We start from the raw sequence: 57,671 nt of genomic DNA, 5'->3' as shown, positions 1-57,671 counted from the left end.
TCGGTTATAAATTAATAATTAAAATTTTTTGTATTATTAATCTGAGATACAAGCATAAATAGCAGAGCAGTGAAGCCATTTTTTTATTATCTTATTTTCTTTTGATGTATATTCGATTTTATAAAAATTATTTTTATAACTTAATAATTTTATCTGATCTCCTCTAACCAAATATATTCTTGTTTTATCAGATAAATTTGGGGAATCATACAAATAACCCTTATCCACTGTAAATTTAAATCCATATTCTTCGGGAATTTATTGAGTCAACAGAAATCGGTTTATACATTCTTTAATATCAGTTGAAGAATAAAGTGAACTATATAATTTTAAAGCATATTTTTCCGTTAATAAATTAAAATAAACATTGTACTGTTTTTATTCTGGAATATTAGTAAAATATTGTTGTATTTTATTATTCACTAAAATTTTTTTATGATTCATTAGTAAAATTAATTCATTAATCATAACATTTTGTTCACTCAGTAAACATAATGGATAACTAAATTTATCTTCCTGACCAAATAAATAAATATCAATATTAGAATAGACCCAATTACATTTTTTATTAACTTCTTTTTCCCATTCCTGCTGATAAATATCAATATCTCTTTTTAAAATAATTTCAGATAATTGATTTATAATAATATAATTAGCTTGTATTTTATTATCTGATTATTAAGCATCTCATCAATTAGACTGATTTTACTAAAAGCATTGTTACTTATAAATGTTAATATAAATAATAAAATTTTCTTCATTATTTTTGATCCTTTTTCAAAAAATTAACTTTTTCATCTTTTCTTTTTAATAGCTCTGTTAAATTTTTATACGATCATAATCTTTTCATAGATTCGAATAAATTAGGGATATTTTTAGCCTATTGTTTTGTAATTTTGTTTAAATATCTTTCATATTTAGTTCAAAAGCAACTGACATCTAATAAATCTCATGTATTTAGATTTTATAAACTAGTATCTTTCCACTTAACAACGGCATTGACTATATCTGGATAAGTTACACTATGCACTACAAATGGCTTTTGAATCTTTTTTCCAAAAATTTGCTCAACCACCATCCCAACGAATAAAGTAACAATGTAAATATAGCCTGTTGTCTAGTTTTATCTTTATTGAGCAATTTCTCATATATTGGTTATAAACCATTTTTAGATAATGAATCGCCAAATCCTGCAATGACAATGCCCATTTAACAGTCATAATACAATATTTCATCATATTTACATGTCTTACTTTTCCTGATTTGCATATCTATATCATCATATAAACTACCTGAGAATTATTATTAAATCTGAAACGCCAAATATATTCATTTGCTACGGTAGCCAGGAAGTGAATTAAATAATATTTCTTATTAAGCAACATCTACTTACAAGCGTTATAATACTAGCCTACTATTTTTATAAAAAAAGTATTATGTCTTTGCCTCTTTCTTCTGATGAGCTTCAGTTAAATATCAAATCGGATCTGGTTTTACGCGTTGGTAAAATTTGTCTGGCAGCAGGTACCGGGAGTTATCGCATTAAACAGTCAATGCGTCATGTTGCTTATATGCTCGGCGTGGAAAATCAGGCACATATTACGCTTACTGAAATCAACTCTACCTGCCGTAATGGTAAACAATTTAAAACTGAGGTTACCACGATTCAAGGAGTTGGAATTAATACTAATAATATCCAATTGCTTGAAACTCTGCTGATAGAAACACAGGCCCGTTATCAGCAAATGAGTGAAAGCGAGCTGATTCGCTTTCTTGATAAATCTTTGTCAGAAATTGAAAATCAACCAGCCCTATACAGTTTACGGCAGTCAGCTTTGTTTGCTGCGGTTGCGTGTTCATCTTTTACTTTTTTAATCGGTGGTGGTTTGATTGAAATGCTGGGTGTATTTTTTGCCTCTGGTTTTGGCCAGGCGCTAAGAAAAACCCTATTACATAAACATCTGAATCAGTTTGTTGTCACCATGCTGGCCGCAGCTGTAGCTTCTAGTGTGTATTTTCTGATTATTGGCGGTAGTCATCTTTTGCTAAAAGTAAATATTCAGCACACAGCCGGCTATATAGCTTCTATGCTGTTTCTGATACCTGGCTTTCCTTTGATAACCGGAGTGCTGGATTTAGCCAAACTGGATTTTTCATCTGGTATTCAGCGTGTAGGTTATGCCATAACTGTAATTTTTTGCGCCACTTTTGCTGCATGGGTAGTTGCAGCCGGAATCCATATGGCACCGGAAGCTATGCTCTCGCCTAATCTTTACCCGGTATGGACAGCTTTTTTTCGTCTGATTGCCAGCTTTTTTGGTGTACTTGGTTTTTCCCTGCTTTTTAACAGCCCGGTAAAAACTGCTTTAATGACTGCTTTTATCGGCATGTATGCCAATACTTTACGGCTGGAAATGATAGACCTGACTAATATACCTATTCAGGCAGCTTCTTTAATAGCAGCTTTTATTGTCGGTATCAGTGCATTTTATTTTAGCCGCCATAGTAAATGTCCGCGTATTGCTTTATCGGTACCGGCAGTATGTATTATGGTACCGGGCATTTATATGTTTCGCGCTATGTATTTTTTACAGCAAAACGATATTATCAATGCTATTAACTGGGGAGCACAGGCAATGCTTATTGTCTTGGCTTTACCATTAGGCTTAGTACTCGCACGGGTATGCACGGATAAAGAATGGGCATTTAATCAGCTTCCGGCTACGGAACATAAATAGCTTTTTTATTTTGAAAATTATTTATATATTTGATACAAAATAAATTGATATTTGAATTAATAATTCAAATGTAGATTGAGTATGCAAATTTTATGCTAATCTGCAAATCTCTAAAATATGATTATTATTAATTTAAGTTTTACAAAATAAAAAAAGATATCTAAATATTAGATATCTTTTTTTGGAATTCTGGTGCCCAGGAGAAGACTCGAACTTCCACACCATTGCTGGCACATGGACCTGAACCATGCGCGTCTACCAATTCCGCCACCTGGGCTTTTGCATATATTGCAACTTTCAGTTAAAGTATGTCTTTAACTGAGGAAGTGCATTATATATTCTCTAAAGAGATTGTCAATACTCTATGAAAAAAAAATCAGATTTACGCCATCAAGATCCATATTTAAAACGTGAATTACAACGTTATTCCAATCCTTTACCCAGCCGGGAATGGATTATTGCTGTTTTAGATAAAGTCGGTATTCCGGTCAAAATGACTGAATTATCACAGAAACTTAATATTACTAATGAAGAAATAGCTTTTTTTGATCGTCGTTTAAATGCCATGGCACGAGACGGACAGATTCTAATTAATCGCCGCGGTGCTGTTTGTGTAGCTAATAAACTGGCACTGGTTAAATGCCGGATTGAAGTACACAAAGACGACTTTGGTTTTGCTGTACCGTTAAACCCTGCTGACGGCAGTGATTTTGTTCTCTACGCTCGCCAGATGTGCGGGTTAATGAACGGAGATATTGTCACTGTAAGACCAGCTGGTTCTGACCGTCGCGGGCGGCGTGAAGGGCAGGTGCTGGATGTCATCGAACGAGCTAATAAAGATGTGGTAGGACGACTCACAATTGAACATGGTGTAGCTATGCTCGTTCCCGAAGATAAACGTCTGGGAGCAAGTATTGTGCTACAGCCTGACTCTTTGGGTAAAGCTAAAGCCGGTCAGGTTCTGGTAGCAAAAATTGAGTCCTATCCGAATGCAACTCAGGCAGCAGTGGCTCGTGTTACAGAAATTCTTGGTGATTATGCTGACAGTGGTATGGAAATTGAAATTGCAGTACGCAAACATCATTTACCCTATCAGTTTAGTCAGGCCTGTATGGCTCAGGCCGCTAAAATACCTGATCATGTTAAAGCTGATGAGCGAAAAAACCGAAAAGATCTGCGTGATCTGCCGCTTATTACTATTGATGGTGAAACAGCACGCGATTTTGATGATGCGGTATATGCAGAAAAAATTGGTCGTAATTACCGCCTGGTCGTTGCTATTGCTGATGTTAGCCATTATGTCCATCCTGATGATGCTATTGATCAGGATGCACAGGAACGTGCTACAAGTGTTTATTTTCCACGGCGGGTTATTCCGATGCTACCGGAGAATTTATCTAATGGCATCTGTTCCCTTAATCCGAATGTGGATCGCCTGTGCATGGTATGCGATATGGTGATTACTTATGCAGGCAATATTAAAAGTTATGAATTTTATCCGGCGGTAATGCGCTCACATGCACGACTTACCTATACACAGGCATGGGACTGGATTAGTAATGACCAGTTTGATGACCCGATGAAAACACATGTACTGAGTTTATACCGGCTATATCAGATTTTACTGAAAAAACGCCTGCAGCGTGGTGCCGTGGAATTTGATAGTATTGAAACACAGATGCTGTTCAATCAGCAGGGTAAAATTGAACGTATTATACCGGTTGAACGCAATGAAGCTCATCGTCTGATTGAGGAATGTATGCTGGCTGCGAATGTCTGTGCTGCAGAATTTCTCAAGCATCATAAACATCCTGCTTTATACCGTAATCATGCCGGTCCGACCAGTGAGCGTCTGAATACTTTACGTGAGCAATTATCGCTGCTTGGTTTACACCTGAATGGCGGTAATAACCCTACTCCAAAAGATTATGCAGAACTAAGTGAAAAAATCAAAGAACGGCCTGATCAGAATGTAATCAGTATTATGCTGTTACGCTCAATGCAGCAGGCAGTTTATGAACCACAAAATATTGGCCATTTTGGTCTGGCCTATTCGGTATATACACATTTCACTTCACCAATCAGGCGTTATCCTGATCTGACTGTTCACAGAGCTATTAAGGCCATTTTACAGCACAAACAATATCAGCCAAAGTCGTGGTCTGAACTCGGTGTGCATTGTTCACTGGCAGAACGCAGAGCTGATAATGCCAGCCGCGATGTGCAAAACTGGCTTAAAACTTACTATATGCAGGACAAAATCGGTGAGGTTTTTTCCGGTACGATTTCCGGTATGGCAAATTTTGGTTTGTTTGTTACTTTAGATAATGTTTATATTGACGGCATGGTTCATATCAGCGATCTGGGTGAAGATTATTTTAATTATCATCCTGAAATGCTGGCCATTGTCGGAGAGCGTAGTGGTATCCGCTTTAAGCTGGGTGATAAAGTTGTAGTCAAAGTAGCTCGCGCGGATTTGGATACGAGCCGGATTGATTTGGTGCTGATTAGCACGAATAGTGGTAAGCGTCGCCGGACAAATAATGCGCAAAATATTCAGAAACAGCTTAAAGCCACTGTTAAACAGCCGCGCAAAGCACCCGGTAAGAAAATTAAGTCAAACAAAACAAAAACTGCTGCCATTCAGAAGTCACGTAGTAATGGTTCACGCAAAAAACCAGGCCGTAAAAAGTCCTAATGCTGCGTTATAATTGATTAAATTAATTTCTAAAAAGGCTTTTATCTGTGTTGAATCAGATAAAAGCTTTTTTATATTTTTGACTTTTTTATGTTATTAATATATTTATAAAATAATTAGTATGCATTACTTATTTTATAAAACGTAATTTGAATGAAATAAAATATTTTTATATATTTTTCTTGTGCAGACCGTTTATTTCTGATTTTTCAAATTTAACTTTACGTTTTGCTATATGTGCTAAATTGTAATTATTTAAATTTAGAAATTATTACTCACATTACTTTAAAAAAACTGAAGTCTGTTACTACAGACTTCAGTTTTCAATGGCATTTTACTTTTAGGTAAAATACTAATCAGATGTAGGTATTTTTTACTGCTTATTTGTTTTTACCAGTAGCAGAAGCAATAGCCAGATTTTCATTGCGATTTAATGCAACGCTGGTCACACCTTCTGGGAACACTAAATCGGTCAGGTGACGAATTTCACCGGCACTGATGGTAGAAACATCCAGTTCCAATACAGCTGGAATGTTTTTCGGTAAAGCATTTACTTCTACGCTGGTAGCCAGCAGAGACACACGACCACTTTGCAATTTTTCTGCCGGAGAAATAGCAGCATTCAGCAAGTGTAGCGGAACACGAATATTGATAGCTTTATTTGCATCAACGGCCTGGAAATCAATGTGCTGTACTTGTTGTTTAAACGGATGCATCTGGAAATCACGTACAATAACGTCGTAGGTTTTGCCATTAACATCCAGTTTGATGATAGCAGTATGGAAAGATTCTTTTTCCAGTGCGTACCATAAAGTACGATGATCTACTGTAATAGCTACCGGTTCGGTACATTCACCGTACAATACAGCCGGTACTTTACCTTCGCGACGCAGGCGGCGGCTCGCACCAGTGCCCTGAGCTTCACGGATTTCTGCTTTAATTTCGTAAGACATAACTACTCCAAAGTTAATAATGCCGTCATCGGCCGCGACCAGCTTAAGACGGCTTGGGGGTATTAAGGGAGAAACATTGCTCCCGGTATGGCCACATCTTCATTGAAAAGATATGACACAGATTCTTCGTTACTGATACGACGTACAGTTTCTGCAAGCAGGCCTGAAATACTTACCTGACGAATCCGATCACATTTCTGTGCAGCTTCAGATAAAGGAATAGTATCAGTGACTACAACCTGATCGATTTCTGATGAAGCAATACGCTCAATCGCCGCTCCGGAAAATACCGGATGAGTAGCATAAGCCAGCACGCGTTCTGCACCGCGTTCTTTTAATGCTGATGCAGCTTTACATAAGGTATTTGCTGTATCAATCATATCATCAATAATCAGGCAGGTACGATTCTGAATTTCACCGATTACATTCATTACTTCTGCCACATTGGCTTTTGGCCGGCGTTTATCAATAATGGCCAGATCAGTACCCAGTGTTTTTGCTACGGCGCGAGCACGCACTACACCACCGATATCAGGGCTGACAACTGTCAGGTTATCAATGCGCTGCTTTTCAATATCATGCACCAGAATGGGGGTAGCATAAATATTGTCTACTGGAATATCAAAAAAGCCTTGAATCTGGTCAGCATGCAAGTCAACTGTAAGTACACGGTCGATACCGGCAGAATACAGCATATTGGCTACCAGTTTGGCAGAAATCGGCACACGTACTGAACGCGGACGACGATCCTGGCGTGCATAGCCGAAATAAGGAATGGCTGCAGTAATCCGTCCGGCTGAAGCACGCTTGAGTGCATCAGCCATTGTCAGGATTTCCATTAAGTTATCGTTAGTCGGTGCGCAGGTAGGCTGTACGATAAATACATCACGACCACGTACATTTTCGAGTAATTCAATTGCTATTTCGCCATCAGAAAATTTTCCAACTGAGGCACGTCCCAGAGAAATATCCAAATGTCTGGCCACGTTATTTGCCAGTTCCGGGTTTGCATTGCCGGTAAAAACCATCAAACTGTCGTATGCTGCCATTTCTATTGTACCTGAGTCCTGTTTTGGTTTGATTTGATTTGTGTGAGGAAGATTAAACATTAATCCAAGGCTTTCATATCACCACTTAAGCTGTAGTGTATCTGTCATATAAACAAGTAATGGCTTTCAACGTTATGAAATTTTGTGCTCATTTCGTTGTTAACCCGTTTACGTTATTTCTAAACTCAAAAGCAATGATCACCTCTTTAAAAAATATTTCCAGTCTGTACTGAATAGCTGCAAGTATCATAGTTGAAACAGATTTAATCAATTATTTTACTGATATTTAATAGAAACACAGCAAAATAGTAACACTATTCTATTACTATGATTAAAACTGTATTACATTTTTGCAGACTCAATCACGCTATGTATCACTAAAAAGTGAATACAATAATACAAACTTACAATATTTATGCCTGTTTTCCGACTGGAACCTGCCCGTCTGAAATTTAGATAAATTATATCACTTATGGCATCAACACGCGCCCTAAAATAACAATTTGTCATTTACACATTAAATAAGCGTGTAAGTAAACTTACACGCTTATCTGAATTGGCTGGGGAGGTAGGATTCGAACCTACGCATACCGGAATCAGAATCCGGGGTCTTAACCACTTGACGACTCCCCAATAGAGTTTACTGCCTATTTGCTCGAAATGTGGCTGGGGAGGTAGGATTCGAACCTACGCATACTGGGATCAAAACCCAGTGTCTTAACCACTTGACGACTCCCCAATGCTCTTTATCAAGCAACTGGCTGGGGAGGTAGGATTCGAACCTACGCATACTGGGATCAAAACCCAGTGTCTTAACCACTTGACGACTCCCCAACTACACACATCATTGATAAAACGGATGCCTCGTCAGGGAAGCAACACAATATGCCTGATGCACGCAAGAAACTTTATTGTAAACAGCTTGTGCCGCACTTTCAGAATTAAATGACAAAAATACACATGCACCAGAACCACTCATCATTGGTGAACCGTATTCAGCCAAAACATCAAATGCCGCTTTTACTGCTGGATACTCAGCTAAAACAACGCTCTGCATATCATTGCGCCAGTGCTGTCCTGCTTGGAAGTCTGGCATTATCCGTGGCTTGGAATCACGTGTCAAGTCTTTATGTGCAAATATTTTCGGTGTACTGACATGCACCGGGGGCTTGATAATCACATACCATTGTTTTGGCAAAGATATCGGGCTTAATTGCTCACCAATACCACGAGCAAATGCACTTTGTCCAAAAATAAAAAACGGTACATCTGCACCTAAGCGCACGCCAAGCTGTAATAGTTCTGTCTTACTCAGATTAAGCTGCCATAAATGGTTAAGCACCATTAATACGACGGCCGCATCCGCACTACCACCACCCAGTCCGCCACCAACAGGAATCTGTTTTTCCAGCCAGATATCCACTCCGTGTTTAGTGCCGGTATGATCGGATAATAACCGGGCTGCACGCACACACAAATCCTGTTCTTCAGTAATGCCGTTAGTTGGTGTATGTAATTTTATGCAGCCTGTCTGATTTACGCTGAACCAGATATGATCATACAGCTCAATCAGAGTAAAAATGCTTTCAAGTAAATGGTAGCCGTCGGCGCGCCGTCCGACGATTCTCAAATCAAGATTCAGCTTGGCCGGCGCCAGAAAATGCCGTGCATCAGCTGCTGGAGATTTATTCATATTTTTAAATAATTAATCAGGATAATCTTTGACGCAATTCGCATTGTGCTGATTTTGCACTATCATCAGTATCTGTATATTCATCAAACACCAGTCTGATGTCGAAGCGTGCATTATTTAACAGTACAATACGCGGATTACGGCTTCCGTTTTGTTGCTGACGCTGGATAATCCAGCCAGACTGTTTAAGTTTGCCGTTGGGCAATAACTGATAAGGTTCATCTGCAATCCAATATCCCTGCACCCATTGATTCAAGTGATCAAACGGAAGCACAAAACCAAGCATACGCTGGCTTAATTCCTCAATACTGGCTGCAGTAATTATCTGCCCTTTACTGTCTTCTGCAATTACACCTGAGCTGTCAGTACATAAAACCCCTACACTATTACCCAATGGTGTTTTGACTTCAATTGTTTGTACGCTACCGGTATTCTGCCAGCTAAAATTTGCATAGCTTCCTTTACCCTGATCCTTAATAGCCAGCCGTCCGGAACTGTCAAAACCGGAAACATCATTTTCGTTACCAGCCTGCCAGTCTGATGCCGATGTTATTCTGTCTGGTATGAGGCTGCTACAGGCACTTAAAGCCAGGCTGGTGATAGCTGCTGCCAGATAAAGATTTTTTTTACGTAAATATGAATATATCATTCTTATTCCGGTATCTATAATTGTCTATTATTGTAATATTATCAGAATTAGTTATATAAGCTGTGTGAAGTTAATTTATGTTTTAGAATTAAATGAATAGCTGCCGTTGACACTTGATGCATACGGCAGCTTTTTCGGTAAATTTCAATAGTTCAGTTGCTAAAGTCGATAACTAGTATCCGGCTATTTATTGTTTTGTGATTTCGGTGCAGTAGTCAGACTAGACGGATTTACATTAAATTTTTTCAAAATCTGTTGTAACTCTTTCTGGTCAGAGTCTTTATTAGCTAATCCCTGTGCCCAAATTTTTCGTGCCTGTTCCTGTTCTCCTTGCTGCCACAAGACTTCTCCCAGATGCGCTGCAATGGCACTTTCCTGACGAAGCTGATAGGCTGAACGTAAAAGCGGTAACGCTTTTTCAGGCTGGTTATTCAGATAATATGCCCACCCCAGACTATCCTGAATTGCCCAGGACTCATTATCCAGCTGACTTGCATGCTGCAAAATCGATAAAGCCTCTGCCCAATAGCGTTTTGGCATACTTAGCATGGTATAGCCCAGCCCATTATAGCCCTCCGCATCATCAGGTTTTAATTCAATAAAAGCACGAATATCTTTTATTGCCTTTTTCGGCTGATCCAGTTTTTCACTATAAGCTGTTGCTCGTGAATACAGCAGGAATGCTTTTAAGTCTGTATTATTATCCTCAGATGCAGCAGCTTTTTTGTCTGCATCCTTTAGCATCTGTGTCAGCTTTTGTACATAAACTTTCGGATCGAGGGTTTTACTATCAATATAAACTGACAGTGCAATGGTATGCATATTATCAGAAACGGGTGATTCTTTATTCTGATCTATCCGAGCTAACCATTGCTTTGCAGCCGGTATATTATTTTGGGTTACTTCAATCATCCCCATCAGATAGGCTTTATCTCCGATCAACTCACTATCAGTTACTTTATCCAGCCACTTACGTGCAGAGGTCATATCCCGATTAGAAAAGTAATATGTTGCAGCGAGAAGCGCTGCCTGACTTTGTTGAAGTCTGTTACCGGTCTGAATGACTTTATTAATATTTTCAATCAAAGCCGGTTCATTGGTTCTGTTGCTAAATAAAATTCCTGCCTGTTGTAAATAGATATCTGCATCAGCCTGAGTTTCTACCTTCTTTGCTGTGGCTAAGGGCAGACTATTCGGTCTGATTTGGTGTTTACTTAGTATTTGATTCAGAATTTTATGATCACTGGCTTTATTAAGCCAGCCCTGAGCCCATATTTGACGAGCTTCGTCCTCACGCCCTTGCTGCCAATAAACTTCCCCCAGATGAGCAGCTACTTCACTTTCCGGCAGCTTCTGATATGCATATTCTAGTAAAGGCAGCGCTTTTTCTACATTACCATTAAGAAAATAAGCCCAGCCCAGGCTGTCATTAATTGCCGGAGACTGGTTATTCTGAGCATAGGCTTGCTCCAGCAATTGCTGTGCTTCCTGCCAGTGATCTTTTGACAGACTTAATAAGGTGTAACCCAGTGCATTAAGCCCCTCTATCTGATTAGGCCGCATTTTCACAAACCGGCGCAGATCTGCTACTGCTTTTGCCGGCTCATCAAATTTATCTGCATATAACAGCCCACGAAGGAGTAATAACGGCGGAACATTTTCTACCTGTGTTCTGGCATCACTATGTTCTGCTTCATTAATCACTCTATTTAGATATTGTTCATATTTCTGGTCAGTGAGTGAAGAACTATTTACAAATGTTTGTAAACGAAGCAAATCCGATCCGCTGAAAAAAGTACCTGCCGGTGTTTTATCTGTCTGAGCTTTATTTAACCATTGCTGAGCTGCTTTCCAGTGTTTTTGTTCTGCTTCAATTGAGCACATCATAAGTGCCTGATCGAAGAGAAACTGCGGATCATTGACTTTAGCTGCCCACGTACGGGAAGCCGGCAGATTATGTTCATCATAATAGCGCATAGCCACCATCATGGCCGCTTTACTTCGCTGATTGGAATTCCCCAGTTCTACAATTTTCTCTGCATAGCCGGCAATGGTAGCTGTAGCAGCTTTTTGACTGACAGCTAGATAAACTGCCTGCAAATACAGATCCGCGCTTTTACTTTTCTCAAGTAGTGGCTGCAAAGTTTGATATGCCTGTTGTAATTGATTATTCTTAATCAGCAATTCTATATAAAGACTTTGCCATTTAGCTGGCATGGTATCCACACCGGTTAGCTGGTAAAAATCCAGCAGATATTGTGGCTGCTTAAGATTAATCAGGTTCAGTGTCAGCTGGCTGGCTGGAAAAATATCGGTATCCAGATGAACCAGTAATTGTAACGCTTTGATGGTTTGCTCTTTATGCGCACCGGTTGCACCATAAATAGCATCGGCAATTAGGGCTTCTGCCATTTCAGGATGTAAAACTGCTGTTTTGTGAATCGGTGCATTTAACTCATCAGTGGCATCCAGATTATTTAACCGGAATTGTGCCATTTTTAAAAACAACCGGCGCAGCTGATAATCATTGGCATGAGATAAAACTGCATCTGCATTTTTCAATACTTGCGGCACATCATTTTTGGCGATAGCCAGCTCCCACATCAGGCGCTGTCTGGCTGGTGTCTCTGTCGGCTCAATTTCCTGCCAGCGATTAGCAATGGTTTGCGCTTCGGTGATTTTATTTGCGCCAAGAGCCATTTCCATCGCCCGTTCAGCCACATCTGGTTCCTGTGTATGCTCAAGCATTCGCATATCTGCGGCCAGAGCCTGATCCGTTTTACCCTGAGAATAAATAAGTTCTGTAGCAAATAAAGTAAAAATATCATTGGCACGGCCAGCAATAGCCAGACGCCGTTGCAGCGAATCTGCATCATCCGGTGCTGTAACCTGATTATTTATCCGCTCAATTTTAGTTTGAATCAATGGTACTGGTTTATGCTGCTCTGACACACTGTTGGCATTGGCCATATGTACAGCCATTAAACTTAAAACAATCGGGGTAATACGATGAATCCAACGAGGCATTAAACTTCTCCATATATGCAAATCAGTTTACGTAGACACTGAATCATAAATAAATAACAACTCTGTACTTGTGCAGGCAATTTTTTTCTAATCGCGGTTTATCATGCAATATGTGTTCAGTTATTAAATACTTTAACCGGCACGATAAAATTTGCAGCCGTTTAAAGAATAAACTATTAGGGTAAAATAATTTGCTACTTTAACACAGACAATTTTAGCTGCGTATGACTTATGGCAATTTTATCTGATTAAAACTGACACAGTATGTGCTTTAAATTTTGTTTTCATGATGCTATTGTAACGATTTTATTCTGAATAATATAAATAAATTATGCCCGAGTTACCGGAAGTAGAAACAACGCTGCGCGGAATCGCTCCTTTTATTGAAAATCAAACTATTTCACAGGTAGAAGTGCGTCAGCCGCGTTTACGCTGGCCGATAATAGATAATCTAGGCGAACAGCTTGGCAGCGAAAAGGTATTATCAGTCAGACGCAGAGCTAAATACCTGCTGATTGAATTAGCTTCAGGCACATTATTTATTCATCTGGGTATGTCAGGCAGTTTACGCGTCTTTACTGACTTTACTGCTCCGCCGGTACAAAAACATGATCATGTAGATATTGCTTTTAGTAATGGTACGCTCTTACGATTTCATGACCCCAGACGTTTCGGAGCTGTTTTATGGTTTATCGGACTCATTGAACAGCATCCTTTATTAGTTAACCTCGGACCGGAACCACTCAGCCAGGATTTTAATGCTGATTATTTGCTACAAAAACTTTCAAACCAGAAACGTGCGATTAAAACAGCAATTATGGATAATAAGATTGTTGTCGGTGTAGGCAATATCTATGCTAACGAAGCTTTGTTCCGTACTGGTATCCATCCGGCCATTCCGGCTATGAAGCTGAATAAACAGCAGATTAGCGCACTGACTGATGCAATCAAACAGATACTACAGGAAGCCATTACGGCAGGTGGCAGTACTTTAAGGGATTTTGTAAATAGTGCTGGTACCAGTGGTTATTTTCAGCTACAACATCAGGTATACGGACGAGCCGGTGAACCTTGCCCGCAGTGCGGGCATCCGATTGAAAAAATGATTTTGGGACAAAGAAGCAGTTTTTATTGTCCTCAATGCCAGAAAAAACGATAAATAACAATGACAAAACAATGACAAAATCAGAACATACTTCTTTAATTACCCGTTTTTCGCGTATTTTCAGACTGGCTTTATGGCTGGTTAAGACAATCAGACGGGTAAATCGGTTTAAGAACCTGAATGAAACAGAGCGTAATAAGGAATTAATTTCAATTGCGCACAATTTACTTGATATTCTGCACGTAAAGGTAAACTCTGAACAATTATTACCCGATACAGCAAGTATGCCCTGGCTTACTGTAGCCAATCATATTAGCTGGCTGGATATTTTCGTATTAATGTCCTATATCCCCGGTGGCTTTATTGCTAAACAAAGTGTCAAATCATGGCCGGTAATCGGCAGACTGGCTACAAACGGGGGTACTGTTTATATTAATCGTCAGTCGAGACAGGATATTAATCCGGTTATCAAAGCCATAGTACTGGCATTGCATGAAGGTAAAAACGTCCTGTTTTTTCCCGAAGCGTATACATCTGAGGGAATGACTACCCTGCCATTTAAAGCAGCGCTGTTTCAGGCAGCAATAGATGCAGATACACCCGTGATGGCAGTAGCCATGCGCTATTACAACCCTCAGGGATTGCGTACATCTAAAGTAGCATTTGCCGGCAAAACCAGTTTATTGCGTAGTCTGTGGAATATAGTATCTATGCCGGAAATTATAGTAAAAGTAGATTTTTCTGCGTTGCTGAATATTGCTGAAAACAGAACAAATGATCGTTTCAGCCTGAAAACTCAGGCTGAAGATTTTATTCAAAACAAAGTTCTTATGGATAGTCCGGCTACAGCAGCCGCGCCTTCAACTTCTGAATCAATATAGGCCAAAAGATGTTTAAGGTGATAAGCGCTGTTTAATCCAGAGATTATTTTGTCTTGTATACTGAATACGGTCATGTAAACGGCTTGGTCTTCCCTGCCAGAATTCTACCAGCTCGGGTTTAACCAGATATCCGCCCCAATGCGGCGGTCTGGGTACATTGAACAAATATTTTGCCCCCAGTTTTGCTGCACGCGCCATCAGCTCGGTTTTACTATTAATTACGGCGCTTTGTTCACTAGCCCATGCACCAATACGGCTGCTGTAAGGTCGGGACTGAAAATAGGCATCTGATTCTGCTGCAGGTAATTGTTGCACGCTTCCCTCCACCCGTACCTGACGTTCCAGTTCCGGCCAGAAAAATGTGAGTGCCGCATGCGGATTCAGACTTAATGAACGCCCTTTACGGCTATGATAATTAGTAAAAAATACAAACCCTTCTGCTGTCACTTCTTTTAACAGCACAATGCGGGCATTAGGTCGTCCGTGCTGATCAACAGTAGCAACATTCATGGCTGTAGGCTCATTTACTTTGGCATGCATGGCTGCCATTAACCATTTTTGAAACTGCTCCAAAGGGTCTTCACAGCAATCAGCTTCACTAAGTGACTGCTGGCTGTAATCTTCACGAATATCGTGCAAATCCAGATTCTTCATTTTTTTGTTTATGCATGCGAAAAAGTTATTTACACCACTCTCAGGCATGATTTACTGCTTTTTCAGCACTGATAGCGTATAATTGCCCGATTTATTAACTTTATATTTATATAGAATATAAAGTCTGGCTGGCAATTATCCTACCCGCGGTAGCGGGCAAACGCAAATTACTTCAGGTAGTATGTCTTTAACCGTTATCGGACTCAATCACCAAACTGCGCCAGTTTCTGTACGTGAACGTTTGGCTTTCCCTGCCATAGAACTGGCAGAAGCACTGACTGCGCTTGGCAGTCAGGAAGAAATAGCAGAAGCAATGATTCTGTCTACCTGTAACCGTACAGAAATTTACTGTATTGGTAATGCAACCACAGCCATACAATGGCTGGCCGGCTACCATCAATTGCCATTATCTGAATTTGCTCCCTATTTATATCAATTCCATGATAAACAGGCTGTGCAGCATGCCTTTCGGGTGGCTTGCGGACTGGATTCAATGGTTTTAGGTGAACCGCAGATTCTCGGACAATTAAAAGAAGCCGTACGCGTTGCCCGCAGCCGGCATACGCTGCATCAGCAGCTGAATGCTCTGTTTGAAAAAACTTTTGCAGCAGCAAAAGAAATTCGCAATGAAAGTGCAGTCGGAGAAAACTCTGTATCCATGGCAGCGGCGGCAGTCAAAATGGCCGCACAGATTTTTCCCGATATTTCGGCATTGAATGTTTTAATGGTGGGTGCCGGTGAAATGATTGAGCTGGTAGCCACCTATTTTGCCGCAGAATGTCCGCAGCGCCTGACTGTTTTAAACCGTACGCTGGAACGGGCTCAGGAATTATGTCAGAAATTAAGCTGTGAAGCAGATGCACGCATATTAACTGCTTTACCTGAAATTCTGGCTGAATACGACGTAATTGTTTCTTCTACTGCCAGCCCTTTTCCGGTTATAGGTAAAGGTTTAGTAGAACGCGCACTCAGGCAGCGGCGCGGCATGCCAATATTTTTGCTTGATCTGGCCGTACCGCGTGACATTGAAGCCGAAGCAGGCGAACTGAACGACGCGTATTTGTATAGTGTTGATGATATGGTGCATATTGTGCAGCATGGTCAGGCAGCACGGCAACAGGCTGCAGCTGAAGCTGAAAAGATGGTTGCAGGCAAAGTTGCTGAGTTTATTGCATGGCAACAGACACGCAATAGCGTTCCTTTAATTTGTGAATTGCGCGATCAGGGTGAACAGCAGCGCAGCAAAGCAGTCAATAAAGCTCTACGCCGTCTGCGTAAAGGTACACCTGTTGAAGAAGTATTGCAGCGTTTAAGCCGTGAGTTAACCAATAGCCTTTTGCATGCACCTACCCGAGCTTTAAATAAAGACAGTCAGCAATATCCTGAGCTGGCCGAGGCCATTTGTCAGATTTACCAGCTGCATGGAAAAAATCAGCAGCATTAGCTACTGCCTCCAATTTATTCATAATCCTTAACTCTATATATTTAATACAGTCTCAATGGACTGATAGCTTTTATTTAATACGGAATACCAGATGAAACCTTCATTGATAGACAAGTTACAGCACCTGACTGAGCGTCTGGAAGAAGTAACCGCTTTGCTGGCTTCTCCTGATGTCACGAACAATATTGACGAATATCGTCGCCTTACCCGTGAACATGCCGAGCTTACACCGGTAGTAGAAACCTATCGCCAGTATACACAGGCAGAAACTGATCTAGCTGCCGCAGAAGAAATGCTGGCAGACCCGGAATTAAAAGAATTTGCGGCTGAAGAGATCAATACTGCCCGTAATCAGATTACTCAGCTGGATGGCGAGCTGCAAAAACTTTTGTTACCAAAAGACGAAGACGATGACAAGAATATTTTCATAGAAATTCGTGCCGGAACCGGTGGTGATGAAGCAGCTTTATTTGCCGGCGATTTATTGCGCATGTATACCCGCTTTGCAGAACGTATGGGCTGGCAGGTAGAAATTGTATCCGCCAGTGAAAGCGATCTGGGTGGCTATAAAGAAGTGATTGCACGAATTGCAGGCATGAATGTTTACAGTCAGCTCAAATTTGAATCTGGCGGCCATAGGGTTCAGCGCGTACCAACTACAGAAAGTCAGGGCAGAATCCATACCTCAGCCTGTACTGTGGCCATTATGCCGGAAGCCGATGAAGTTGCTGAAGTACAGCTCAATCCGAACGATTTACGCATTGATACTTTCCGTGCCTCCGGTGCGGGTGGTCAGCATATTAACAAGACGGATTCTGCCGTACGTATTACTCACTTACCAACGGGTATGGTAGTGGAGTGTCAGGATGGGCGTTCACAGCATGCCAATAAAGCACAGGCAATGCGAGTACTTGCCTCCCGACTGTATGAACAGCAGAAACATGCTGCTCATGCCAAAGAGGCTGCTGAACGTAAAAGCCTGATTGGCAGCGGCGACCGCAGTGAACGTATTCGAACTTATAATTATCCCCAAGGCAGAGTAACCGATCATCGCATCAATCTTACTCTGCATAAACTGGATTTTATTATGGATGGTGATTTATCAGAGCTGACACAGGCATTAATTGCCGAGCATCAGGCTCAGCAGCTGGCACAATTAAGTAATGCCGGCTAAGTTCATCAAAAAAAGCTGTTCTGACTTTCAGAACAGCTTTTCAATATAAATCGGCTACAACAAAGAATTAAGCCTGCTGCCATAAAACAGAAACCAGATTGCAGCAATCGCCAGTACAATTCCGGCAGCATTCAAACCATTGATTTTTTCTTTAAACACAAAAGCGCCAATAATAGTGGCCAGTGTTATTACACCCAGATTCATACCGGCAAACACCAGCGAAGGATCTTGCTGAAAATACTGATGTGCACGAATGTAAAACAGAATATTGGCAAAATTCAAACCACCCAGTATCAGACCTGCCAGAATACTGGCTGCATTCCAGACTGTTCTGCGTAAACACAGATAACATATAATCAGAATGGCAGCGAGGATAAATGACACCAGCAAGGTCGGTGCAAAAGCTGTTCCGCTTTTCGCCATCTGTTTAAACAGAATATCTGTAGTTCCGTAACAAAGCCACACACCGAATAAGTAGCCGGCAGTACTTAAAAAATCGCCTTTTCCTTTGCCTTTAGCCGGATTCTCACGGTACAGCAAGGTAAGCAAGGCCATCAGTGCCAGTGCAATTCCGATAATTTTATTAGTGCTTAAAGTTTCTCCAAAGAGCACAAATGCGGCCACTATAGGCATAAATAGCGACAGGCGCTGTGCAGCATCTGTTTTTACCATTCCCGCCTGTTCGATAGCCCGCCCCAGCACAATAAAGCCAAGCGGCAGACCAATACCTAAAGCCAGAAAAATAATCCAGTGACTGCTATAAGTATGCCAATCAGAAAAATCCGGACGTAAAAAAAACCAGGTGCAGGCAGCAGCTACCGGGTAATTAATCGCTACGGCCTGAGCAATATTAACACCGTTTCTGCGTGCCAGTTTCAGTAATACTGACACAGAGACACTACATAGAATACTAATAATCAGAAAATGCATTTTTCCCCCAAAATCAAAATTTAAGAACTGACTTATCAGCTATTGAAAACTAAAAATCAAAATCTGCCTGCAGCCATATTTGCTCACTCAGATTTTGTTCTGTCTGGTCTGCTGGTTGTGATTGCATTTGTTCCAGCTTGCGCCGTCGCAATGCACACAAACGCAGCACATACTGTTTCTGAGTATCAGACATACGCAACCAGTAAAGGCGCTCGTCCCTGCTGCGCAGACAGCCTTTGCAATATCCCTTATGATTGCTTTCACAAACACCTTTACAGGGACTGGGAATAACAAAAAATTCTAACTGTTCCATTGCCAAGGTTTTGCATCCCTCTTCAATACCACAATTACAACAGACTGCCTTAAATAACCCAGCCGGAATAACACCGGAAAAACGTTAACTATGACACATACACAGATGTAAGTCAGCCTTTTTAATAATGAAAGAACATCTGATTTTGCTAAAAATTCCACGAAAAGCAGAGTAAATGTTATAATTCAAGGTTAATTTTCCTTACAAATAGCTAATAAACTAGGTTACACACTCCTATGAGTAAAAAAATTCGTAATATTGCCATTATCGCACACGTCGACCACGGCAAAACCACACTGGTAGACCAGTTATTGCGCCAGTCCGGTACTTTCCGTGCCAATCAGCAGGTAGACGAACGAGTAATGGACAGCAACGATCTTGAAAAAGAACGCGGCATTACCATTCTTGCCAAAAATACCGCCATTGAATACGAAGGCTACCATATTAATATCGTTGATACACCCGGACATGCCGACTTTGGCGGTGAAGTAGAACGTGTACTGGGAATGGTAGACTGTGTGCTACTACTGGTGGATGCACAGGAAGGTCCGATGCCGCAAACCCGCTTTGTTACCAAAAAAGCACTGGCATTAGGGCTGAAACCGATTGTAGTGATCAATAAAATTGATAAGCCAAGTGCCCGCCCGAGCTGGGTAATTGACCAGACATTTGAACTGTTCGATAAACTGGGCGCAACCGATGAACAGCTCGACTTCCCTATCGTTTATGCTTCTGGTCTGTCTGGCTTTGCCAAGCTGAATGAAGAAGACGAATCTACCGATATGCGTCCGCTGTTTGAAACCATTCTGAAATATACCCCGGAACCAGCCGGTGATGCAGATAAACCTCTGCAATTACAGATTTCTCAGCTTGATTATGATAACTATACCGGCCGGCTGGGTATCGGTCGTATTCTGAACGGACGAATTAAACCCGGTCAGGTAGTAGCTATCATGAATGAAGATAAGCAGATTGGTCAGGGACGCATTAATCAGTTGCTTGGCTTCAAAGGATTGGAACGCATTCCGCTACAAGAAGCGGAAGCCGGTGATATTGTTACGGTTTCCGGACTGGAAGATATAGGTATCGGTGTTACCATTGCTGATCGTGAACAACCTCAGGGGCTGCCTATGCTGAGCGTGGACGAACCTACTCTGACGATGGATTTCATGGTCAATACTAGCCCGCTGGCCGGTACAGAAGGTAAATTTGTTACCAGTCGCCAGATTCGCGAACGTTTGCAAAAAGAATTGCTGACCAATGTAGCCCTTCGCGTTGAAGACACAGCAGACGCAGATGTATTCCGTGTTTCAGGCCGTGGTGAGCTTCATCTGACTATTCTAATTGAAAATATGCGCCGTGAAGGTTATGAGCTGGCTGTCGGCAAACCACGTGTGGTTTTCCGTGAAATTGACGGCGTTAAATGCGAACCTTACGAAAACCTCACTGTCGATGTAGAAGACAATACTCAGGGTGCTGTAATGGAAGAACTGGGTCGCCGCCGCGGTGAACTGACCAATATGGAAAGCGACGGCAAAGGCCGTACCCGTCTGGAATACCGTATTCCTGCGCGCGGTCTGATTGGTTTTCAGGGTGAATTCATGACCATGACCCGTGGTCAGGGACTGATGAGCCATGTATTTGATAATTACGCACCAGTAAAAGCAGAAATACCTGGCCGCCGCAATGGTGTACTGGTATCACAAGAACAGGGTGATGCTGTAGCCTATGCTTTATGGAATCTGGAAGACCGTGGTCGTATGTTTATCAATCCGGGCGAAAAAATTTACGAAGGCATGATTATCGGTATTCACAGCCGTGACAATGATCTGGTTGTTAATCCGCTGAAAGGCAAAAAACTGACTAATGTCCGTGCTTCCGGCACAGATGAAGCAGTGCGTCTGACTCCGCCGGTACTAATGTCTCTGGAAGCTGCGGTAGAGTTTATCGATGATGATGAACTGGTAGAAATTACTCCGCAAACCATTCGCCTGCGTAAACGCTACCTGAGCGAACAGGAACGCCGCAAACACTTTAAAAAATTAGATTAATTAAAGTTTATTTGGCACAGGCAGCTTTTTAAAGGCTGCCTTTTTTCAATATCGAATATTTATATTTAAGAACAATATTTCTTAATAAATAACATTGTTATTCAATCTGGTTATTGTATTACTATTGAATCATCCAGTCTCAACAAATAACACAGCTTTATTTATCATTTATATTTTATACAGATTGTCTGTACTGTAATTGCTCACTAATATACAGATACCATGCCAAACTGATAAAATTATCTGTTATTAATCACCGGCTGATTACATATTTTTTATCTGCACTACAAAATTTATCCTTGTATGTGACAACCACATCCCCCATTTTACTATTCTATATTATGAATTTTATTGAGGACTAATTTGCCATGAATGCAGTATTGGTAATATTGGCTATTGTTTTATTACTCATTGGTTTATTAGGTACATTTATGCCTGCTTTACCTGGTCTGCCTCTCATGTTCGGAGGTGCATGGTTACTGGCATTGAGCAGCAATTATCAGATTATGGGGGCACCCACATTAATAACTTTAGGTATACTGACTTTATTAGGTTGTTTTCTGGATTATATGGCCGGTATGCTGGGTGCTAAACATAGTGGTGCAAGCAGAAGAGCTATCTGGGGTTCTTTTATTGGTGCCATTATTGGCATGTTTTTTGCCTTACCGGGCATGGTATTGGGGCCGCTAATTGGTGCAGCAACCGGTGAATTTATTGCCAGACGCAATCTGGTCGCTGCCGGCAAGGTAGGTTTTGCCACACTGATTGGTCTGGTTGTTGGTGTGGTTGCCAAAATTGGCTGTGCATTTGCCATTCTGATTACCATCGCTGTAATGTATTTGTATTCGCTATATTAATTATTGTTATGTAATAATAGCCATAATTCTGGGACTGTGTCTGAAACTGACTTGTTATTCACCCATTCCAAACAATTCTGTTTCAATTGTCTGCTTATCAGGGCTTGTCTTATCATAGCTTGCCCATAAGTACTGGCAATCAATTTCTATTATCTGTAAAACTAAAATTATGCCCGCCGCTGCTTCATTCGCATTGCCTAAAACCAGACAGACTGTAATCTGGTCTGATTTAAATGCTGGTAGTCTGCCATTATTACTTAGCCAGCATTTACCTGAAAAAAAACTGAAAATTATTTTAACTGCAGATGCCGAACAGGCAATCCGTATTCAGGCAGCATGGCAATTTTTTGATCCTGCTGCACGTATCATGTTTTTCCCGGACTGGGAAACTCTGCCCTACGAACATTTTTCTCCTCATCAGGAGCTAGTATCAGAGCGACTAAGTACATTGTGGCAACTAAAAAACGGACTGGTTGACGTTTTATTGTTACCGCTGGCAACAGCCATGCAAAAAATTGCCCCTCCTTCATTTTTGTTGGGACATACTTTCTGGCTGAAAACCGGGCAGGAACTGAATATTGAAGCATTGAAACACAGCCTGGTTGAAGCCGGCTATAACCATGTTTCTCATGTGGTGGCGACCGGAGAATTCGCCATGCGTGGCGGTATTCTCGATATTTTTCCAATGGGCAGTGACACACCGTTTCGTCTGGACTTATTTGACAATGAAATTGATACCATCAAAACATTTGATGCAGACAGCCAGCGTACATTAACCACAGTAAATGAAATTCGTCTGTTACCGGCACATGAATTTCCAACCGACAGTGATGCACAGAAAATATTCCGCAGCCGCTTTCGGGAAGAAATCAATAGCGATGCCCGAAAAGCTACTGTTTATAATGCAGTATCTGAAGGACATTTCGGGGCGGGTGTTGAGTATTACCTGCCTTTATTTTTTGAAGAAGAATGTGTCAGTATCTTTGATTACACAGATGATGAAGCCATTCTGGTTTGTCTGGGTGATATTCATCACGAATCTGCCCGCATCTGGCAGGATGTCAAACAACGCTACATTCTGGCACAGGGCGATCCGGCCTATCCCCCGCTGGCACCAGATTATCTTTATCTTAGTGAAGACCAGTTCGGGGCACGTATTAAATCTTATGCGCGTCTTGTTCCGCAAATCAGCGAAGACACTACTTATACGCTGCCAAGTGTCGCAGTAGACAGACAGGCTGATGATCCGCTGCACACACTGAAAAATTTTCTCCAACAATGGTCAGGACGTGTACTGATTTGCGCAGAAAGTCTCGGACGCCGAGAAACCATGCTCAATTTTATGCGCCAGTACAGTTTACAGCCAGATATTGTCAATAGCTGGCAGGACTTTCTGAACAGTAATTCCAGCTTGTGCCTGACTATTGCGCCGTTAAGTTACGGTTGCCTGCTGACAGATCAGCAACTGGCTATTATTACTGAGGCTGATTTATACCAGTATGTTATTCGCGGCCGGCGTACAAGACGCAAACATAGTGCTGTTTCAGACGGCATGTTGCGCGATTTGGCTGAAATCAAAATTGGTGATCCGGTGGTACATGAACAACATGGTATCGGACGCTATCAGGGTCTGGTAACCCTGGATTTAGGTGAAGGTGCCTGTGAAATGATGCTACTGGAGTATGCTGAAGGTTCTCAGTTATATGTACCTGTTAGTCAGCTCCAGCTTATTTCCCGCTATGCAGGCAGTGCTCATGATAACATTAGTTTGCATAAACTGGGTCATGGAGCATGGGATAAAGCACGACATAAAGCCGCGGAAAAAGCCAGAGATACTGCTGCCGAATTATTAAATCTATATGCTCAGCGTGAAGCTCAGCAAGGCCACCGCTTTAGTCTGAATGAGATGGATTATCAGGCTTTTGCCAATGGCTTTGGCTATGAAGAAACCGAAGATCAGGCTGCGGCAATCGCTGCGACCATAAAAGATTTATGTGCTGAAAAGCCCATGGACAGACTGATTTGCGGAGATGTAGGCTTTGGTAAAACTGAGGTTGCGCTACGCGCCGCTTTTGTAGCAGCAATGGCTGGTAAACAGGTGGTAGTACTTGCACCAACTACACTGCTTGTTGAGCAACATGCACAAAATTTTGCTGATCGCTTTGCAGACTTTCCGATCAAAGTTGCCCAGCTTTCCCGCTTTAATACCAGTAAACAAACACAGGCCACACTTGCCGGACTGGCTGACGGCACAGTAGATATTGTGATTGGTACCCATAAACTGGTTCAGCCGGATGTCCATTTTAAAAATCTGGGACTGGTTATTATAGATGAAGAACATCGCTTTGGCGTACGTCAGAAAGAACAGCTTAAACGCCTGCGTGCTAATGTGGATGTGCTTACACTGACCGCAACACCAATTCCGCGTACATTAAGCATGGCTCTGGAAGGCCTGCGTGATTTTTCATTGATTACCACAGCTCCAAGCCGCCGGCTGGCTGTAAAAACCTTTGTTCGTCCTTACAGCGATGGTTTAATCCGAGAAGCCGTATTACGTGAACTGAAACGTGGCGGGCAAGTATTTTTCCTGCACAATGAAGTTGATACTATTGCTAACACTTATGAAAAATTAACTACTTTATTACCTGAAGCCCGTATCGGTATCGCTCATGGACAACTGCGTGAACGCGAACTGGAACAGATTATGCGGGATTTTCTTCAGCAGCGTTATAACGTGTTACTGTGTTCAACTATTATTGAAACCGGAATTGATATTCCCAATGCCAATACGATTATTATTGAGCGGGCTGATAAATTTGGTCTTGCCCAGTTGCATCAGCTGCGTGGCCGTGTAGGCCGTTCTCATCATCAGGCATATGCATATCTAATGATACCGGATGCAATGACCAAAGATGCACAGAAACGTCTGGAAGCCATAGAAATGGCTGATGATCTGGGAGCCGGATTTACATTAGCCATGCAGGATTTAGAAATCCGTGGTGCCGGCGAAATTTTGGGTGAAGGACAGTCTGGTGAAATGATTCAGGTCGGATTTACTTTATATACCGAAATGCTCAAGCAGGCCGTGCGCAATTTGAAGAAAGGCAGAGAGCCGGATTTGGATGCCCCGCTGGGTATTACCAGTGATATTAAATTGCATAGCCCTGCTCTTCTGCCGGAAAGTTATTGCCCAGATATTCATGCCAGACTGGTGTTGTATAAACGCCTGGCCAGCTGTGAAACGGAAGCAGAGATAGACCAGATACACGAAGAACTGATCGACCGTTTCGGACTTCCTGAACCGGCCGTCTCCACGCTGATTGCCAGCCATCATTTACGCATTGAAGCAGCCAGCTTAGGCATAGACACAATTGACGCCAGTAGTGAAGCCATTACTTTTACTTTTGGCAAACATCATCGCATTAATCCCGCAACTATTGTAGCCATTATGCAAACTGATAAAAACTACCGTCTGATTGGAGCAGATAAACTCAGAGTTAGCATTGGTATTGAAGACATTATGCAACGTGTCCAGATTATTAAAAATATTATGAAACAACTTGCGGTTGATGCCGGCTAAACCTAAAAATAACAGGTAAGCATTTTTAGCTGACAGCCAAAAATATAAATCAGCATTTAAAGCTGAATAACAAAAAGCAGTCATACGATGAAAATAGTATAGCTGCTTTTTATTTTGTATCAGTATTGAAAACAGCTGGAATTCACCAAATTTTCCAGAGTGAGACTTTAGCTGAATTTATCCAGAGCAAACAGCTCATTAGCATATTTTTTCAGCCACTTACGAGCATTTTCAGCATCAGCACAGTATTCTGCAACCATTGCCCAGAAAGCTTTACCATGGTTGGCATGGCGCAAGTGACACAACTCATGAATACAGACATAATCCACCACATCAGCAGGTGCGCCAATTAATCTCCAGTTCAGACGGATTCCGCTACGCCGGCGACATACTCCCCAAAAAGTTCGTGCCTGACTTAATGTCATTGCCATTGGCTGCAACTGCATTACATTTGCCCAATATTGCAAGCGTAGCAACAATTCTTTTTTGGCACTTTGTTTTAACCATGCTTTCAAAAGTACATAGGGCGACTGCGAATTTACCAGTGGTATTAAAAAGCCATATTGCTTATGCCACTGCACTCTTGTTAGTACGGATATCTGAGTAAAAGGATATGCCTGCCCACGAAACCAGATAAATTCAGGTAATGCTGTTGCTATTTTTTCTGATTGCTGCCACAGTTTTTTAATAGCGACTTCATTAACGTTCAGCCATTCAGACAAAGATTTCATTGATACAAATGGCGGAACGTTAATATCCAGTAAACAACCTGATGCAGGACGTACAATAATATTTTTTTTTGCTGTACGCCGTAATTTCAGCCTGATGGTATCGCCATCTGTAGTTGTGTGAAGAAATTCCGACATGACAACTAATCTGTTAAAAACGTAAATAAATTACTATCTGAGACAAGGAGATACTTCTATTAACCAGCACATCATATTATTCATATCCCGTTTCAGATTCAGTCTTAAAAATTAAATAAACTGCCTGTTTATCTGCTCAGGATTCTGCAAAGCACTATTTTACAAATAAAAAAGTATCAATATTCAACTAATATCAATTAATGCGGCACAAACGGCGTTGGTACTTGCGGATGTTCTGGTGCAAACGGCCCCACCCCCTGAATTTTTACTTGCTCGGATTCTATCCATTGCTCACAGATTCTGATTAATTCTTCCGGATTATGAGCTGACTCATAATGAATCGGTTCACCAATCACGACTGTTACTTTACCCGGATATTTAAAAAAGGAATCTTTAGGCCAGAATTCGCCACTATTTAATGCGACCGGCACCAGATTCATATGTAGTTCCTGTGCCATTCGGGCAGCACCTTTTTTATAATGGCCACGGAAACCTGGCTTAATTCGTGTACCTTCCGGAAAAATACAAATCCACATCCCCTTTTGCTTGCATATTTTCCCCTGACTGATAATCTGGGCATTTGCCGCTTTAGGGTTTTTACGATCAATACCGATTGTGCCGCGCCATTTCAGTGCCCAGCCAAAAACCGGTATACGAAAAAGTTCGCGTTTAGCTACAAAGGCCAGATCAGGGAAAAATACCAGCATGGCCAGCGTTTCCCAACCAGATTGATGTTTACAGCACACAATTCCGGGTTCGCGCGGAATATTTTCCCGGCCGGTTACTTCGTATTTTAATCCTATAATGTGCTCCAGCATCCAGAAAAGAGATTTTCCCCACACAGTGGTTGTCCATGTAACCCCTTTTGGTACCAGCATGGAAACAATTACTACCACCAGCCAGATTAATGAAAATACACACAAACAAAACCAGTAAATCAAATTACGCAACAACAGCATGTTATATTATTCCTCGGCTGCCTGTTCAGCCAGAGTACGACAATATTTGGCAAAATCCAGCAAATCATCGTACACCTGAGTATCTTCCGGCAATTCTTCCATTTTTAATGTTTCCTTGCCTTTACCGGTTAAAACCAGTACAGGATGACCGCCAATTGCGGCAATTGCCTGCATATCGCGAATACCATCTCCGACAAGCCAGGTATTTTCTGCTTTCATATGCAGACGATCCAGAATATCCAGCAGCAAACCCGGTTCAGGTTTACGACATTTACATTTAGCATTACCGGTATGCGGACAAAACCAAACCCCGCTTAAGCGGCCGCCAGCTTTCTGTATATGAGTATGCATTTTGCTATGTACTTCATTCAGCTGCTGCATACTGACCTGATTACGCCCGATACCAGACATATTTTCCGCCACAACAACGGTATAACCACTTTGAGTCAGAAAGGCAACAGCATCCATACTACCCGGTAAAGGAAGCCACTGATCAGGATCGCTGATGGGCTGCGGCTGCATAACATTCAACACACCATCGCGATCCAGTATGATTAATTTGCCTTTTCCATTCAATGCCATATTTAACCCTATTGCACCGGCTTCAAACTTTGCCGCCACTGAATCAAAGCACTATCAAATACGCCATCAAGTAAAGACTGATTTTCATCATTAATTTCTACATGATAAAAACTTTGCAAGGCCGGCGTATTTAATGTTTGCACATAATCTTCCATAAAACGACCATAACCCTCATCTTCATCTTCATAGTAATAAAGTGAAAACCGTCGTCCTTCATCATTAAAATCACTGTCTTCCAGACAACCGGCCATATTATTCAGAACAAATTCAGCTCCGCTCATAACCTGAGCTTTCAATGCTGCCATATCTTCTTCTGCAGCTTCATCCCATTGCGGATTATATAAACCCCGGCGTACAGCCCATGACCAGTAATAACCCATATGTGTAGCAGCATTAGCCAGTGACAACGCAGGCGGATAATCTTCTTCTGTATGGAATACTATATTATCAAATATCATAATTTAGCTTTCATCCACTATTTAAGAATGAGCAGAAATGTCTGCTATTATTTACTCACTTAATAAGGCAATATCGGCCACAGCATTCATCTGCTGAGATAAACACAGTAATAAAGCCAGACGGTTATTCTTAATAGCTTCATTTTCATCCATTACCATCACATTAGTAAAGAATGCATCCACTTTTTCTTTAATTCCGGCCAGCTCGGTTAATGCCTGAGCAAAATCCTGCCGTTTCAGCACAGCTTGAATTTTTTCTGCAACCTGCTCAGTTGCCTGATAAAGCTGTTTTTCATCCTGCTGCTGCAAAAGATCCGGATTAACAGCGGATAAAGCAGAAATATCGGCTTTTTTCAGTAAATTATGAACACGTTTATTAGCTGCAATCAGTGCAGTAGCTTCATCCAGCTGTTTAAAGCGGGTTACTGCGGCAAGTCTGGCTTCCAGCTCACCCAGATTTTCTACTTTACCGGCCAGTACAGCAGCCACCACATCCTGTGCAAAGGAATTCTGTAACAGAATTGCCAGTCTGGCCTGCATAAACCCGGCCACTTCACTGACAGTATTTTCAGCCAGTCTGCCTGAAGCAAATGTATCAAATGCTGCCTGTAATAATGGCATCAGTGCCAGATTATGCTGCATCAGCATTCGTAAAATACCCAGTGCACTGCGGCGCAATGCATACGGATCTTTATCGCCTGTCGGAATAAGTCCGATACCCCAGATACCAATCAAAGTTTCCAGTTTATCGGCCAGAGCAACCACTGTACCAGTTAAATTGTCCGGTAAAGCATCATTAGCAAAACGCGGCCAGTAATGTTGCTCAATTGCTACAGCAACATCAGCATTTTCACCATCATGCAAAGCATAGTATTTACCCATAGTTCCCTGTAGCTCAGGGAACTCCCCTACCATGTCGGTCAGTAAATCAGCTTTAGCCAGCTCAGCAGCACGTACAGCCTTATCTACATCAGCATTAAGTAGTGGTGCAATAGCTTTTGCCAGCTGAGTAATACGCTGAACTCTTTCTGCAACACTACCCAGCTTATTGTGATAAACCACGTTTTGCAGACGAGGCAGACGACTTTCAAGAGTCGTTTTCTGATCCTGACGATAGAAAAACTCGGCATCTGCCAGACGGGCTCGTAATACACGCTCATTTCCATGAATAATATGTACTGGATTTTCTGTTTGCAGATTAGATACCAGCAGGAAACGATTAATTAGTTTGCCATCACTGTTTAACAGCGGAAAATACTTCTGATTTTGCTGCATGGTTAAAATCAGACATTCCTGCGGCACTTGTAAAAAGCGCTCATCAAAACCTGCCTGTAAAACTACCGGCCATTCAACCAAAGCTGTAACTTCATCCAGCAAGCCTTCTGCATAGGCTACCTGAGCATGAAGTGCATCAGCCGCTACAGTTAAACCCTGTTCAATACGGGCTCGGCGCTCGGCAAAGCTGACCACTACTTTACCCTGCTCCAATAATACTTTTTCATAATCTGAAGCATGGTTAAAAATAATTCTGTCTTTACTCAGGAAACGGTGACCTAAAGTCCAGTTCTGGCTGTCTAATCCCAAGACACTGCCAGTAACCGTTTCAGTACCATGCATCATCACCAGTCCATGTACAGGCCGGACAAAAGTAAAGGTACTGCTACCCCAGTGCATCACTTTCGGAATAGGCAGTTTTTTGATGGATTGATTCAATATATCACTTAACAAGGCATTCAGTGGTAAACCAGCCTGAGTATATTCATAGGCAAATACCATTTGTTTGCCATCATTAATCTGGCTAAGCTGACTGATTTCTACCTGATTACTGCGAGCAAATCCCTGCAAAGCCCTGGTAGGCTCACCATCTTTCATACCCGCTGTTACACTTGGACCTTTTTTCACAATTTGCTGGTCTGCCTGCACCGCTTTAACATTTTGCACCAGAACACCCAGCCGTCTGGGTGCAGCAAATACCTGATAATCAGCCACACCACTAATCAGCTGTGCCTTTTCCAGACCCTCAACAACGCCGGCGGCCAGACTTTCACCCAGATTATTCAGTGCCTTTGGCGGCAATTCTTCAGTACGCAGTTCAATTAATAAAGGAGCATTCATGCAAGTATTACTTTCATTCAGTTTCAGGCAGTCTGATTAGTAGTATTTTTATTCAGTAACGGAAAACCAAGTTTTTCACGGCTTTCAACATATTTTTGTGCAACTGCACGGCTTAAAGCACGAACTCGACCGATATAAGCCGCCCGCTCGGTTACAGAAATAGCGCCGCGTGCATCAAGCAAATTAAACGTATGTCCTGCCTTAAGTACTAATTCATAGGCTGGTAATGCAAGACTGACATCCTCTACAGCCAGCAGACGTTTAGCTTCGGTTTCATAATAATTAAACTGTGCCAGTAACCATTCTGCATTACTGAATTCAAAATTATAAGTAGACTGCTCGACTTCATTCTGATGATATACATCACCATAGGTGACAATCCGACCGTCATGAGTTTTAGCCCAAACCAGATCATAGACATTTTCAACACCCTGCAGATACATTGCCAGCCGTTCAATACCATAGGTAATTTCACCCAATACAGGCGAACAATCCATACCGCCTACCTGCTGGAAATAAGTAAACTGAGTCACTTCCATACCATTGAGCCAGACTTCCCAGCCAAGTCCCCAGGCACCCAGAGTCGGATTTTCCCAGTCATCTTCAACAAAACGGATATCATGCTGACAGGGATCTATACCCAGTTCCTGTAAAGATGCCAGATATAACTCCTGAATATTATCAGGAGCAGGCTTCAGAGCGACCTGAAACTGATAATAATGTTGCAGACGATTTGGATTTTCACCATAACGCCCATCCTTAGGACGGCGTGACGGCTGCACATAAGCTGCAAACCATGGTTCCGGCCCCAGTGCACGCAAACAGGTTGCCGGATGGCTGGTACCCGCTCCTACCTCCATATCCAATGGCTGTAACACCACGCAGCCCTGTTTAGCCCAATAGTTTTGTAATGTAAAAATAATTTCCTGAAAAGTCAGCATGACGAGAAATTTCTGATAGTCTGCAAAATTGTCTATTTTACTGTGCTTGCAAGCAGTTGAACAGCCATAGACCTGCACGCGGATAAATACCGGCACAATAATAAAAATAAAAAACACTTGCACCTTTAGGGCGCTAGTGAAACGATAGTCATCTCACAAATTACCTTAGCAAGCAAAATATGTATCGCGGTGAACGCTTTAATGCGTACTCTCATTTTATCGGTTTTATTCTCGCCATCACAGGCACCGTATTTTTATTAATTAAATCCGCCATGTACGGAGATGCTTACCGTATTGTCAGCTCGGCTATTTATGGTGCCAGTCTGATATTCTTATATGGTATATCTACACTTTATCATTCTATTTATTCTCATCGAGCCAAAGCGGTGTTACAAAAATTTGATCATTGTGCGATTTATCTGTTAATTGCAGGCAGTTATACACCATTTACCCTTACCACATTACACGGAGGCTGGGGCTGGTCAATTTTTGGCATATCATGGGGACTGGCAATATTTGGTATTATTCAGGAAGTGACTATCGGACGTAAAAGTGAAACCCGCATTCTGTCATTAGTCCTGTATCTGATTATGGGCTGGCTGATTATTGTTGCTATTTATCCGTTGATTCACCGGATGTCTGCACCAGGGTTATTCTGGCTGACTGCCGGCGGGCTGGCATACAGCATTGGCATATACTGGTTTGTCAATGATGAAAAAATCCGTCATGGACATGGTATCTGGCATTTATTTGTTTTGTTAGGCAGCCTGGCCCAGTATATATGTGTTTACGCCTATATCTGACTGTAATAGTAAAGAGAAAACAGTATCAATATAGTCAATATCCGTTTCAATTTTTAAAACATAAAAAAGAAAGAATCATAGTGAAAAGTTATTTGAAATTCCTTTTATTAAGTTTGTGTATCCTCACTCTGGCGTCCTGTAGCGGCGAAAAAAACACTCAATCTGCAGCTTCCACTGAACAAAATAAAAAAGAAATTATTATCGGCACTACTGTAGGCGATTTTGCCGATATGGTCAGAGATCAGGTAAAACCAGAACTGGAAAAGCAGGGATATCGGGTACAATTACTCGAATTTACTGATTATGTGCGCCCTAATCTGGCATTAGCAGATAAATCTATTGACATCAATATTTTCCAGCATAAACCCTATCTGGATGATTTTGCCCAATCACGCCACTTAGATATTATGCCGGCATTTCAGGTTCCTACTGGTCCGCTTGGAATATATGCCGGCCGGATGCATGAACTGAGTGCAGTAAAAGAAGGCTCCAGTGTTTCTGTACCCAATGATCCGTCCAATCTAGCACGTGCTCTCGTTATGCTGGACAAGCTAGGCTGGATTACCCTGAAAACCGATATTAATTCTCTTAAAGCTTCACTTGCCGACATAGCCGGTAATAATAAAAACATCAAACTGGTACCATTGGAAGCTGCTCAATTACCTCGTTCGCGTCATGATGTTGATTTTGCAGTGATCAATGGTAATTTTGCGACCAGTTCTGGCTTAAAATTTACATCCGCCCTGTATCTGGAACCCGGCTATACTTATGTTAACTGGTCAGCAATCCGCACTGCTGATAAAGACAGCCAATGGGTAAAAGACATAACAGCCGCATATAATTCAGCTGCATTTAAACAATATGCATTCAAGCGCTTTGCCGGCTATAAGTACCCTGAATCATGGGGTATTCAAGCTACTCAACCCGCATCCGCACCGGCAAAATAATTAAATTAATTAATCATGAGCAGGCATTCCGTATATGAATTTAAAACGGAATGCTTTTACAAATAATGTTTATCTACCCATGCATTCGAATAATCTTACTTCAAGCCATCCTCTGCCATTAGAACAGAAACTCAATCTGGAAACTGCCCGTATCAACTGGCATGAACTGCAAACTCACTTTGCACGGGGTGTTTGCATATATGTTGCACCAGAACTGGATTTGGTCAATATAGCCCACATGATAGCTACTGATAACTCCGCTGCCATTGCACTTTTGATTCAAGAAGGTAAAATTGGTAAAGTAAGCGATATAATGGCGCAACAATATTATGATTGTAACCAGCCAATGTGGGCAGTAGTTGTTATGCCATATGTGCTGGTACAGCCTGACAATACTATTGTTGAAAACAATTAATCATAAGCATTTTAAAAGAAAGAGAACGTGATGCGACGCCACACTTATGGTTTTACTATTATTGATTTATTGATTACTTTGGCTATTATTGGCATACTCGCTGCAATTGCCTATCCCACATATCAGAATTATGTGATTAAGGCACGAGAAGAAAATGTCAGAGCCGACATGTCAGAAAATATTAGCTTATTAGAACGTTATTACTCCTTGAATAAAACATTCAATACCTATACTGATGCTCAGCTGACCAAAAAAAGAAGCGAAACATTCTTTACCATAAGAGGAGCTTATAAAGAAAGTAGTTATACTTTGACAGCCACACCAACTGAGGCAAATTCAGGAGAAACCAAAAATGTTGTCTATAATTCTGTAGAAGGGTGGTCACTTTGCAATAAAGAAAATAAAGATTGCAAACCCTTTTAAAATTTCTGTGAAATCAATTATATATTTCTCACTTATTTTCAAAATTAATGAGATATACAAAGATATTAATATTAAATTTTTATAAATTTAATCAAGGGTGAGTATATGAAGATACTGAAATTATTTCTGTTAACTGTCACAATCGGTTTACAGTTTAACCCAGTTCTGGCAGCCAGCCATAAAAACTTTGCTGATAATAATGAATTTGATGATGCAGATAAAATCTTAGCTCAAATGTATCATCAGCAACAGCAAATTGAAAAAGAAATCGACAGATTATCCGCATCAGTTATTCAGGACGATAATCAGGTTAGGCTTTTTAAAAACTGCAAACAGCCAGAGTGTCATCAATATAGCGAAACGACATCTTTCCGCATTGATCCGAATCAGAATTTTACTTATCAGAATCAGATTAACAAAGATGGAAAAAGCAAATCAGTTACCCGTAAAGGTAAAATTACTCAGCATAATGGCAGAAAAACATTAATACTGAATAATGCCAACAGTCAGCCGGATGTTTATTTACAACAGTAAATTCTCAACTTTTTAGGATATATTGAATACAAAATATCCGTTAAATAAAAAGGCAATGATTTTTTTCATTGCCTTTTTATTTATCTAATATAGAAAACTTTATTTATGTTTATGCTTCGGAGACTTCACTACTGAGCGTTCGATTATCTGATCCAGTTTATAAACATATTGGTTATCTGCAGCAGTACCCGTTACATCAGCCGATTTAACCTCATATACATTCAGACGTAATACCTGATTTTCCTGCGGATTAAACTGCCAGCCATCAATCTTGCCGGCAAAATTACGCCATACACCAGTTTTAACCTTAACGCCCTGATCATTGTAGCTAATTTCTCTGACTTTCAAACACTGAGCTGCCCCCTGTGCAGTTTGGCAGGTTTGCGTTTGCGGGCTTATTTCCCAAAATACCACAGCAGGCTGACCATATTGAGCAACGGCAGCAGGGACACCGCGCCAGAGCAAATGTTCGCCACGCCGGTTTTCAATCCATAATTCTGGCTGCGCATTCTGGTCATTCTCAGCATTAAGCAGCCCTGCATGTAATTTCTGACCATTCATAAAAGCCACAACTGCAGAGTCCTGCGCCATAATATCAGGCGCACAGGCTTTCATAGTGCTTACCGGAGCCTGAATTTGCATATCCTGATCATTTAACTGATAGTTAGAACTGATATTATTACAGCCACCGGTAACATTTAGCCGCTGACCGGAAAAATTCATTGTCATAGATGAGCCGGCTGCAAAACCGGGTAACGGCCGACCATGCCGGTCAGTAGCTTCAGCCAGCTGCCAGTCATAGGCGCTTAACTGCGGAACAGTGACGGCACGCATACTTACCTTACGGTCAGATGTATGTGCACAGGCCGCAAGACTGCCGGCAATCAGAGCGGAAACTGCTAATTTTTTGATATTCATAAGTACATCCTTGCTAAAATAACACTACACTTGCACATTAAAATAATTCAACACATAAAACAACATTCATGTTTTATTCGGCAGACAGGTTATAGCTATCATGCAACAACTGCCGCAAATACAGGAGTATTCGTATGCAATTCGGTATCATTATAATTGGTGATGAAATTCTGAATGGTTCGCGTCAGGACAGCCATTTTGTTTTTTTCAAACAATTATTACAACAACACGGTTTATATATGGCCTGGGCGCAATATTTACCAGATGATCAGGCAGTTATTACCAGACAGCTTATTGAATCATTTAAAGAAAAAATACCTGTTTTTGTTACCGGCGGCATAGGTGCCACACCAGATGACCATACTCGTCAGGCCTGTGCAAAGGCACTAAACCTGCCGTTAACACCTCATCCGGAAGCACTGAAAGCAATTGAAACCATTTCACTGAAACAGGGAGATTCACTTGACAGCCCTGCACATTTACAACGGGCAAAAATGGCTGAGTTTCCGCAGGGCTCAGCACTGATTCCGAATCCCTTCAATAACATTGCCGGTTTTTCAATCAATGAGCACTATTTTTTCCCGGGCTTTCCCCGAATGGCACACCCTATGGCACAGTGGGTGCTGAATCAATATTACCAGCAGAATTTTTTCCGGCAGAAACTGGTGACTAAAGCAGCTCTGGTTGATGGTGTGCCTGAATCCAAAATTACGCCATTAATGGAAGCAATTGAACAAAACTGGTCCGGGATTAAAACTTTTAGTTTACCCACCATTCGTGATGATTTACCGGCAGAAGAACAAATACATTATTACCGTCTGGAATTCGGTCTGAAAACTCATGGTGAAAATTCTGCTTTTTTGCCAGAAGCCTGGGAATATGTATTACAGGAACTACAAAAACTGGGAGCAACCAATATTATTCCGCTGGATAAAAGCAGTGAGGGCTGAATATAAAGATAAGACTGATGGCTTATCTCAGAATAAATCCGATTATTTATAGAAAAATTACCTGTTCAAACGTAAAAAAAAAGTGGTTTAAACTAAATCCATTATACTAACAGGCAGAAATAACCATACTTTTGCTACTTTACATGCAAAACGGTTTTGTATTTGCGTTCCCATTATCAAGCAACTAGAATTTCACCAGTTCACTGACAGATTGCAACATTAATCTGTAAACAGACTGCCGGTGTATACACAACCATCAAACGCACTGAAATTAATCAACAACAGTACATTTCTGTAACAGGTTTAAATTTATTCATGACAACACTGAACACATACAATTTTTCTGCCGGTCCTGCAATACTGCCAGAGGCCGTATTAGAAACAGCACAGGCTGAAATGCTGGATTATAACGGTACTGGTTGCTCAGTCATGACCATGAGCCATCGATCAGATGCTTTTATCAGTATTCTGCACCATGCCGAGCAGGATCTGCGCCAGCTTATGCATATTCCGGACAACTATAAAGTTTTGTTCATGCAGGGCGGTGCCAGTGCCCAGTTCAATATGGTCGTGATGAATCTGGCCAATGGTTTTAAGCGGGTTGATTCAGTAGTCTCCGGTAACTGGAGCCGTATCGCACACAGCCAGATGGGTAAACTTTCCGATGCAGAAATACATCTGGCAGCACATGGTGGTGATTTATATAACTACACAGATGTACCGCCAGTTGAAAGCTGGGATGTGGATCCAAATTCTGCTTTTGTTCATTACTGCATTAATGAAACAGTACATGGTCTGCAATATCGCAATATTCCCAAACCAGATGGTTTGCCCCCTGTCATCTGCGATATGTCGAGCGAAATTTTATCACGACCGGTAAATGTGGCAGATTTTGGCGTTATTTATGCCGGTGCACAAAAAAATATCGGACCATCAGGTGCTACTATTGTGATTATTCGGGAAGATCTGCTTGATCGTTGTTCTGAACGAATACCTGATGTGTGGAATTATCAAAGTCATATTAGCCGGCAGGGAATGTACAACACTCCGGCAACTTACCCGATTTATATTTCAGGTCTGGTATTTCGCTGGCTGCAAACTCACGGTGGTGTGGAACAGATGGAAGCCATTAATACCCTTAAAGCTGAAACTTTGTATTCTGCCATCGATAACAGCAATGGATTTTATATCAATAATGTGAAACAACATGCACGCTCACAGATGAATGTTATTTTCCATACACCTACAAAAGAGCTGGATAAATTATTTGTACTGCAAGCCAATGCTCATGGTTTGAGCGGATTACAAGGCTATAAATCAATGGGCGGAATGCGGGCGAGTATTTATAATGCCATGCCCATACAAGGGGTTGAAGCTTTAGTGGAGTTCATGCAGGAATTTCAGCGCCGCTACGGATAATCAACTTTTTTTCTGATTACTGGTGTGGCGATAATATACCACATCAGTTTTTCATCTCTATTCTGGAAATATTCAATTCGCTCAAAGCTAAGTTCAAACCCTATGTCTAGTGAGCCGTTGCCGGACGGTACCGCTCCAGAAATAGATTACTGAATTTATTCTCCGGATCTAAGCGCTCTTTAAGCTTAAAAAATTCTGCTGCCCGTGGGTATGCACGCTGAAATTGCTCCTCAGTTGCATGCAATTGATAAGGTAAATAATAAGTACCTCCGTTTGCTAATGCCGCATCTATTAATTCCCGTGTCCATATTCCTACCTGCTTTTTACTCTGTTCATCAGTTCCTTGCTGATAATAAATCACAAAAGTAAATACCTCAGTTTGAGCCCATGCCAGCAAAGAACCACTATCAGGATTAGCATGGCGAATAGAGATATTGATAATATTTGCCTGATGCTTTTTCAGGATGTCGATCATCTGCGGATAAAAATCATCAAACTTTTCTACCGGTATGAAATATTCTTCCAAAGCAAAACTTTTATCGTGCATGGAAATAGGCTCTAAAAGCTCTACTGCTAAACTGGCTTCATAATTACGCATCATTACTGGCTGTTTTACAAAATAGGCATTATCATATAATTTGCGCAATTCTTTACCAAAATCCGATGCCGCAACAATTTTCAATTGTCTTTGGCGTTTGCGTGTTGATGCAGAAAGAGGTCTTAAACGGGCAGAAATGGTTAATGGTTCATCAGTCTGCTTAAAAGTCACTGCCCTAACCTTTTTGAAATCAGGAGGATAAATAATGGCATTATGAAATATGGCCGTTCTGTCAGAACGAATCTGCTCAGAGAAATAAGAGGAATACTGACTAATCGGCATCACATCATTAATTCGTTTTACTTTTACATTTTCAGTAAGGCGTAATGTCACTTCTGTGATAACTCCCAGTGCACCATAGCCACCAATAGCACCATAATAAATATCCGAATTTTCTTGCGGACTGGCTAAAACTATTGAACCATCTGCCAGTACTATTTTAATTTGCTCAACAGACAGAATAATAGGACCTGCCCCCATATATCGACCATGTATATTAACACTTAAAGAACCACCGATACTAAAGTCAGCCAGACTTTGCATGATTTTCACAGATAATCCATATGGATCAATCAGCTCCTGTACCTGACGCCAGTTTGCACCTGCTTCTATAGTTAAAAGTTTTTGTTCAGGATTAAAAGCAATTACATGATTGAGTTTTTGAGTATCTATTTGTACGCCATTCTGAACTGCAGTTTGGCCGCCCATACTGTATTTACCACCAGCTATACTAATGGGACCGGTTGTGTGCTTAACCAGCTCTGCAACCTCTTCGGTTGATTCCGGCTGTATCACAGAGGCCATCTGTACCGGCGTCATACCGGTAACATCATTGACTACCACAGCATACGCAGTTAATGGCAGCAACAAACAAAAACAGCTATACCAAATAATTAGTTTTTTCATTATTAAATAATATTTATTCTTATAAAAGACATATTATTGTACTAATTAATGATGATATAATATTTGTTCTAAAACAAAATTTTGATTATTTTCACTTTTTCAGAATATTCTGATTATCTGCATAATCCAGACCAATATCCAGATAACGTGCGCTGTGGGTCAGATAGCCCATCGCCAGAAAATCTACGCCTGTTTCTGCAGCAGCTACCACAGTATCAGGCCGCAAATTACCTGAAGCCTCAGTCTGACAATGTCCCTTACACCAGCTCACAGCAGTTCGCATTTCTTCTATTGACATATTATCCAGCAATACCAAACTGACGCCTTCATCCAGAACCTGACGCAGTTGCTCCAATGTGTCAACTTCTACTTCCACTGCAATCAAATGGCCGGCATATGATTTAGCCTGCTTAACAGCTGTAATAATATCTCCTCCGCTAAGCGCAATGTGATTGTCCTTAATCAGTATGGCATCATCCAGACCCATACGATGGTTACGTCCCCCGCCCATTCTTACTGCATATTTCTGGACTATACGCAAATTAGGTATGGTTTTACGTGTACACGTCAGCTGAGCTCCGGTATGGGCTATTGATTTCTGAATTTCATGAGTTGTAGTGGCTATTCCGCTAAGATGCGTCAGAAAATTTAACGCTGTGCGTTCGGCAGCGAGAATAGCACGCGCATTACCGGCAACCCGGGCCAGCACTGTACCGGCGGCGGTAATATCACCATCATTTTTGTATGCAGTAAATTCCAGATTTTCATTCATCAGAGCGAAGCTCTGCCGAGCCAGCTCTAAACCGCATACCACACCGGGCACTCTGGTTACAATACTGAATGCGGCCATCCTGTCTGCCGGTATCACAGCCTGTGAGGTAACATCTCCGCGTCTGCCTAAATCTTCTGACAGTGCAGCCTGTACCAGTGGCAGGGTAATTATTTCTGGTAAATCGCTAATCATATTGTTAAGCCCTGATATATACTCTTTTAGAGTATATATCAGTAGTCAAAGTCTGAAAATACGTTAACAAATAATAAGCAGATAAATTTGAAAAGCGGTAGTTTTTAAATTCAGCAAATTAATCAGATTTATTTGTTTAAAACCAAGAATCAAAAATTTTTAATCAGAAAATTTCTATTTTATCAACGGAATTGATGACAATTATGCTATCCGAATTACTGAATATGGTTATTAATTAATGGTAATCTGTAACCGGAGAGCAGACTTTCCTGTAAAACATTTTCATTAAAACGGTACAGCTGTGCCGGACGTCCGCGCTCAGCCACTACTGTGGTTCCGGTTGGCACAACCAGCTGCTGATTGTTAATTAATCTGCGAAAATTCTGTTTATGCAAATCTACGCCATTCAGCGCCTCTATGCTTCTCTGCAACTGATATAGAGTAAATTGAGGCGGCATTAAATCAAAAATTACCGGGCGATACTGTAATTTAGCTCGTAAACGAGATACAGCAGTAGCAAGAATACGGCGATGATTAAACTGCATGGAGCGACCGGTCAGCATAGCCGGCAGACGACCGTCGAAATAGGGAGATTCAGTAATCATGCCAACTTCATACATCAATTCATAACGCAACAGAGCATTTTCTGCCAGCCATTGCTGCCCGTTTATTCCCCAGCATAAATTCAGGCGCTGCTGACGCTGATTGCGGATTTCCTGATTCGGAGCAGCATCTACCCAGTTCTGCATCGGCAGGATTAATTGATCAAGGATCTGCTTATGCTGAGGCAGTCTGCTGTCTTCCCAAGGAAAAAAATCATACCAGTCATGCCATTTGGCTTCCAGCTTCAAACCACTCTCAGCAGCTTCTTTCACCAGTCCGAGATAGCTGATATTAATAACAGCATGGCCACAATGATGGCTGCGTTTGACATCAACAAATGTATATAACTGTTCCATATAGCCTAATGGCTGACCTGTCTGCTGATGCACCCAGGTTCTGGCACCAGCCTGTAAAGAATGATGTACAGGCTTCAACGGACCATATGGCAATAATTTTCCATCGTTTATGGTAAGTACCCGCGCACTGAAATCAGTAACAGCAAACAATACCGCCACGAGTTCAGCTGCACTGTCGCTATAACTTGAAGATGAATATTCAGCTGAAGAGTGCATGCGGATAAACTCCTTTATTAAAGCTGACTAATTGTAAAGAATTTGTCGCAAAAAAACAAAATTCACTGATTGAGTACATTACCGCAAAAGCACCGTTGTATCTAACTGAATTCAACTCATTATCACATTCAGTCGAGTTTATTCGAGTTTTTGGTTTTTTCGTATTGCCTTATATACTCATTATGAGCATAATTAATTATTCCTTTCAGGAGCGATTATGCAAAGTACCAATCAATGGCGTGCATTCGATTACGAAAAACCACAATTGTCATCAGTTGCAGCTACTAAGAATGCTGCACAAACTACTAAAGATGAATCTGCTGTGCTGCAATGTGCCTGGGCTAAAATTCCACAGCAATTGGACCGGCAGCAAAAGCAAAAATATATTGAACAGGTAAAAGCTCTATTACAGCAACAGCAGGCTGTGATGCTGGCACATTACTATGTTGAACCCGAATTACAGGATCTGGCTCTGGCTACAGGCGGCATGGTTGGTGATTCACTGGAAATGGCACGTTTCGGAGCACAGCATCTGGCAAAGACTTTATTGGTAGCCGGAGTGAAATTTATGGGCGAAACAGCACGAATACTCAGTCCGGAAAAAACTATTCTTATGCCCGATACTGAAGCCACCTGCTCTCTTGATCTGGGTTGTCCGGCAGAAGAATTTACTGCTTTCTGCAACCAGTATCCGGATAGGACAGTTGTGGTTTACGCCAATACCAGTGCCGAAGTTAAGGCCAGGGCTGACTGGGTCGTTACTTCGTCAATTGCTCTGGAAATTGTTTCTTTTTTACATGCCCAGGGAAAAAAAATTATCTGGGGTCCGGACAGACATCTTGGAGAATATATTCAGAATCAGACTGGTGCAGATATGGTGCTCTGGCAGGGTTCCTGTCTGGTACATAATGAATTTAAAGGTCAGGAACTGGCTTTAATGAAAGCACGCTATCCGCATGCCAAAATACTGGTTCATCCTGAATCACCGGCTGCTGTAGTCGCTTTAGCTGATGTAGTAGGTTCTACCAGCCGTCTGTTGCAGGCAGCAATTCACGATTCGGCAGATACATTTATTGTAGCGACAGATCAGGGCATATTACATGAAATGCATAAACATGCACCGGAAAAAACCTTTCTGGCTGCGCCTACTGCAGGCAATGGTGCCACCTGCAAGTCTTGTGCTTTCTGCCCCTGGATGGCCATGAACGGATTACAAGCCTGTATAGATGCTTTAAGCAAACCAGAACAGCATAAAATTGATCTACCTTCTGCTTTAGGTAAACAGGCTGGTATTTCCATACAGCGTATGCTTGATTTTTCAACTGCATGGCGGGAATTTCATACAGATAAGACCAATCCTCACCATACAGAAAACCATTCCCCCGATATTTTTGCTCACTGGATTAGCCAACATGACCAATATCACACCCTGCTCTGTTAATACTACCGATGTTTTGATTATTGGTGCCGGTTTGGCCGGGCTGACAGTGGCCTTATCTTTACCGGAAAATTTTCACATTACTTTGCTGGCAAAAGAAGATTTATCAACCTGTGCCAGTAATCTGGCACAAGGCGGAATAGCAGCCGTTATTGATCAGGCAGACAGTGTAGCCGAACATATTAAGGATACGCTTATAGCCGGTGCCGGCTGCTGTAATGAAAAACAGACTGCCGAGATTCTGGCTGAAGGTAACAGTGCTATTGAATGGTTATGCGTCCATGGCGTGGAATTTACCCGTGAGAATGGTCGCCTGCATCTGACACGTGAAGGCGGACATGGCCGGCGGCGTATCGTACATGCGGCTGATCATACTGGTCACAGTATTACTCATACACTCCAGCAACAACTATCAGCACGACCAAATATTCATATTTTGCCGCATAGCTGTGTTATCGATTTAGTGCATGAAAATTCAGTTTGTACCGGAGCAGTCGTACAGATGGCACAAACTGATGAGACTGTAACTATTCAGGCTAAGCATACAGTACTGGCAACCGGAGGATTGGGACAATTATTCACTCTGACCACTAATCCGGTAACAGCAAATGGACAAGGAGTTGCTTTAGCGGCTCTGGCTGGTTGCAGAACTCAGAATCTGGCTTTCGTACAGTTCCATCCCACAGCACTTGCATTACCTGAAAATCCGTGTTTTCTGATTTCTGAGGCTGTACGCGGTGAAGGAGGTATTTTACGTAATCAGCAAGGCCGGCGCTTTATGCCTGAATACGATAACCGTGCCGAGCTGGCTCCGCGTGATATTGTTGCACGCGCCATTGCAAGCGAAATAGCTAAAACCGGCCATCACTGTGTGTATCTGGATATCACTCATTTACCTGAAAGCTTTATCTGCACACATTTCCCGCAAATTTACCAGCATTGTCTGCAACAGGGTCTGGATATCACTCGTGAATTAATTCCGGTAGCACCAGCAGCACACTATGCCTGTGGCGGCATTGTTACAGACACCGATGGGCGTACCGATATAGATCAGTTGTATGCTATAGGTGAAACTGCCTGTACCGGACTACATGGTGCCAATCGTCTGGCCAGTAATTCTTTACTTGAATGTGTCGTAACCGGACGCAATGCCGCAGCATCGATAGTTGCTTCTAAAGAACATTCGCAAACATGGCCAATCAATCAGCAGATGAATTCATCAGAATTAACCTGGAAGGAAATTGTTTTTCCGGAACAACCTCATCCGACTCAGGATATCCCTTCTTTCAGTATGCAAGCACTGCAACACTCTATGAGCCGTTATTTTGGAATTTGCCGGCGAACTGATGAAATGCTCACGCTGCATAAAATATTACAATACTGGTATCGGCAAACCATTAATCAGCAACATAAGCTGTCACTGGCAACTGCGCTATTAATGGTACAGGACGGACTGAATCAGCAAATGAACCGTGGCACACACTTTAATCTTGACCTACAGGAAAACCTATAAACGAACCTTGTGCTGTTTACACTGCCGTCTGGCTTCAGCAATCACTTGATTCAGCTTTATTTCACTCAGTGTACCTATCAATGCCCGCTGAAAACCGCATTTAGGTGCCTGAACCTGAGTAAAAGGTACTCCGCCAATATTATTACCTAAACGTTGCATCCATGCGCGGCTATCCGAACCTGTATAACGGTATAACGGATACGGTACGGACACCTGCTGAGTAAAGCGTTGTAAATTTGCATCATTATCTAAAGATACTCCAACGACAGCAATGGTTTTCTTTCCTGAATTTCGTTGTTGCTGATACCAGCGCGAAAGCATAGCTATTTCACTACGACAAGGTTTACACCATGTTGCCCAGACATTTACTACCATTATCGGGGAATTAGTTGGTAAAGTAGCCGGTGTACGCTGAGGCCAGTTTTGTAATTCTGAAGCATGCACACGAATACAGCTCAGAAACAGTGCGCTAATTAAAAATATTTTTTTCAATACTTGGGCAGACGGAAACATATCATTACCTTAATATTACCTTTAATAGCAATTATTATAGAATAATTCATATACAATTTTGCCGCAAAAACATTAGCAGGTAAGGGGTTTATTTATTTTTATTTTGTATAAATCAATTGAAATGCATATTCAAAAGCAGATAATTTATTTACATCCGGCACATTAATTCAGCTTTAGCTTTAGAATAATTAATAATACTTGTCAAAATTTGAAGTTTCGTCCACACTTCCAATTTAGATTTTTTATTTATAGAAGTTCAGGGATAATCATGACACACACCGTCATACTGTACCATAATCCAAATTGCTCTAAGTCGCGCGCTGCCCTGTCTTTACTCCGAGTACGCAATATTAATACCAAAGTCATTCCCTACCTGACCGAGCCTTTATCCGAAGCACAAATTCGTTCACTGAAACAAAAACTGGCCATCAATTCAGCACGGGAAATGATGCGCAGTAAAGATGATCTGTTCACACAACTGAATCTGCTTGAAGCAGATGAAGATACTCTGATTGCCGCAATGGCTGCACATCCGATTCTGATTGAACGACCGATAGCTGTATACGGCGAACATGCCGCTATAGGTCGCCCGTTAACGAATATTGAAGCTTTACTAGAACAATAAATGAGCTCCGGCACACGTTTAGGTTTTTGGTATTGTCTGCGCACTGTAATTGCCGGATGCAGCCTATTTGTTGGTGCCAACTATGCTTTTAGTGTTGCTACAGTCTACCAGCTCAGTCATCCGCAGCAAGTACCGACAGAAGCCGATGCCGCTATCGTGCTTGGCGCAGCCGCATGGGATAAGCGCCCTTCACCAGTTTTCCGTGAACGTATCAATCATGCCATTAATCTGTATCGTGCCGGCATAGTAAAAAAAATTCTCTTTACTGGTGGCAGCCCCAGAGCCGGTTTCATGACGGAAGCAGCCGTCGGACGTCGCTATGCTATCCGTAACGGTGTTGATGCCAATGATATTATTTATGAAAATCATTCGCGTGACACCTGGCAGAATCTGGTTAATGCAAAAGCCATAGCTGATGATAATGATCTAAACAGCTTTATTATTGTCAGCGATCCATATCATCTGGCACGTGCTTGCTTTATGGCGCGTGATCTGGGTTTAAATATACAGCTTTCGCCTACTCCGACTACCCGCTACACCGCAACTCAGTCGAAATTACGCTTTATTGCGCAAGAAAGCTACACTTTAATGGTTTATCAGTGGGTGCAGCATTTATCAAAATTTCCGCGTTTTATTCATATGCTTCGTACACTAGTTTAATAATTTTCCTTTAGTTGCCCCAGAATCTGAGAATTCAATCCATCAATTTAGCTAAAAAACATAAATTTCATACAGCTATAAGATTTTAAATCTGAAATCTTAGCTCTGTCTTTATGTATGTGAGACTTACGATTTTACAATCAGCTATAGATAATTTTATTTCTCAGAAAATAGAAAGTTTTACTTAATCAATTATCAATAGTAAGAAATTACATAGGAATATTTAATAAATCAATTATTTCACCATTAAAAATACTTACTGCTACCCTGATATTTTATTTTATCTTCCGGATTCCTGTTCGAAAAGCTAAAGACAATTAACCTTTAAGGGTAATCGATAGTATGATTAATCCCTGAATGCAAGTTATCTGATATTCCAATAAAGCAAAGGTCATAATCATGGATAGAAACCAGCAGCTCTTTGAAGAGGCAAAAACCATTATTCCCGGCGGAGTAAATTCTCCTGTACGGGCTTTTGGCAGTGTCGGCGGCATACCCCGCTTTATTAACAAAGCTCAGGGAGCTTATGTATGGGATGAAAATCAAACCAGTTATATTGATTATGTCGGTTCATGGGGACCAGCCATTGTCGGTCATGCACATCCTGAAGTTGTTCAGGCAGTCTGTCAGGCGGCCGAAAATGGTTTATCTTTTGGTGCACCGACAGAAAATGAAATCCGAATTGCTGAAGAAATACGCCATATCATGCCCAGCATGGAGCAGATTCGACTGGTCAGTTCAGGTACAGAAGCAACCATGAGTGCAATCCGTCTGGCCAGAGGTTTTACCGGCAGGGACAATATCATTAAATTTGAAGGCTGTTATCATGGTCATTCAGATAGTCTGCTGGTTAAGGCCGGATCCGGTCTGCTAACCTTTGGTAATCCCAGCTCTGCCGGCGTACCTGAAGATTTCAGCCGCCATACCCTGGTATTACCTTATAACGACGTCGAGGCTTTACAACAAACGTTTGCCAGCAAGGGCGACAGTATTGCCTGTGTTATTGTCGAACCAATTGCCGGTAATATGAACATGATACCCGCTACAACAGAGTTTATTAAGGCACTGCGGGAACTTACAGAACAGTACGGAAGTGTTCTTATTTACGATGAAGTAATGACCGGTTTTCGCGTTGCTCTGGGCGGAGCACAATCTATCCATGGTATTAAGCCTGATTTAACGACAATTGGCAAAGTAATTGGCGGAGGTATGCCAGTAGCAGCTTTCGGTGGCCGTGCAGACATTATGGCCTGTATATCGCCTTTAGGTGGTGTTTATCAGGCAGGTACCCTTTCCGGTAATCCGGTATGCGTAGCAGCCGGACTAAAAACACTGGAAATCATACAACGACCCGATTTTTATACTACACTCAGCAAACATACCCGACAGTTGAGTGATTGTCTGACGGCAATCGCACGTGAAGCCAATATCCCTTTCAGCAGCCGCAGTGAAGGCGGAATGTTTGGTTTCTACTTTACTGATAATCTGCCATCCTGTTTTGCAGATATGCAAAATACTAATCAGATATTATTTAAAGAGTTTTTCCATGCCATGCTGTCACGCGGCGTTGCATTTGCACCATCAGCATATGAAGCGGGTTTTGTTTCAGCTGCTCATAGCAGTGAAATCATTGCAGATACACTGGGTTTAGCTGCCGAAGCATTTACGGAAATTGCGCGCACTGTCTGAGACATTTATTCTTACCAGTGTATGTCAAAAGAAAACATACACTGGTATTCCAGATAATAATCAACTCTGAACTAATAATAACGTAATCTACATATCTTTATATTTATACTTATAGAAGCCACATATTAAGACAAGATTAAATTCCATTTTCTATAAAAATCTCATTTATTTATTATTAGCGAACAGATTTCAATAGCATATAAATAATAGTCTTTATTCAACGCATCAAACATAAACCGTTATAAAAGCATATTATTTTAAATTTTAAACTAATATTTGAATCTAGACTTACTCTAAATAATAACATTTAATTACATTAAATTAACAATAAACAACATTTAGCTAAGTCTTGCCTAAGTATTTAAAGCCATACTGTGCATCAACAAGAACCGAGATGGTTATTGTCTTTAATTACTTTTAATGGAGATCTGTCATGAAAAAAATCACTGCTGCTGTTGTAAGTGCTATCTTTGGTTTAACTGCTGCTGCTGCCTTTGCTACCCCTCCTAAACAAGCTACAGCCACCACCACTACTACAACTACTACAGCTGAAAACACCAGTGCTAAAACTGTAAAACCAGCTGTTAAAAAAGCACCAGTAAAAAAAGCATTAGTAAAAAAAGCACCAGTAAAAAAAGCACATACTAAAAAAGCACATGCCAGAAAAGCAGCTGCTAGTACTACTACAACCAAACAAACTACTACCACTACTGAAACTAACTAATCAGTCGCTGGTTAACGTTTGAATAAAACCGTTTCAGGAATCCTGAAACGGTTTTTGTTATCATAGATATCTCACAGTCTGAAACAATACAGACTGGTTTACAAGTCTATGTGGAAAAATGTTAACTCATGCGAATTCTACTTCTTGAAGACGACAAAATGATTGCAGAGGCATTAAGCGATATGCTGCATGCTGCCGGTTTTGCCGTTGATTGTGTTGCTGACGGTATTGCAGCTGAAAATGCATTGCAACCAGAAATTTATGATATTGCCCTACTGGATATTGGTGTACCCGGACAGGATGGTCTAAGTGTTTTACGCCACTTGCGTGCAAAAAACTGTGATTTACCCGTTATTCTGATTACTGCACGAGACACAGTGGAAGAACGCATTAATGGTCTGGACAGCGGTGCCGATGACTATGTAATTAAACCTTTTGCACCCTCCGAATTACTGGCGCGTATCCGGGCTTTATTACGCCGCCGCAGCGGACATGCAACTCCTATACTAAGCAATGGCACCATTACCCTGAATCCTGCTACTCGTGAAGTCAGTGCCAACGGACAGGTTACCCGGCTGTCAGCACGAGAATATGCTTTGATGTACAGTTTATTGCTCCAACCCGGCACGATACTGTCACGACAGGAACTGGAAGAAAAGCTCTACGGCTGGAATGAAGAAGTAGAAAGCAATGCCGTAGAAGTAGTTATTCACGGAATTAGAAAAAAACTGGGCAGTAATGTGATTAAAAATGTACGAGGACTGGGATGGCTGGTAGACCGACGCGGATAGTCTCATCACTACAGTGGCGCTTATTACTGGTTTTAACAATAGTAGTAACTTCAATCGCTATTATTGGTGACATTCTTGCCTATCAGACTGCTTTTCGGGAAACACAGGATTTACAAGATGCTCAGCTGGAGCAGATAGCCCATTTACTTGATCCGCGCAGTTCCATACTGCGCAGAGATACACAGGAAGATCTCAATTTTCCTGAAAGCGCCAGAACGCTGCCCAAACCACGCGTGCTGGCACAGACACTAGATTCACCCTATCTCAATATTCTGATGGGAGATGATAATGCTGTGCAGAATCTTCAGCAATTGCCTGATGGTTTTCATAACTTTACTACGGTAGCTCGTCATTGGCGGGTTTACCTGCTCACCCGTGAACGTGAGCGGATTATTGTTGCTCAGCGTACAGCATACCGAAATCATATAGCCAAAGACAGTGCATTAAGTGTAGTCTGGCCATTTCTTATTTTAATGCCTATTCTATGGCTGTTTACAGCTATCTGGATTCGCCGCCTGTTTCGGGCAACGCAGGAAATGAGTAGCGAATTAACCGCACGCAACGCCAATGATTTATCACCTTTGGATACCAGGCACGTACCGACAGAAATCCGCCCTTTCATTACCGCACTTAACCGCCTGTTCAGTCAGCTACAGGCTGCGATGGAGCATGATAAAAAATTTATCAGTCATGCAGCACATGAATTACGTACACCAATTACCGCACTTACCCTGCAAATAGCACGTTTTGATGAACCGGAATTAACTATTCAGGAACAACACAAACTTATTGAACAAATCAAAGCAGGTATTGCAAGAACCGAACAGCTGCTTATCCAGTTATTATCTATGGCCAGAGCACAGCATCAGCAGCAACATCTGATAGCGAACAATGATCAGAAAACTGCACTAATGCCCTTACTGCGTGATTTAATTGCCGAATTATTGTCGCTGGCCGAACAAAAAAAACAGAATTTAAGTTTCGACATTAGCGAAGATGTTTTTCTGCCAATCAGCAGTAATGATTTATATACTATTTTGAAAAATATACTGAGTAATGCCATCAAATACACTCCTGTTGATGGGCAAATATGCATTGGCATTAGAGCAACCACAGATAACAAAACGATTTTACTTATAGAAGACAATGGTCAGGGAATCTCTGAAACTGAACGCCAGCTAGTATTTGAACCGTTTTACCGTATTTTGGGCAACAATGAAAGCGGAAGCGGTCTCGGGCTGGCAATCGTTAAGACCCTGTGTGATCAGTGGCACATCAGTATCAGTCTGGCAGACTCTGGTCTGCGAAATTCAGAACAGAAAGCAGGACTGGCTGTAAACCTGATATTCAGCCCAGATAAGCTGCAAGCACAAAACAAATAACCATCTTAAATCTTACAAAATGATTGCATCAGATTATAATTAACCGGCAAATATTCGATTTATCATTTTATAAACAAAAATTTATTTCTTATCCGACCAGCCAATTCTATTTAGAATATTTATCTGATACCCATATCCATTTTTTAAAACAAACCTGAATTTAATTCAGCATAATAAAAAACACAGAATCTTCCATACAAAAATTCTGTGTTTTTTACTAGCAGATTCTTTCAGCAATCAGACTGCATGAAATAATCTGGATTTTAATTACCAGTGCTTGGTACCAAAAATCTTGTCACCAGCATCGCCCAGACCTGGAATAATATAGCCATTATCATCCAGATGATCATCCAGAGCTGCCGCGTAAATAGTCACATCAGGATGAGCTTCATTGACAGCCTTTACACCCTCCGGAGCGGCCACAAGAACCAATGCCTTAATATCCTTGCAATCTTTTTTCTTAAGTAACTCAATAGTTGCATTCATGGATCCGCCTGTTGCCAGCATTGGATCAATGATCAATGCCGGGCGTTTATCCATCTGACTGACAAATTTTTCAAAATAAGGTACCGGTTCCAGCGTTTCTTCATCGCGCTGTAAACCTACTACACTGATTTTAGCTGTAGGAATTAAGTCCAGTACGCCATCCAGCATACCCAGCCCTGCCCGCAGAATCGGTACAATAGTAACCGTTTTGCCTTTAATTTGGTAAGCATCAATCTCACCACACCAGCCCTGCATTTTGACAATTTCTATATCAAAATCACGGCTGGCTTCATAAGCCATTAAGCGTGCCAGTTCTTTAGTCAGCGTACGAAAACGATAAGTACTGCAATCTTCTTCTCGCATTAATGACAGCTTGTGCTTCACCAGAGGATGGTCAATCACATTTATATTCATAGCCAGTTCCAAAAAATAATTGCTATAAAACCTGAATAAAACAGCTACCGGAAAATATTTCCGAACAAAACTCTGTCAGACAGACGCCAGCAAAGTCTGCAATTCACCTGCTTCGTACATCTCCAGCATAATGTCAGAACCACCGACAAATTCACCTTTTACATACAATTGCGGAATTGTCGGCCAGTCTGCATATTCCTTGATACCCTGACGGATATCTTCATCTTCGAGCACATTAACAGTATAGAACTCTTTTAAACCGGCAGCTTGCAAAATTTGTACAGCACGGGATGAAAAACCACACTGTGGAAACTGCTTAGTGCCTTTCATGAACAACACAACCGGATGTTCAGTAACAAGCGTTTTAATTCTTTCCTGAGTACTCATGTACATTCCTTCTTATATCACTTTATTTAATGCGTGTAAGTACAGCGGCAAAAAAACCGTCTGTATGATGTTCACCGGTGTTCAACTGCAGATAGTCACCCTGCATATCAGGTAAGACATTACTTTTAAGCAAAGTCTGCACCGGTTCTATATGCCAGCCAGTATTGGCTGCCAGAAAATTATTTAACTGTTGCTGATTTTCCGTTTCCAGAATACTGCAAGTTGCATACACAAGCCTTCCGCCCAGACGTACCAGTTCAGAAGCTGCCTGTAAAATTGATTGTTGCTGCTCGAGCAACGTCCGGATATTGTCATTACTCTGACGATATTTTAAATCAGGATTACGACGCAAGGTGCCCATGCCGGAACAGGGCGCATCAACTAGCACACAATCTGCCTTATGCTTTAATCTGGCAATACGGGCATCATGCTCATTATCAATCCGCTGCGGATGAATATTAGTGAGGCCTGCCCGAACCATTCTCGGCTTCATATTAGCCAAACGTTTTTCAGCCACATCAAAAGCATACAGCCGGCCACTGCCAGCCATCATTGCCCCCATCGCCAGTGTTTTACCACCGGCTCCGGCACAAAAATCGACAGCAATCTGACCGCGTTTAACGCCTGTTATCAACGCCAGCAGCTGACTGCCTTCATCCTGAACTTCCAGCACGCCGTCTAAAAACAGCGGATGCTTGTTTAAAGCCGGTTTATCAAATAGCCGGATTCCCCATGGCGAAAAAGGCGTAGCTTCAGCACGCAATCCTTCTGCCTGTAACGCAGACAGAATCTTATCACGTTTGCCTTTCTGAGTATTTACCCGTACATCCAGCGGCGCCGGCTGCATAACACTGCGACCGTAAGTAGCAATCTGATTATCATCCCAGCCCTGCTGTTGCAAACACTCAATTAACCATTGAGGCAGCTCAGCAGCTGTTGTCAGATCGGAAGCAAAAGCAGACTTTTGCTCTTTAACATCAATCAGCCACTGCTTTTCTTCAGTGTCACAAAGTGATTCTACACCGTGTACGCTTATTCCCTGCCCTAAAACCAATGCAGCCAAAGCTGCCCGACGTGGTTTTTGATGCGGTTTTGGCAGCATCTTCTGGATTTTCTGCAAATGGCGGATAGTAGCAAACACAGTTTCAGCTATTTCCTGCCGGTCACGCATACCCAGCTTGCGCTCACGCCGGAAAAAAGCTGAGAGCACAACATCTGCAGGCTGTCTGAATGTTAACACCTGTGCCAGCGCAGAAGTAGTTAAATCAAGTTGTTGTGCATTTATCATAATTTCTTAAAAAACCTTCCCGTTAATCCGGCCGCCTTTCAGTTGCAATGTATATACTTTACCATTGTCCACATAGCTAATCCGTACCGGAATATTTTCAAGCTGGGGAGCGAATGCATATTCCACTACATCATCGCCACGACTGATACTGTACTGTCTAATCTCAATTTGCTGTCCGTTTAACATCAGCTGATCACTACCACGGCTGTTAACTGCATCCAGTTGGTACACTTTTTTACCATTAGTCAGATAAGTATTTACGGGCAATTTACCTTGATTAAAGCCCAGCTGCCAGCCAAGAGCAAACATATCATATACCGGCCCGTTCACCGACATATGTTTAACTGCTTCAGAAACCTTACCATAGTCAACCTCATGCCCAGAAAAACGTGCCTGAGCATATGGTTTGCCAAAGCGGCTGTCAGTGTAGGAAAGCGGATTTAAAACTGAGTCTTTTACAATTCCGGACGAAACAAACTGCATTTGGTAAAAAATCAAATTAATTTGCGTATTAATCTGATACTGACCATCCTTTTGCACAAAATCCATATTTACCGGCAAACCATAACTGTCGACAAACTGCAATTGTGCCTGCTTAGGCAGGTCTGCTGCCTGTGCCATAGGTATAAACAGCAAATTTATCCAGACAAACAACAAACCTGAATATACTTTTAACTTCATATTTTTCTCATAACATCTCAGTTTTTCAGGCAGGCCACATTATCCGTAACAGCATCAGCAAGATTTTTAACTCTGTTACCTTCAACTACCAGATTTCCAGCAACAAAATCAGCCACTGCTTTTGGTAAAAGCTGATGCTCAATCTTTAATACCCGCTGTGCCAGAGTATCGGCTGTATCCCCGTTCAGAACAGGTACTACACCCTGGGCTATAATCGGACCGCAATCCAGCTCGGCAGTGACAAAATGAATAGTACAGCCTGCAACCCGGCAGCCACTATCCAGTGCACGCTGATGAGTATGCAGTCCGGTAAAAGCGGGTAATAATGACGGATGAATATTAATTAACCTGTCCGTATAATGTTTGCAAAACTCAGGTGTTAAAATGCGCATAAAGCCAGCCAGTACCACCAAATCAGGCTGATAAGCATCAATATGCTTTATCAATGCCGCATCAAATGCTTCACGGCCTGGATAATCATGATGGCTGATTGCCTCTGTTGTCAGCCCGTGTTGCGCAGCCCACAGTAAACCGGCTGCATCAGCCTGATTACTGATTACTGCCACAATTTCTGCCTGCGCAATATCAGCTTCTGCAAGAGCCTGCATATTGCTGCCGCGACCGGAAATCAGAATCACAATTCTTTTTTTAGCGCTCATCTCTCACCTGTCAACCAAAATACCTAGCCCAAAGAAACCATTTCCAGCTGCTCCAGACTTCGCCCCAGAAATCGCTCACCAATTGTCTGGAAACGTAGCGGAATATCACTGACATAAAACCGGTATTGCGCACCTGAATGATCAGGATTAATCAGATTATGCTGTTCCAGTGCCAATGCAGTGGCTTCAGCAGTCGTAATCGCTGAATCAACTAATTTCAGATCAGGAGCCTCCTGACGGATTAAAGGCTTCAATAACGGATAATGAGTACATCCCAAAACCAGCGTATCCACTTCTTCTGCCAGAATCGGCTTCAGATACTCACGTGCGGTCAAGCGGGTAACTTCATGATCCAGCCATCCTTCTTCCACCAGCGGCACCAGCAACGGACAGGCCTGTGAAAAAACACGCGTTTGTGCATTCTGATTATGAATCGCCCGGGCATAAGCATTACTGTTAACAGTAGTACTGGTGGCTATTACACCAATGTGATTATTCTGAGTGGTTTCCAGAGCAGCCTGTGCACCTGCGGCAATTACATCCAGAACCGGCATTGTGCCTGCAAGCTGCCTTACTTTTTCTCTTGCCACCGCAGCTATAGTATTACAGGCCACAACCAGCGCCTTAACATCATGCTCAAGCAGAAAAGATACAATCTGTTCAGTATAAACCTCAATTGTATGTCTGGATTTCATACCATACGGAACACGCGCCGTATCACCAAAATAAATAATATTTTCATTAGGGAGCCGTTCCATCAATGCGCGAACCACTGTCAGGCCGCCCACCCCGGAATCAAATACACCTATAGGTTGTTGTATTGCAGTCATTTGTCTCTTCATTATTGACCATGACAACTCAGTTCAGCATAAACTGAATTAATCGAATATCAGTCATTATTGTGATTATAGCATTGACCCGGAAATATACTCATAGCTCAGTACACAACAAATGTACATAAAAGAAGCCTGAATCCGGAAACAAGACAGACAGACTGAATTTTATTACTTTCGTTATTACAAACTTTATCGCATAATAACCCCGTTTTGATTAATTAAAAACACCATGTCTGCCACTGAAGTCCGTGAAATTTTTCTGGCTGATGAAAACGATACCCTGAAACTGGGCGAACGTTTTGCACAGCTTATCAGCCCTCCTCTGATTATCTGGCTGGAAGGTGATCTGGGTGCGGGCAAAACAACCTTTACCAGAGGCTTACTCAACGCTCTTGGTTACAACGGTGCAGTTAAAAGCCCAACCTACAATATAGTTGAAACCTACCCGTTTAAAAGCTTTAACCTGCATCATTTTGATTTATACCGTTTTCAAAATCCGGAAGAATGGCTGGATGCAGGGCTTGATGAACTGATTACAGCAGACAGCATTATTTTGATTGAATGGCCACAGCTCGGCGGTGATTTGGCACCTCCGGCAGACATTATCCTGAACATCACCATCAATGGTAGTGGCCGCACAGTACAGATAAATGCCGTTACTACAAACGGAACAAAAACATTAAATAAAATTACAGAATAAACTATGTCCAACCACATCAGCCGCCGGAAATTATTAATTGCATCTACCGGCACGCTTTTAATCAGCCTGACTCCATTTGCACGCGCAGCCCAGACAGGGGCTGATATTGTGGCTTCACGCATCTGGCCGGCCACAGCCTATACCAGGATGACATTAGAATCCACAACACCCATCCAGTTTAAATATTTTCAGCTAAAGAATCCTGACCGTCTGGTTATTGATATTCAGGGGTCAGCCACCAATCAGTTTTTACGTGAACTGAGCAATAAAGTTCTCCCAATGGATCCCTATATTGCCAGTGTCCGCGTCGGACAATTTAATCCTGAAACTATCCGTATCGTGATGGATTTGAAAACCACCGTTAACCCTCAGGTATTTTCGCTTGCTCCGGTTGCCAACTTTAAAAACAGACTGGTAGTGGATTTATATCCTACCGCCACCGTAGCCATGGAACAGGAAAAAAACGATCCGTTAATGGCTCTATTACAGGATTACAGTCACGGTAAAGTAAATAGTGACGGCACTACTCGTCCTCAGGCTACAGCCTCCACACCTCCGGTAAAAAAACTGCCTGAAAATAAACCTCCAGTAACTCAGCAGCCTCCTCAACCATCAGGTACGCCAAATAAACTGAATCGTCAGCCTGTAATCATGATTGATCCCGGACATGGTGGTGAAGATCCCGGAGCCACAGGTCCTTCCGGTCTGCGTGAAAAAGATGTAGTACTCGCCATAGGGCGTGAAGTAAAAAAAATATTGGATTCGTATGGTTATAAAACTTATATGACCCGAAACGAAGATATTTTTATCCCATTGGGTGTACGCGTAGCCAAAGCGCGTAAACTCAGAGCAGATGTTTTTGTTTCCATTCATGCAGATGCATTTACCAATCCGTCGGCAAAAGGTACTGGTGTGTATGCACTTAATCCTAAAGGCGCCACCAGTGCAGCAGCCAAATATCTGGCACAAACCCAGAATGCAGCTGATTCGATTGGCGGGGTAAACTATTCAACTGATAAAAATGTCAACAACACACTATTTGATCTGACTCAGACAGCTACCATCAATGATAGTCTGAAACTCGGTAAAGACGTACTGAATCAACTGGCCAAAATC

At 41.8% G+C, this 57,671-nt stretch carries 51 protein-coding genes and 4 tRNA genes (1 of these 55 cut by a window edge); 26 read left to right on the top strand and 29 right to left on the bottom strand.

Features of this window, described 5'->3' with window-relative positions; genetic code table 11:
* Positions 1–1,436 precede the first annotated feature (1,436 nt).
* Positions 1,437–2,738 carry a threonine/serine exporter ThrE family protein gene (locus H3V11_RS07110; protein ID WP_025330607.1) on the top strand — a complete coding sequence of 434 codons (1,302 nt, stop codon included), beginning with the start codon at positions 1,437–1,439 and terminating at the stop codon, positions 2,736–2,738.
* Between the two features lie 190 nt (positions 2,739–2,928).
* Here H3V11_RS07110 and H3V11_RS07105 read toward each other — a convergent pair.
* Positions 2,929–3,015: transfer RNA gene (locus H3V11_RS07105), tRNA-Leu, on the bottom strand.
* A gap of 87 nt (positions 3,016–3,102) precedes the next feature.
* Between H3V11_RS07105 and rnr the strand changes: the two genes are divergently transcribed.
* Positions 3,103–5,436 carry a ribonuclease R gene (gene rnr / locus H3V11_RS07100; RefSeq protein ID WP_198224008.1) on the top strand — a complete coding sequence of 778 codons (2,334 nt, stop codon included), beginning with the start codon at positions 3,103–3,105 and terminating at the stop codon, positions 5,434–5,436.
* A gap of 380 nt (positions 5,437–5,816) precedes the next feature.
* On the opposite strand, the gene H3V11_RS07095 is transcribed toward rnr, so the two are convergent.
* The 8 genes from H3V11_RS07095 to H3V11_RS07060 all read right to left on the bottom strand — a co-directional run bounded on the left by H3V11_RS07095 (position 5,817) and on the right by H3V11_RS07060 (position 12,807).
* Positions 5,817–6,389, bottom strand: coding sequence for a 50S ribosomal protein L25/general stress protein Ctc (locus tag H3V11_RS07095; RefSeq protein ID WP_198224006.1), 573 nt, complete (start codon positions 6,387–6,389; stop codon positions 5,817–5,819).
* A 62-nt stretch (positions 6,390–6,451) separates the two neighbouring features.
* Positions 6,452–7,438 carry a ribose-phosphate pyrophosphokinase gene (locus H3V11_RS07090; RefSeq protein WP_025330604.1) on the bottom strand — a complete coding sequence of 329 codons (987 nt, stop codon included), beginning with the start codon at positions 7,436–7,438 and terminating at the stop codon, positions 6,452–6,454.
* A 557-nt stretch (positions 7,439–7,995) separates the two neighbouring features.
* Positions 7,996–8,071: transfer RNA gene (locus tag H3V11_RS07085), tRNA-Gln, on the bottom strand.
* A 30-nt stretch (positions 8,072–8,101) separates the two neighbouring features.
* A tRNA-Gln gene (locus tag H3V11_RS07080) sits at positions 8,102–8,177 on the bottom strand.
* A 19-nt stretch (positions 8,178–8,196) separates the two neighbouring features.
* Positions 8,197–8,272: transfer RNA gene (locus H3V11_RS07075), tRNA-Gln, on the bottom strand.
* Between the two features lie 10 nt (positions 8,273–8,282).
* Positions 8,283–9,131, bottom strand: coding sequence for a 4-(cytidine 5'-diphospho)-2-C-methyl-D-erythritol kinase (gene ispE / locus H3V11_RS07070; RefSeq protein WP_084547774.1), 849 nt, complete (start codon positions 9,129–9,131; stop codon positions 8,283–8,285).
* A 16-nt stretch (positions 9,132–9,147) separates the two neighbouring features.
* A complete protein-coding gene (lolB, locus tag H3V11_RS07065; RefSeq protein WP_198224004.1) occupies positions 9,148–9,780 on the bottom strand; it encodes a lipoprotein insertase outer membrane protein LolB in 633 nt (210 codons plus the stop codon).
* 183 nt (positions 9,781–9,963) lie between these two features.
* The gene (locus H3V11_RS07060; RefSeq protein ID WP_198224002.1) at positions 9,964–12,807 is read right to left on the bottom strand and encodes a tetratricopeptide repeat protein; all 2,844 of its coding nucleotides are present in this window, start codon (positions 12,805–12,807) and stop codon (positions 9,964–9,966) included.
* 331 nt (positions 12,808–13,138) lie between these two features.
* On the opposite strand from H3V11_RS07060, the gene mutM reads away from it, so the two are divergent.
* Together mutM and H3V11_RS07050 are read left to right on the top strand one after the other, a co-directional pair.
* The gene (gene mutM / locus H3V11_RS07055; protein WP_198224000.1) at positions 13,139–13,966 is read left to right on the top strand and encodes a bifunctional DNA-formamidopyrimidine glycosylase/DNA-(apurinic or apyrimidinic site) lyase; all 828 of its coding nucleotides are present in this window, start codon (positions 13,139–13,141) and stop codon (positions 13,964–13,966) included.
* A 17-nt stretch (positions 13,967–13,983) separates the two neighbouring features.
* Entirely contained in the window at positions 13,984–14,793 is an 810-nt protein-coding gene (locus H3V11_RS07050; protein ID WP_198223998.1) for a lysophospholipid acyltransferase family protein, read from the top strand.
* Between the two features lie 12 nt (positions 14,794–14,805).
* Here the strand turns inward: H3V11_RS07050 and pdxH are convergent, their stop codons facing one another.
* A complete protein-coding gene (gene pdxH / locus H3V11_RS07045) occupies positions 14,806–15,438 on the bottom strand; it encodes a pyridoxamine 5'-phosphate oxidase (RefSeq protein WP_025330597.1) in 633 nt (210 codons plus the stop codon).
* A gap of 190 nt (positions 15,439–15,628) precedes the next feature.
* Here pdxH and hemA point away from each other — a divergent pair, with 190 nt between their 5' ends.
* The gene (hemA, locus tag H3V11_RS07040) at positions 15,629–16,891 is read left to right on the top strand and encodes a glutamyl-tRNA reductase (RefSeq protein ID WP_198223996.1); all 1,263 of its coding nucleotides are present in this window, start codon (positions 15,629–15,631) and stop codon (positions 16,889–16,891) included.
* A gap of 91 nt (positions 16,892–16,982) precedes the next feature.
* The gene (prfA, locus tag H3V11_RS07035; protein ID WP_037392151.1) at positions 16,983–18,065 is read left to right on the top strand and encodes a peptide chain release factor 1; all 1,083 of its coding nucleotides are present in this window, start codon (positions 16,983–16,985) and stop codon (positions 18,063–18,065) included.
* A gap of 54 nt (positions 18,066–18,119) precedes the next feature.
* Here the strand turns inward: prfA and H3V11_RS07030 are convergent, their stop codons facing one another.
* Together H3V11_RS07030 and H3V11_RS07025 are read right to left on the bottom strand one after the other, a co-directional pair.
* The gene (locus H3V11_RS07030; protein ID WP_037392153.1) at positions 18,120–18,995 is read right to left on the bottom strand and encodes a DMT family transporter; all 876 of its coding nucleotides are present in this window, start codon (positions 18,993–18,995) and stop codon (positions 18,120–18,122) included.
* 49 nt (positions 18,996–19,044) lie between these two features.
* Entirely contained in the window at positions 19,045–19,308 is a 264-nt protein-coding gene (locus H3V11_RS07025) for a DUF1289 domain-containing protein (RefSeq protein ID WP_084562397.1), read from the bottom strand.
* A gap of 236 nt (positions 19,309–19,544) precedes the next feature.
* Here H3V11_RS07025 and typA point away from each other — a divergent pair, with 236 nt between their 5' ends.
* From typA to mfd, 3 genes are all read left to right on the top strand, one after another.
* Positions 19,545–21,359 (top strand): translational GTPase TypA, encoded by a 1,815-nt coding sequence (gene typA / locus H3V11_RS07020; RefSeq protein WP_025330592.1) that lies wholly within the window; start codon positions 19,545–19,547, stop codon positions 21,357–21,359.
* A 368-nt stretch (positions 21,360–21,727) separates the two neighbouring features.
* A complete protein-coding gene (locus H3V11_RS07015; RefSeq protein WP_025330591.1) occupies positions 21,728–22,216 on the top strand; it encodes a DUF456 domain-containing protein in 489 nt (162 codons plus the stop codon).
* Between the two features lie 169 nt (positions 22,217–22,385).
* On the top strand, positions 22,386–25,796 hold the full coding sequence (gene mfd, locus H3V11_RS07010) for a transcription-repair coupling factor (protein WP_198223994.1): 3,411 nt from the start codon (positions 22,386–22,388) through the stop codon (positions 25,794–25,796).
* A 167-nt stretch (positions 25,797–25,963) separates the two neighbouring features.
* Here the strand turns inward: mfd and H3V11_RS07005 are convergent, their stop codons facing one another.
* The 6 genes from H3V11_RS07005 to glyQ form a co-directional block, all read right to left on the bottom strand.
* Positions 25,964–26,662 carry a M48 family metallopeptidase gene (locus H3V11_RS07005; protein ID WP_198223992.1) on the bottom strand — a complete coding sequence of 233 codons (699 nt, stop codon included), beginning with the start codon at positions 26,660–26,662 and terminating at the stop codon, positions 25,964–25,966.
* 197 nt (positions 26,663–26,859) lie between these two features.
* On the bottom strand, positions 26,860–27,621 hold the full coding sequence (locus H3V11_RS07000) for a 1-acyl-sn-glycerol-3-phosphate acyltransferase (RefSeq protein WP_037475573.1): 762 nt from the start codon (positions 27,619–27,621) through the stop codon (positions 26,860–26,862).
* Positions 27,622–27,627: 6 nt separating this feature from the next.
* Positions 27,628–28,203 carry a D-glycero-beta-D-manno-heptose 1,7-bisphosphate 7-phosphatase gene (gene gmhB / locus H3V11_RS06995; protein ID WP_025330587.1) on the bottom strand — a complete coding sequence of 192 codons (576 nt, stop codon included), beginning with the start codon at positions 28,201–28,203 and terminating at the stop codon, positions 27,628–27,630.
* A gap of 8 nt (positions 28,204–28,211) precedes the next feature.
* A complete protein-coding gene (locus H3V11_RS06990; RefSeq protein WP_180214728.1) occupies positions 28,212–28,661 on the bottom strand; it encodes a cell surface protein in 450 nt (149 codons plus the stop codon).
* 51 nt (positions 28,662–28,712) lie between these two features.
* Positions 28,713–30,776, bottom strand: coding sequence for a glycine--tRNA ligase subunit beta (gene glyS / locus H3V11_RS06985; RefSeq protein WP_084586307.1), 2,064 nt, complete (start codon positions 30,774–30,776; stop codon positions 28,713–28,715).
* Positions 30,777–30,799: 23 nt separating this feature from the next.
* Positions 30,800–31,717: a glycine--tRNA ligase subunit alpha gene (gene glyQ, locus H3V11_RS06980; protein ID WP_037392164.1), complete on the bottom strand. Its 918-nt coding sequence runs from the start codon at positions 31,715–31,717 to the stop codon at positions 30,800–30,802.
* Positions 31,718–31,896: 179 nt separating this feature from the next.
* Here glyQ and H3V11_RS06975 point away from each other — a divergent pair, with 179 nt between their 5' ends.
* From H3V11_RS06975 to H3V11_RS06955, 5 genes are all read left to right on the top strand, one after another.
* Complete coding sequence (locus tag H3V11_RS06975; RefSeq protein ID WP_037475569.1) at positions 31,897–32,520, top strand: hemolysin III family protein; 624 nt, start codon at positions 31,897–31,899, stop codon at positions 32,518–32,520.
* A 74-nt stretch (positions 32,521–32,594) separates the two neighbouring features.
* Complete coding sequence (locus tag H3V11_RS06970) at positions 32,595–33,467, top strand: MetQ/NlpA family ABC transporter substrate-binding protein (RefSeq protein WP_370570179.1); 873 nt, start codon at positions 32,595–32,597, stop codon at positions 33,465–33,467.
* Positions 33,468–33,501: 34 nt separating this feature from the next.
* A complete protein-coding gene (locus H3V11_RS06965; RefSeq protein WP_025330581.1) occupies positions 33,502–33,882 on the top strand; it encodes a DUF2288 domain-containing protein in 381 nt (126 codons plus the stop codon).
* A gap of 30 nt (positions 33,883–33,912) precedes the next feature.
* Positions 33,913–34,305: a type IV pilin protein gene (locus H3V11_RS11880; RefSeq protein ID WP_198223988.1), complete on the top strand. Its 393-nt coding sequence runs from the start codon at positions 33,913–33,915 to the stop codon at positions 34,303–34,305.
* A gap of 105 nt (positions 34,306–34,410) precedes the next feature.
* Entirely contained in the window at positions 34,411–34,839 is a 429-nt protein-coding gene (locus tag H3V11_RS06955; RefSeq protein WP_198223986.1) for a hypothetical protein, read from the top strand.
* Between the two features lie 99 nt (positions 34,840–34,938).
* Here the strand turns inward: H3V11_RS06955 and H3V11_RS06950 are convergent, their stop codons facing one another.
* Positions 34,939–35,757 (bottom strand): DUF4377 domain-containing protein, encoded by an 819-nt coding sequence (locus H3V11_RS06950; protein WP_084587068.1) that lies wholly within the window; start codon positions 35,755–35,757, stop codon positions 34,939–34,941.
* 134 nt (positions 35,758–35,891) lie between these two features.
* On the opposite strand from H3V11_RS06950, the gene H3V11_RS06945 reads away from it, so the two are divergent.
* Positions 35,892–36,707, top strand: coding sequence for a molybdopterin-binding protein (locus tag H3V11_RS06945; RefSeq protein ID WP_198223984.1), 816 nt, complete (start codon positions 35,892–35,894; stop codon positions 36,705–36,707).
* A 315-nt stretch (positions 36,708–37,022) separates the two neighbouring features.
* Positions 37,023–38,126 (top strand): 3-phosphoserine/phosphohydroxythreonine transaminase, encoded by a 1,104-nt coding sequence (serC, locus tag H3V11_RS06940; RefSeq protein WP_198211186.1) that lies wholly within the window; start codon positions 37,023–37,025, stop codon positions 38,124–38,126.
* Positions 38,127–38,232: 106 nt separating this feature from the next.
* On the opposite strand, the gene H3V11_RS06935 is transcribed toward serC, so the two are convergent.
* From H3V11_RS06935 to H3V11_RS06925, 3 genes are all read right to left on the bottom strand, one after another.
* On the bottom strand, positions 38,233–39,630 hold the full coding sequence (locus H3V11_RS06935) for an FAD-binding oxidoreductase (protein ID WP_198223982.1): 1,398 nt from the start codon (positions 39,628–39,630) through the stop codon (positions 38,233–38,235).
* Between the two features lie 91 nt (positions 39,631–39,721).
* Positions 39,722–40,594, bottom strand: a complete 873-nt coding sequence (nadC, locus tag H3V11_RS06930) for a carboxylating nicotinate-nucleotide diphosphorylase (protein ID WP_198223980.1) — start codon at positions 40,592–40,594, stop codon at positions 39,722–39,724.
* 215 nt (positions 40,595–40,809) lie between these two features.
* Positions 40,810–41,769, bottom strand: a complete 960-nt coding sequence (locus H3V11_RS06925; protein WP_198223978.1) for a hypothetical protein — start codon at positions 41,767–41,769, stop codon at positions 40,810–40,812.
* Between the two features lie 217 nt (positions 41,770–41,986).
* On the opposite strand from H3V11_RS06925, the gene nadA reads away from it, so the two are divergent.
* Positions 41,987–43,210 (top strand): quinolinate synthase NadA, encoded by a 1,224-nt coding sequence (gene nadA, locus H3V11_RS06920; RefSeq protein WP_198223976.1) that lies wholly within the window; start codon positions 41,987–41,989, stop codon positions 43,208–43,210.
* The gene (gene nadB / locus H3V11_RS06915; protein ID WP_198223974.1) at positions 43,182–44,720 is read left to right on the top strand and encodes an L-aspartate oxidase; all 1,539 of its coding nucleotides are present in this window, start codon (positions 43,182–43,184) and stop codon (positions 44,718–44,720) included. The genes nadA and nadB overlap by 29 nt, the downstream gene beginning before the upstream one ends.
* Here the strand turns inward: nadB and H3V11_RS06910 are convergent.
* The gene (locus H3V11_RS06910; RefSeq protein WP_198223973.1) at positions 44,715–45,233 is read right to left on the bottom strand and encodes a TlpA disulfide reductase family protein; all 519 of its coding nucleotides are present in this window, start codon (positions 45,231–45,233) and stop codon (positions 44,715–44,717) included. The genes nadB and H3V11_RS06910 overlap by 6 nt on opposite strands.
* A 268-nt stretch (positions 45,234–45,501) precedes the next feature.
* Here H3V11_RS06910 and arsC point away from each other — a divergent pair, with 268 nt between their 5' ends.
* The 6 genes from arsC to H3V11_RS06880 all read left to right on the top strand — a co-directional run bounded on the left by arsC (position 45,502) and on the right by H3V11_RS06880 (position 51,104).
* Positions 45,502–45,858 carry an arsenate reductase (glutaredoxin) gene (gene arsC / locus H3V11_RS06905; RefSeq protein ID WP_025330570.1) on the top strand — a complete coding sequence of 119 codons (357 nt, stop codon included), beginning with the start codon at positions 45,502–45,504 and terminating at the stop codon, positions 45,856–45,858.
* On the top strand, positions 45,859–46,518 hold the full coding sequence (locus tag H3V11_RS06900) for a YdcF family protein (protein WP_198223971.1): 660 nt from the start codon (positions 45,859–45,861) through the stop codon (positions 46,516–46,518).
* Between the two features lie 399 nt (positions 46,519–46,917).
* The gene (gene hemL / locus H3V11_RS06895) at positions 46,918–48,207 is read left to right on the top strand and encodes a glutamate-1-semialdehyde 2,1-aminomutase (protein ID WP_198223969.1); all 1,290 of its coding nucleotides are present in this window, start codon (positions 46,918–46,920) and stop codon (positions 48,205–48,207) included.
* A 433-nt stretch (positions 48,208–48,640) separates the two neighbouring features.
* Positions 48,641–48,931, top strand: coding sequence for a hypothetical protein (locus tag H3V11_RS06890; RefSeq protein WP_198224308.1), 291 nt, complete (start codon positions 48,641–48,643; stop codon positions 48,929–48,931).
* A 128-nt stretch (positions 48,932–49,059) separates the two neighbouring features.
* Positions 49,060–49,722, top strand: a complete 663-nt coding sequence (locus H3V11_RS06885) for a response regulator transcription factor (protein ID WP_084547155.1) — start codon at positions 49,060–49,062, stop codon at positions 49,720–49,722.
* Positions 49,698–51,104 (top strand): ATP-binding protein, encoded by a 1,407-nt coding sequence (locus tag H3V11_RS06880; protein WP_198223967.1) that lies wholly within the window; start codon positions 49,698–49,700, stop codon positions 51,102–51,104. Before H3V11_RS06885 ends, H3V11_RS06880 begins: the two co-directional genes overlap by 25 nt.
* Before the next feature lie 267 nt (positions 51,105–51,371).
* Here H3V11_RS06880 and upp read toward each other — a convergent pair whose 3' ends face one another.
* The 6 genes from upp to murI all read right to left on the bottom strand — a co-directional run bounded on the left by upp (position 51,372) and on the right by murI (position 55,849).
* Positions 51,372–52,004 carry a uracil phosphoribosyltransferase gene (gene upp, locus H3V11_RS06875; RefSeq protein ID WP_198223965.1) on the bottom strand — a complete coding sequence of 211 codons (633 nt, stop codon included), beginning with the start codon at positions 52,002–52,004 and terminating at the stop codon, positions 51,372–51,374.
* A gap of 75 nt (positions 52,005–52,079) precedes the next feature.
* The gene (grxD, locus tag H3V11_RS06870; RefSeq protein ID WP_025330563.1) at positions 52,080–52,391 is read right to left on the bottom strand and encodes a Grx4 family monothiol glutaredoxin; all 312 of its coding nucleotides are present in this window, start codon (positions 52,389–52,391) and stop codon (positions 52,080–52,082) included.
* Positions 52,392–52,413: 22 nt separating this feature from the next.
* On the bottom strand, positions 52,414–53,676 hold the full coding sequence (locus H3V11_RS06865; protein WP_198224290.1) for an RsmB/NOP family class I SAM-dependent RNA methyltransferase: 1,263 nt from the start codon (positions 53,674–53,676) through the stop codon (positions 52,414–52,416).
* Between the two features lie 9 nt (positions 53,677–53,685).
* Positions 53,686–54,360 carry a DUF3108 domain-containing protein gene (locus tag H3V11_RS06860; RefSeq protein ID WP_198223963.1) on the bottom strand — a complete coding sequence of 225 codons (675 nt, stop codon included), beginning with the start codon at positions 54,358–54,360 and terminating at the stop codon, positions 53,686–53,688.
* Positions 54,361–54,377: 17 nt separating this feature from the next.
* A complete protein-coding gene (gene purN / locus H3V11_RS06855; protein WP_198223961.1) occupies positions 54,378–55,019 on the bottom strand; it encodes a phosphoribosylglycinamide formyltransferase in 642 nt (213 codons plus the stop codon).
* A 23-nt stretch (positions 55,020–55,042) separates the two neighbouring features.
* The gene (gene murI / locus H3V11_RS06850; RefSeq protein ID WP_038648809.1) at positions 55,043–55,849 is read right to left on the bottom strand and encodes a glutamate racemase; all 807 of its coding nucleotides are present in this window, start codon (positions 55,847–55,849) and stop codon (positions 55,043–55,045) included.
* Positions 55,850–56,084: 235 nt separating this feature from the next.
* Here murI and tsaE point away from each other — a divergent pair, with 235 nt between their 5' ends.
* Both tsaE and H3V11_RS06840 read left to right on the top strand, forming a co-directional pair.
* Entirely contained in the window at positions 56,085–56,555 is a 471-nt protein-coding gene (gene tsaE, locus H3V11_RS06845; RefSeq protein WP_041879587.1) for a tRNA (adenosine(37)-N6)-threonylcarbamoyltransferase complex ATPase subunit type 1 TsaE, read from the top strand.
* 3 nt (positions 56,556–56,558) lie between these two features.
* On the top strand, positions 56,559–57,671 hold the 5' portion of the coding sequence (locus H3V11_RS06840) for an N-acetylmuramoyl-L-alanine amidase (RefSeq protein ID WP_078474941.1). Its footprint extends 210 nt past the window's final position; the window shows 1,113 of its 1,323 coding nt (coding positions 1–1,113); its start codon is at positions 56,559–56,561; its stop codon lies beyond the right edge, outside the window.

The sequence above is a fragment of the Snodgrassella sp. W8158 genome (genome assembly GCF_016100435.1).
Classification (GTDB): Bacteria; Pseudomonadota; Gammaproteobacteria; order Burkholderiales; family Neisseriaceae; genus Snodgrassella; species Snodgrassella alvi.
The sequence above is the reverse complement of the archived record's forward strand: the minus strand, read 5'-3'. Positions and strand labels throughout refer to the sequence as shown.

Excerpts from the sequence above, each read along its gene's own strand:
- H3V11_RS07060 (WP_198224002.1), bottom strand. The coding sequence starts at position 12,807 with ATGCCTCGTTGGATTCATCGTATTACCCCGATTGTTTTAAGTTTAATG.
- hemA (WP_198223996.1), top strand. The coding sequence starts at position 15,629 with ATGTCTTTAACCGTTATCGGACTCAATCACCAAACTGCGCCAGTTTCT.
- H3V11_RS07025 (WP_084562397.1), bottom strand. The coding sequence starts at position 19,308 with ATGGAACAGTTAGAATTTTTTGTTATTCCCAGTCCCTGTAAAGGTGTT.
- hemL (WP_198223969.1), top strand. The coding sequence starts at position 46,918 with ATGGATAGAAACCAGCAGCTCTTTGAAGAGGCAAAAACCATTATTCCC.
- gmhB (WP_025330587.1), bottom strand. The coding sequence starts at position 28,203 with ATGGCATTGAATGGAAAAGGCAAATTAATCATACTGGATCGCGATGGT.
- H3V11_RS07030 (WP_037392153.1), bottom strand. The coding sequence starts at position 18,995 with ATGCATTTTCTGATTATTAGTATTCTATGTAGTGTCTCTGTGTCAGTA.
- upp (WP_198223965.1), bottom strand. The coding sequence starts at position 52,004 with ATGAATATAAATGTGATTGACCATCCTCTGGTGAAGCACAAGCTGTCA.
- glyQ (WP_037392164.1), bottom strand. The coding sequence starts at position 31,717 with ATGCTGACTTTTCAGGAAATTATTTTTACATTACAAAACTATTGGGCT.
- H3V11_RS07015 (WP_025330591.1), top strand. The coding sequence starts at position 21,728 with ATGAATGCAGTATTGGTAATATTGGCTATTGTTTTATTACTCATTGGT.
- arsC (WP_025330570.1), top strand. The coding sequence starts at position 45,502 with ATGACACACACCGTCATACTGTACCATAATCCAAATTGCTCTAAGTCG.
- H3V11_RS06945 (WP_198223984.1), top strand. The coding sequence starts at position 35,892 with ATGCAATTCGGTATCATTATAATTGGTGATGAAATTCTGAATGGTTCG.
- mfd (WP_198223994.1), top strand. The coding sequence starts at position 22,386 with ATGCCCGCCGCTGCTTCATTCGCATTGCCTAAAACCAGACAGACTGTA.
- H3V11_RS06900 (WP_198223971.1), top strand. The coding sequence starts at position 45,859 with ATGAGCTCCGGCACACGTTTAGGTTTTTGGTATTGTCTGCGCACTGTA.
- tsaE (WP_041879587.1), top strand. The coding sequence starts at position 56,085 with ATGTCTGCCACTGAAGTCCGTGAAATTTTTCTGGCTGATGAAAACGAT.
- H3V11_RS07090 (WP_025330604.1), bottom strand. The coding sequence starts at position 7,438 with ATGGCAGCATACGACAGTTTGATGGTTTTTACCGGCAATGCAAACCCG.
- lolB (WP_198224004.1), bottom strand. The coding sequence starts at position 9,780 with ATGATATATTCATATTTACGTAAAAAAAATCTTTATCTGGCAGCAGCT.
- H3V11_RS06950 (WP_084587068.1), bottom strand. The coding sequence starts at position 35,757 with ATGAATATCAAAAAATTAGCAGTTTCCGCTCTGATTGCCGGCAGTCTT.
- H3V11_RS06880 (WP_198223967.1), top strand. The coding sequence starts at position 49,698 with ATGGCTGGTAGACCGACGCGGATAGTCTCATCACTACAGTGGCGCTTA.
- H3V11_RS06860 (WP_198223963.1), bottom strand. The coding sequence starts at position 54,360 with ATGAAGTTAAAAGTATATTCAGGTTTGTTGTTTGTCTGGATAAATTTG.
- H3V11_RS06955 (WP_198223986.1), top strand. The coding sequence starts at position 34,411 with ATGAAGATACTGAAATTATTTCTGTTAACTGTCACAATCGGTTTACAG.
- nadB (WP_198223974.1), top strand. The coding sequence starts at position 43,182 with ATGACCAATATCACACCCTGCTCTGTTAATACTACCGATGTTTTGATT.
- H3V11_RS11880 (WP_198223988.1), top strand. The coding sequence starts at position 33,913 with ATGCGACGCCACACTTATGGTTTTACTATTATTGATTTATTGATTACT.
- H3V11_RS07000 (WP_037475573.1), bottom strand. The coding sequence starts at position 27,621 with ATGCTGTTGTTGCGTAATTTGATTTACTGGTTTTGTTTGTGTGTATTT.
- grxD (WP_025330563.1), bottom strand. The coding sequence starts at position 52,391 with ATGAGTACTCAGGAAAGAATTAAAACGCTTGTTACTGAACATCCGGTT.
- H3V11_RS07110 (WP_025330607.1), top strand. The coding sequence starts at position 1,437 with ATGTCTTTGCCTCTTTCTTCTGATGAGCTTCAGTTAAATATCAAATCG.
- H3V11_RS07050 (WP_198223998.1), top strand. The coding sequence starts at position 13,984 with ATGACAAAATCAGAACATACTTCTTTAATTACCCGTTTTTCGCGTATT.
- glyS (WP_084586307.1), bottom strand. The coding sequence starts at position 30,776 with ATGAATGCTCCTTTATTAATTGAACTGCGTACTGAAGAATTGCCGCCA.
- serC (WP_198211186.1), top strand. The coding sequence starts at position 37,023 with ATGACAACACTGAACACATACAATTTTTCTGCCGGTCCTGCAATACTG.
- nadA (WP_198223976.1), top strand. The coding sequence starts at position 41,987 with ATGCAAAGTACCAATCAATGGCGTGCATTCGATTACGAAAAACCACAA.
- H3V11_RS06890 (WP_198224308.1), top strand. The coding sequence starts at position 48,641 with ATGAAAAAAATCACTGCTGCTGTTGTAAGTGCTATCTTTGGTTTAACT.
- H3V11_RS06975 (WP_037475569.1), top strand. The coding sequence starts at position 31,897 with ATGTATCGCGGTGAACGCTTTAATGCGTACTCTCATTTTATCGGTTTT.
- purN (WP_198223961.1), bottom strand. The coding sequence starts at position 55,019 with ATGAGCGCTAAAAAAAGAATTGTGATTCTGATTTCCGGTCGCGGCAGC.
- H3V11_RS06965 (WP_025330581.1), top strand. The coding sequence starts at position 33,502 with ATGAATTTAAAACGGAATGCTTTTACAAATAATGTTTATCTACCCATG.
- H3V11_RS06990 (WP_180214728.1), bottom strand. The coding sequence starts at position 28,661 with ATGATATTTGATAATATAGTATTCCATACAGAAGAAGATTATCCGCCT.
- mutM (WP_198224000.1), top strand. The coding sequence starts at position 13,139 with ATGCCCGAGTTACCGGAAGTAGAAACAACGCTGCGCGGAATCGCTCCT.
- H3V11_RS06935 (WP_198223982.1), bottom strand. The coding sequence starts at position 39,630 with ATGAAAAAACTAATTATTTGGTATAGCTGTTTTTGTTTGTTGCTGCCA.
- H3V11_RS06910 (WP_198223973.1), bottom strand. The coding sequence starts at position 45,233 with ATGTTTCCGTCTGCCCAAGTATTGAAAAAAATATTTTTAATTAGCGCA.
- H3V11_RS06925 (WP_198223978.1), bottom strand. The coding sequence starts at position 41,769 with ATGCACTCTTCAGCTGAATATTCATCTTCAAGTTATAGCGACAGTGCA.
- nadC (WP_198223980.1), bottom strand. The coding sequence starts at position 40,594 with ATGATTAGCGATTTACCAGAAATAATTACCCTGCCACTGGTACAGGCT.
- H3V11_RS07005 (WP_198223992.1), bottom strand. The coding sequence starts at position 26,662 with ATGTCGGAATTTCTTCACACAACTACAGATGGCGATACCATCAGGCTG.
- murI (WP_038648809.1), bottom strand. The coding sequence starts at position 55,849 with ATGACTGCAATACAACAACCTATAGGTGTATTTGATTCCGGGGTGGGC.
- typA (WP_025330592.1), top strand. The coding sequence starts at position 19,545 with ATGAGTAAAAAAATTCGTAATATTGCCATTATCGCACACGTCGACCAC.
- ispE (WP_084547774.1), bottom strand. The coding sequence starts at position 9,131 with ATGAATAAATCTCCAGCAGCTGATGCACGGCATTTTCTGGCGCCGGCC.
- prfA (WP_037392151.1), top strand. The coding sequence starts at position 16,983 with ATGAAACCTTCATTGATAGACAAGTTACAGCACCTGACTGAGCGTCTG.
- H3V11_RS06885 (WP_084547155.1), top strand. The coding sequence starts at position 49,060 with ATGCGAATTCTACTTCTTGAAGACGACAAAATGATTGCAGAGGCATTA.
- H3V11_RS07095 (WP_198224006.1), bottom strand. The coding sequence starts at position 6,389 with ATGTCTTACGAAATTAAAGCAGAAATCCGTGAAGCTCAGGGCACTGGT.
- rnr (WP_198224008.1), top strand. The coding sequence starts at position 3,103 with ATGAAAAAAAAATCAGATTTACGCCATCAAGATCCATATTTAAAACGT.